We start from the raw sequence: 41,072 nt of genomic DNA on the forward strand, positions 1-41,072 counted from the left end.
GCTCCCGGAGCTGGAGTCGCCAAATTTTTCCTTTTATTGCCTAGAGAGAAATAGTTGTTTCATTTCCTGGAGCTCCCGGAGTTGCCGGATGAAAATTTTTCTTTCTATTACTATTGAACAAGAGTTGTTTCATTTCCTGAAGCTCCCGGAGCTGGAGTCGCCAAATTTTTCCTTTTATTGCCTAGAGAGAAATAGTCGTTTCATTTCCTGGAGCTCCCGGAGCTGGAGTCGCCAAATTTTCCTTCTATTACTATTGAACAATAGTCGTTTCATTTGCTCAAGCTCCCCGAGCTGGAGGATGAAAATTTTCCTTTTATTGCCTGGAGAGGAATAATCATTTCATTTTGTGAAGCTCCTAAAAAATCGCGCATCGAAGGATTTTCTCTTGCATCTTCACAACAATTGTGATATCGTAAAGTTAGCTGGAGTCGTTCGCCTATGCACATGATTTTTTATTCAACTAAAAAAACTTATCAGCGATCGCGAATATTAATGTCAAAGATAAATAGGTTCTATAAAGCAATAGTAGTTTCATTTGCTGAAGCTCTCGGAGCTGGATGATGAAAATTTTCTCAACTATCAACTCCCCTCACTCGCTCCCAAACCTTATCCAATAAATCTGAAGCATTCGCATCAAACCATTCAATTTCTCGATACGCACGAAACCAAGTCCGTTGTCGCTTCGCAAACTGACGAGTATGTAAAACTGTTGCCTCGATCGCTTCAGTCAAACTAATATCTCCTGCCAAATATTGTTTCATCTCTGCATAACCCAAAGTATCTAACAACGGCAACTCCGCACCATATTTTTCACACAAAAATTTTACTTCCTCCACTAACCCAACTTCCACCATTTTCTCAGTCCGATGACGAATACGATCGCCCAAAACCTCCACATCACAATCTAACCCTATTTGCAAAATTGGATAATCTGGAGGGTTTTCTCCCTGCTGTTGAGAAATGGGTTTCCCACTCACATAAAATACTTCCAATGCTCGTAAAGTTCGCACCACATCATTAGGGTGAATTTTCTCAGCAGCAACTCCATCAACCTGCTGCAACATTTTGTAACATTGATTTTGTCCTAAATCTGCTAGTTGCGATCGCAGCTTTTCATTAGGCCCAACTCTGGGAATCTTCAAACCCTTAACTATTGCCTTTATGTATAACCCCGTACCTCCCACTAATAAACTTGGTGGAGCAAAATCAGTTTGAGCAGTAGGAGAATTAACAATCAAACGTTGTGCCTGTTCCTGATATTCTGCTAGTGTCAGAGTTTCTGTGGGTTCACAAATATCTATTAAATAGTGAGGTACTAATTCTCGTTCTTTTCTAGTTGGTTTTGCGGTTCCAATGTTAAAATCTTTATAGACTTGACGGGAATCTGCACTGAGAATTACTGAACCTAATCTCTGGGCTAAATCTAAAGCTAATCCAGACTTACCCGTAGCTGTTGGCCCGCAAATAGTAATTAAATTCAAAATTCAAAATTCAAAATTCAAGGAAATTACTTAATTAAATTATTATATCAGTAATTACGCACCCAATAAAATTCAAAATTCAAAATTTAAAACTTGCAGAAATTCTGATACTTCTCAAATTCAGTCAGAGCAAGAACTTAACCCCTGACTCCTGACTCAGAAAAAGTCACAAAGTTAAAAGTTAAAATTAGCAGAAATTCTCATGCCTCTCAAATTTAGCTACAGCAAGAATTTAACTGACAATTCCGACTACTGACTACTGGCTACTGACTACTGACTACTGATTCATCTCTGCATCCCCTAAATAAATTTCTTCTCAAAATACTCTATAGTCGCTTTTAAGGCTTTTATGTTATAATTTAGGAGAAAAATTTCATTTATTGATGAAAGTTAGTATTACAGCCATTATAGGGAGAGATATTGCTATGGCCAGCAACAATTACGGCGCTGAACAAATACAAGTTCTGGAAGGTCTCGAAGCAGTGCGGAAGCGACCGGGAATGTACATCGGGACTACGGGGCCTCGTGGACTCCATCATCTAATCTATGAAGTGGTTGATAACTCAATCGATGAGGCGCTTGCTGGTTATTGCACCCACATCGAGGTTGACCTGAATGAAGATGGATCTGTCAAAGTCACAGACGATGGCCGGGGTATTCCGGTAGATACTCATTCTAAAACAGGTAAGTCTGCTTTGGAAACAGTTATGACTGTTCTCCACGCCGGAGGTAAATTTGGTGGAGGCGGATATAAAGTTTCTGGGGGATTACACGGTGTGGGGGTTTCCGTAGTCAATGCCTTGTCCGAGTGGGTAGAGGTAACAGTCTGGCGGGATAAAAAGATACATATCCAAGGTTACGAGCGTGGCAAACCTACTGGGGACTTAAAATCTAAAACTAATAAAGAAAAGCGCACAGGTACATCAGTACAGTTTCTGCCAGATGAGGAAATTTTTACTACAGGTATCGAATTTGACTACAATACCATAGTTGGTCGTCTGCGAGAGCTAGCATATTTGAATGCAGGTGTCAAGATTACAATCACAGATCGCCGCTTGGAGTTACTCAAAAGTGATGAACCGCGAGTAGACTCTTATTGTTATGAGGGTGGTATTAAGGAATATGTCACCTACATGAACCGGGAAAAACAGCCTTTGCATGAAGAGGTGATTTTTGTGCAGGGGGAAAAAAATGATGTGCAAGTGGAAGTAGCTTTGCAATGGTGTGTGGATGCTTTTAGTGATAATGTTCTCGGTTTTGCCAATAATATTCGGACTGTTGATGGCGGTACTCATTTGGAGGGGTTGAAAACTGTTTTAACCAGAACAATGAATGGTATTGCCCGGAAGCGCAATAAACTTAAAGAGAGTGAGGCAAATTTAGGTGGTGAAAATGTTCGGGAAGGTTTAACGGCAGTTATTTCTGTAAAGGTTCCAGAACCAGAATTTGAAGGTCAAACTAAAACTAAGTTAGGCAATACTGAAGTAAGGGGTATTGTTGATTCTTTAGTGGGAGAAGTTTTAACTGAATATTTAGATTTTAATCCTCAAATTGCTGATGCAGTTTTGGAGAAAGCTATTCAAGCATTTAAAGCAGCAGAAGCAGCTCGTAGAGCAAGGGATTTAGTGAGGAGAAAATCAGTTTTAGAATCTTCTCCATTACCAGGAAAACTAGCCGATTGCAGTACGAAAAACCCGGAAGAATCCGAGTTATACCTCGTCGAAGGGGACAGTGCTGGGGGCTGTAACGATGGCCATCAACAAGTTATTTTAGCTGATGGACGTAGACTTAGCTTTATAGAAATAGTAGCTGAACAAGCTGAGGGTAAAGAACATTTTTGTTACACAATTAATGAGAAGGGATATGTGGCAATTGAACGGATAATTAATGCAAGAATGACTAAGAAAAATGCCACAGTTATTAAGATAACTTTGGATAATGATGAGACTATAATTTGTACTCCAGATCATCCTTTTATGCTCAAAGATGGTAGTTATAAACCAGCAGCTTTATTAACACCAAATGATGCTTTGATGCCTCTGTATAGAAAGTTATCTCAAAAGACAAAAAGTGGCCAGGGATTAGATGGTTATGAAATGGTTTGGAATCCTCAAAAAGAGAATTGGATTTATACTCATTTGTTGGCGGATTTTTATAATTTGAACGCAGGGGTATATAATTCAGCAGATGGCAACCATCGTCATCATGTTGATTTTAATAAACTGAATAATAATCCTACTAATATTCAGCGACTTCCAGCAGAAGAACACTTGGCATTGCACAGGGCACATCTTGAATTCACTTTGCATCGTCCTGATGTTAAAGAAAAAAGTCGTCAAGCTCATACAACTGATGAATTTCGGGCAAAGATGAAGGAACGAATGCAGGAACCTGAGACGCAAAAGATTTTATCGGAACAAGCGAAAGCGCAGTGGGAGGTTGATGAGTATAAAGCTTTTATGACTCAGAAATGGCGCGAGTTTTATGATAGCAATGAAGAGTATCGCGAACAAAATCGCGAACAGTTAATGAAAGCACAGCAGGAATATTGGAGTAAAGCTGCTAACTGTCAAGCTCAAGCAGATCGAGTACGGGATTATTTTGCGAATAACCCAGAAGCACGGGAGGCAGCTTCTGAAGTAGCAAAAGAGCAATGGCAAGATGAAGAATTGTTGGAGTGGCGACGGCAAAAAACTAAGGAACAGTGGACTACTGAATTTCGTGCGAAGCGTCGGGAAGCACTGGATAAAACGTACTATCGCAAGACTCTTGAAGCTTTGCACAAGGTTTACCAAAGTTCTCGTTTCATAGATTTGGATTTGTATGATATTTATCGTCGTCGCGAGAAGGATAAGTCGATGTTGAAGTTTGAGACTTTCTGCGATCGCTATTTTGAAGGAGATGAATTTTTAGCACGGGATGCTATTCGTAACTATAATCATCGGATTGTTTCTATTGAACCGTTAGAAGAGCGGCGAGATGTTTATGATATCGAAGTTCCCAATACTCATAATTTCGCTTTAGCGAGTGGAGTTTTTGTTCATAATAGTGCTAAACAAGGTCGCGATCGCCGTTTCCAAGCTATATTGCCCTTGCGTGGTAAAATTATCAACATTGAGAAAACGGATGATGCCAAAATCTACAAAAATAATGAGATTCAATCAATGATTACGGCTTTGGGTTTGGGTATCAAAGGGGATGAGTTTGATGCTTCTCAACTGCGGTATCATAAGATAATTATTATGACTGACGCTGATGTTGATGGCGCTCATATTCGCACGTTATTGTTAACCTTTTTCTACCGATACCAGCGAGCGTTAGTAGACCAGGGTTATATCTATATTGCTTGCCCCCCATTGTATAAAGTCGAACGGGGTCGGAATCATTACTATTGTTATAGCGATCGCGAACTCAGTCAATTGATTCAAAATGAGTTTCCTGGTAATGCAAACTATACTATCCAACGGTTTAAGGGTTTGGGTGAAATGATGCCACAGCAGTTGTGGGATACAACGATGAACCCTGATACTCGGACATTGAAACGGGTAGAAATTGAAGATGCTGCGGAGGCGGATCGGATATTTACCGTGTTGATGGGCGATCGGGTGGCGCCGAGGCGTGAATTTATTGAGACTTACGGACCAAAATTGAAGATTACTGACTTGGATATTTAATGTGGTAGGGTGCGTTATGCTTGGCTTTTATTATTGCGGAGTACAACGCACCATTGATAAGGTAGTTTGTGACAACTCAACTAAAATTTCCCAAAACACAACTTATCTGATTTGGAAATTATCCTCTGTTATTGTAGGAGCACCTTCCAGGAGAGCAAACTGATTTATATTACCATTAGCGTTGTAAAATAGCTCTCCTGATGCTTGATTATATATGATGAAAGCATCAGAATTATTGACTGCATCATCGCTGTCAACTATTTCAAAGTCATTATCATCACTAAAACCTATTCCACTATCACTGTTAAGAGCAGCAAAAGTTGTCTTATCCAGTAATATTAGGTCTCCTTGGTTTCCATCTTCGTTTGGTCTCAAGTCTGACTGGAAGTCTGTAATATTATCCACACCAATATCGTCTGAGTTGAATGCCACATTAGTATTGAAGATAAAGCGGTCAATACTTGCACCACCTTCCAAAGTATCGTTGCCACGACCACCATTAAGGCGATCACGACCTTGACCTCCTCTGAGAATATCGTTACCATCCCCACCTAAAAGGATATCAAAACCAAGGCGACCTTCTAAAACATCATCACCATCTTTACCAAACAGCGTGTCATTACCCAAAACACCAATAATTTGGTCATTTTCATCTGTACCTACAAGGCGATCGTCGCCTCGAGTACCCATACTTGCCACACTCAAGCTTACAGAATCAAAAGTTACTGACCTACCTTCACTTTCGTTAAGATTTACAAAACGGATACCCAAATTTTCTCCCAAGGCAGCATCATTTACAGTAGACCGATAGGTAACAGTTGCAGTCTGAAACTCTCCTTCTGAAATAGATAGAGAGTTATCATCTACTGCCAAAACTTCATCTCCTGCCAAAAGTTGGACTTGATAACCCGGAAAACCAGCTAAATCAAACTCCGCTTGTAATGTTTGTAGAGTAAAGGCTTGAGGATTTCCTACTTCTACCTGCAAGGTGTATCTTTTACCACTTTCCAGCACTGTATTAAGAGGCTGAAATATTCCTACTCGACCTTCACCTGGTAGCAAACCACTGTCGGCAAACGCGATATTGTTTCCTTCTAGCACGCCAACATCAGGATGAGGTGTATTACCTGCTCCTGTTGCTGGATTAAACACACCCACAAGTGGAGCATCGAATGCTGGAAGTTCTGCGTCTGCAAAACTCTCAACTAGACCATCTGGATCGTATATTTGCCAATCGGGAATCGGTGGAGTAATATTTAAACCCAGCCTATTTAGTTGGTCGGTAAATTGATCGTCTTCAAGTTCTGGCGTTTCAAACCCTGGATTCAATAATTCTTCTTCCATAACTTTTCTTGTTTACTCTAAATTTTGGCTTTAAGCATTATACTTTAGTAAGTTAACTTAGAGTTAAAATATTTTTGGTATAAATAAATAGTATAAAAACATTATACCCAATCACTTATACTAGAAATAATTATTTATTCTAGGAAGTTGTAGCAAATCTTTGAGTGTGGGTTGTAGGGTGTGGAGTGTAGAGAAAAAATAGCCAATATATTACTCATATTACATGACTAAAACCAATAATTGATACTAATTACTTGGTATTGCTTAATATTTAATGAATCTGAGCCTCAGAAGCATTGCGCTCATCCTGCTATACCTGAAGTTCTTTATCTAGTATGGGATTTACTGATAGAACCCTACCGCGATCGCAAGGAATTCAGCGATCGAGACATTGTTGAGGCTTTTTACAATAGACATAGGCGTGAAAAAGATATGGACTTTTTGCACATAGTAGGCAACAGGGAAGAGATTTTTAGGAAAAAAGTACGAAAAATGATTTTGTGAGTTACTTTTACAACTCTAGCTTAGAGCGGTTTTCATTTTGGTAGACTACAGTAGGGGTGTTTCATGTTGCGCAGCAAAATGGCCATTTACCCCTACAGGCTTTTGGTTATGATGATGTTGTTCATCAATCTGAAAAGCGGTTAAATAAAGGGCAAGTTTATTTTCTGGAGATGTCTAATCCTATTCTTCTTCATCTTCAACTTTTATGGTGGAAAGCTCTGTGGGAGATGTGGCAACTATACGGAGATTTACATCAACTATTATTTGATTTTTATCAACCTTGAAATTAGCTTTCTTGATTAAAATTTTCGCTGACAAATAATCATCTGACTCTGGCTCTAGAGATGATTCGCTTTTATATCCAGAAGTTTCTAACCATTCACAAATATTTCTCCAATTATCAACTTTTCCATTATTTGGTTCCACAAGAATTTTCACATATCTGTAGAGAGTATTACAGAGATCTACACCCACACCTTTAGCACTTTTACCTAATATATCCGCAATTTCATCAGGACTATATTCACAAAGTAAACCTCGTAAATGTAACTTTTCCGTAGGTGTAAGATGTTTACCTTTAGCAGAAGCAAGGTCTTTGTAAAGGGTCTCTAAATCCCAATGTAAAGCTGCTTCCGAGAAGGTTTCTTTTTTAGCCATTAGTAGAGTGTCCTTATTTGAAAGCTTTGCTAGTAAAATTCTAGCATTATTACTAACTTTTATTAGTTTACAATCAAAAATATGTTGAGTTAGGATTGAAAAAGTTAGTTAGTAACAAAAAAATTAAGTTGCTTTCTGTCAAATAATTATTCTGAGATGACCATAAATATCCGAAAATTATTTACATATTTTAGGTGTAAAATCAGAGGATTTTTAGGATAGTGTCTGTGGTAAAAATAGCTCTATTAAAGCCTTGTTAAAAATGGATAAAATGAGTAGCTAAAATTTTAATTTTTAATGATTACTAACTTAAAAATTTATAGAGAATACAAGTATATTTAATTTCTTAAAAAGCGATCGCTTTTAATCTCCCTAGCAGTAGTAGACTGTTTCATCTTAAATGTTGCAATAGATGTAGGTTGGTTTGAGGGAGTGCGATTGGTTTGGCTTAACGAACTCCTATGTAAGTTAGGCCACTCCCAAAACTAGGGATAACTAAGCGTATCCATGCAGGTTGAATTCCTGCTGTGCGGGATGCGCAGTGACTTCCATTGCTCAGGTTTCCAAGGTAACAACTTGGTCTGGAGGTGCATGGGCTTAAAGCCTTCAATAATTAATAATTAATAATTAATAATTACCTCTTCTTAAAAACGGATAGGATTGGTTAAAAGGAATTTTTTGGTTTTTTTCTCCTTGCTCATGAGAGGCTTTAAACCTTAATTTTTCGGTAAAAATAGAAGGTTTTACCTGGTTATCTTAGGCCTTGGGAGTTGCATAAGGTTAACGCACAGTCAATAAGCGTATTACCGCTCGTCACCCAAAATTGGTGAAATTAAACCTGGTACACCAAACTCTCACCTAATCATTATCTGCGTGTTCAAATTCATAAACATAAAATAGTCTGCTCAACTGTTGCAATTTATATCCGCCGAAAGTAAATAAAGCTGCGCCCCCTAAAGCAAACCAAAATCCTAGTGGGGGAACTGCTAAACCTGAAACAGATGTTGCTGTTTGAGTTATTGCTGCTGTAGCTGCCTGAATAGCGATCGCCCGTGCATCAATAATTATCCCTAAACACAGACACAACCCTGCCACAACATAAGTCAAAATCTTTAAGCGATTAAGATTTTTCAGTGCATTCTGACAAACCAGACAATGTTTTGTGTGAGTCTCCCACACATCAAAAAGTTTACGTTTGTCATATTCTGCTGGTGGCATTTCAGGATTACATTCTTTCGCCCAAGGTATCCCACCTCCGGCATATTTCTCTAACCATTTGCGGAATGTAATCACCATTTTATCTTGAGGGTTAGGAGTGTAGACTGCATCTAAGTATTTTCCTTCCTGTCTATTTGCCAGAATTTTCTCTTGGTAATGGAGAAACACTAAGTCTTGATGTGCAAACCGATTTGATAGTATATGATTTAACCATTCAGGCATGGGAAAAGCTAAGAAACCTACACCTGGTGGTCGTTTCCCTCGTTCATCTTTTACTAACACCTGACATCCGATAAAACTAGACCAACCGGGGCGAGTAGGGACTGCATACAACACCAGAATCAATTTTCCGCCATTGTCAAATTCATAGATAACTCTACCATGACAGGCCGGTTGAAACTCAATGGTATGTTTGACTATGGTATGTTTGACTATGGGATAATTTGCTGGCGTGATTTCAAATGAGAAACCTTCTTGGGCCGAAATCTTTCTCAGTGGAATCATGTCGTGGTATTTGGCATCTATGTACCTGCTACCGATAATTCCGTGGTGGGAAACGGGAACATGAGCCGGATCTGACAAATTTTCCATTGAAAAATCCCAACCATAGGGATACTCACGCATATACCAACACAGTTTCACAACTCTGTCTGATGGGTTCTCTAATTCAGGAACAACCCTCGGTTCCCGTAACTGACTTTCTGCTTGAGCTTGTGAACCTGACTCTGGCCACACCCAAAGTAAACCTTGACGTTCCTGGGTGGGATACACAACTGCACAAGATTTACTGTCAGCACAATTTTTGGCTTCAGTTTCTTTATCTTTAGATTGAGGAATGCTGACACACTTTCCCTCAGAGTTAAAACGCCAAGCGTGGTATGGACACATTAGAGTGCCATCTGACTCTACCCTACCTTCGGAAAGAGGAACGAGTCGGTGGGGACAAACGTCTTCAAAACAACACCATTTTCCGTTACCATCCCGCCACATAACTAGATTTTTGCCTAGTAACTGGAATGAGTGGGGACGAGAGGGGTCAGTGTGGTCTATGACTGCCACTGGATACCATTGTTTTGTCCACTGGAATGTTTCTCTTTCTGTTGTTTCTTGGATGTCTTGTTTAAGAATTTTCTCTGTTACCACAGTTACCCCTTATTTAAGTCAAAATTCAAAAATCAAAAGTTAAAAGTAAGAAAATTCCATAAATTAATTTACTTGCTCTCAACTGTGTTGATTGGTCAGATAAATTTACATTTATTTAAGATAACCTAATTATCAAAAAAATTCAGCTAAGTAGTGCAGGAATCTTGACCACCAGTGGTTTGAGCATCCTCTCTGGTACACTTTATATAATAAAAGTTACTACTCAGTTATTAGTCATTAATTTTTAATACTATATTTATTACCAAAGTAATTATTATATATCTAGAAAAAACGGTTAACAGTTAGAGACTGTTTGTAAAATAAGTATTAAGAGAACATGCGAGTGACTAAAATCTAAAAGCGGTAATACTTCAAGAGATTGAAATTTGGTAGGTAGAGAAGTATTCAGTACATATATTCCTAGATTTTTAAGCGACAAATATTTGTCTTGATTTCTTCCTCCTTATTCCCTATTCCCTATTCCCTATTCCCTGTTCCCTGTTCCCTGTTCCCTGTTCCCTGTTCCCTATCTCCTTTTTATATTTCCTTTACAAACAATCTCTTAGAATTAAAATTAGAGCAAATTTTAAGGATAATTATTAAATACATATAAGGAGAAAAATTACAATATGGGAGGAAATAAATTTCGATTTAAACAGTTTACTATCCTGCAAGATAGATGTGCTATGAAAGTCGGTACTGATGGTACTTTATTAGGAGCATGGGTAGATGTTTCTGGAGCAGAAAAAATTTTAGATATTGGTACGGGTACTGGTTTAATTGCTTTAATGTTGGCACAGCGTTCCTGTCAGCCGTGTGGAACACTATCGCTTGCTAATATTGATGCTGTGGAAATTGACACAGACTCATCTATTCAAGCTAGGGAGAATGTGGAGCGATCACCTTGGTCAAACAGAGTTAAAATTGCCAACTATTCAATTCAAAAATATAAAGATATTTGCCAAAAACGTTATGATTTAATAGTATCAAATCCACCTTTCTTTGAAAATGCTTTAAAGGCTGCTAATCAGGCAAGAACAGTTGCTAGACATACGGACTTTCTTTCACAAGCTGATTTATTGCAGGCAGCAGTTAAACTTTTGTCTGAAACAGGTATATTGGCTGTAATTTATCCAGTAGAACAAGCTGAAAATTTTCAAGAAAAGGCTGAATATTTTGGATTATTTTGTCAGAGAAAATTGTATGTTAAACCTATGCCAGAAATTCCCACAAAACGAATTTTGATGGAACTAAGTAAAAACAAATTACCATTACAAGAAAATACTCTAACTATTGAAGCAAAACAATATATATACACACCAGAATTTATTACTTTAATCAAAGATTTTTACTTGAAATATTAACTTGATAAAATTCACCTGTTTCCTGATTTAAGATAAGTTGATTTTTAGAAAAACAACTATATTTATTTTTTATAGACTAAAAAATGAATATTAAAACTTCAATGTTAAAATTAATAATGCCAAACTTATTCATAAAATTGTGAGGTTGTGTAATGTTGACTCTTTATCACGCTCCTGTATCTCCTAACTCCCGTCGCGTCTGGGTGACACTATTAGAAAAAGGACTTGAGTTTGAACTGGTAGAAGTCAAACTCAGTGGTGAGCAATTTAAACCTGATTTTTTGGCAATTAACCCTTTTCACCACATTCCTGTTTTGGTAGATGATGGTTTTAATGTAGTCGAATCTTTGGCAATTCTTGACTATTTAGAAGCAAAATATCCTACTCCTACTATGTTGCCTAAAGAGGTAAAAGACCTAGCAATTGTGAGGATGGTACAAATGGTAAGTGTTAATGAATTTTTGCCCGCTATTAATCCACTGGTGCCACGAATTTTAGATTTACCTGGAGAAGACCCAGAAAAAGTTGAGAAAGCACAACAAAAAATTTCTACAGTGCTGAAGTTTTTTGAGAATTTATTGGAAGATCGGCCTTATTTTGGGAGTGATAATATCACTTTAGCTGATATTGTTTCTGGAACAATAATTCCCATATTTTTGAGAGGTGGTATTTCCATAGCTGAGTATCCTAAAATAAGTGCTTGGTATGAGCGTTTGATGGCACGTCCAGCATGGCAAGCCTCTGAGGCAACAGAGGCAACATTTGCCGAATTTAGGTCTAATATGTTAGCGCGAATGCAACAACAATAAAATTACTTTCCCCTCTTTCATTCCTACTAAGGAAGGGGGGAATAATGGTGTAAAGCGATCGCTTCTATGATTACCCACCCCCTCGCCATAACTCTACTCTATCCCCAGCGAGTGGAATGGAGTAAGTAAACCACCCTATATCCAAAAACACACCTTTATATCGGCATTGCTGAATTAAGGGATGAATATTAAGTGGGGGTGGGACAGGCATCCTGCCTGTTCCTGCCTGTCCGAAAATATCAGGAACGGGCAAGATGCCCATTCCACAAAACTATTAAAATCCCAAGCGCATTTATGCAACGCCCAAATCCGCTTAGTTCGCTATAAAAATTTTTCATCTTCACCCAAAGTGTCAATCTTTCTAAATTCTCTTTCCTCCTGACTCCTGACTCCTAGATTAACTATCTAATTATACTGATGCTACCAGATTTGATATTATTCATCCTAGAAATCAATTTGAAGCCGTCCTCCCAGAATAAAAGTATCATCCTTGGCACTGAGACCAGGATTGAAAATATATTGCGCATTGGTTGCCAATTGAATAGCTGGCGTGATGGCAAAATTATAGTAAAGTTCTAGCCCATTCTCTGATGCACCGTCTACAGCTACAGGCGAGGGGGTATTAGTTGAAAGTTGTGAGCCTCGGATAAAATCTTTTAATGCACCACTGACACCAACATAGTACCAACCAAAACCAAATTGATCGTAATTCGCACAAACAGCAGCAACAAGTTAAAAGAAAAGTCGAAGCTATGGAGCGATTTGTACTCATCAACGCTATTGCCCTAGCTGTTTTACAACTACTTAGTTTAGAAATGCCCATGACTATCTGGAAGGACTTCCCTCGTTGGTTTCGTACTCTACCTTCTAATGGTTATCTGAGTGAACAGATAGTTCTACTGACACTCTCCGAACAGAGGAAGCATTTTTTAGCAAAAACTAGGTCAGGTCTACTTTTGACAAAATTCTTAAGTATTCGATCACCATTCACGAGACGGTCGAATCTGGAGCACTTTGTCACATGAAACCAATTGTATTTTGAATCAAAAAACTTTTTACTGTCGAATTCTTTAGACATAATTGTTAATTTAATTCTTTACTAACTACTTCTTCTGCTAATCCAAAAGATAATGTCATTCCTGCTCCACTTAACGCATTAATGATAGTAACACCCGGTTTAAGATTAATCATTAATTCTGTTTTTTGGGGTAGTTTTGCATAAACACCATGCCAAGTTTCTGTAATGTTTAAAGCGGGAACTTGAGCAAAGGTTTGTAAGTAATCTAAGATATATTGATTGAGTTGATTTTTATCAAATGGATCGGGATTTAAACCATATTCATGGGAGTCACCAATAATTAATTCTCCCAACCCATTTTGAGATATCATAACATGAATTCCCCAGTCAGGAAAATAAGGAGTTTCTCTGTTAATTCTATCTTTTAAAGTAGGTAAAGAAGAACAGTGAGCAAAAGAATTATAATGGGTTAATGTTAAGCCTCCACATAAAGCTGCACCTAATTTCCATTGATTAGGTTGGGGGCAGCTTCGCATCATTTGTAATTTAACTTTAGTAATTTCTGTTTCGGCAAAAATTGCCGGATATAATGTTTCAAAATCTGCTCCACTACAAACTAAAATTTTATCGCCTTGCCAAACTTTTCCTCCCGCAACTAATTTTGGATAAGAAATCTCAGTAACGACTGTATTAAATTGAAAAGATACTTGATAGTATTCGGAGAGGAATTGAGGGAGTTTTCCTATTGCTTCTCTGGGATCGACAATAACTTCTGTTGCACTCCATAATGCTCCTAATAATCCATTTTCATTAACTCCGTTACTCTTCTCTTTGACTCGCTCTGCTGTCAATAATTCAATGTCATACTCACCATTCTTTCTTGTCGCAACAAATTCTTCGATCACAGCTAATTCATCTTGACGATAAGCCAAGTGTAATGAACCATCTTGAGAGGCATAAAAATTAGCTTTTTGAGAAACTTCTAACCAAATTTATCTAGATTTTAAGGCACGATTATATAAATTACCTTCTGGTTGACCAATAGGCCAAACCATACCAAAATTACGAATTGATGCTCCAACAGCTTGTAAGTTACGCTCAAAAACCACAACCTTTAGACCTCTTTTAGCATAAGCTAAAGCATGGGCTAATCCAACAATTCCTCCTCCAACGATTAAAACATCTGCTTGATTATCTTGTGTCATTTTTCTCCTAGTTAATTAATAATTTCGGTAGTAGTGATACTATTAAAAAAATTAAGTGGGCAAGCAAATACTATTCCTCTAAAACGATTGAATTAGATACATATATTTTCTGTTGCCTGTTGCCTGCCTCGACTAATAAATCATCTATTCTTGATTATAAAGCGTCATTTCAGTTATCAGTTAGTCTCCTATCGGAGGAACTGCGTCATAAGGGAGCATCAAGATGAAAACCAATCAATATTAAGGTCTACTGGGCTGCTACTTTTGACCAGTTTTGGGTTGCCATTTGTACGGGGTCCCAAGGGCTACTAAGAGGTGGAGTATAGCTCAAGTCAAAATCACTAAACTGTTCGACTGTCATCCCATGAAAAATTGCTGTAGCAAAAATATCAACTCGCTTGGCAACCTCTCCCTGATAATGACCAATAATCTGCGCTCCCAGAAGTTGTTTTGTCTTCACATCTCCTGTGACTCGAATTCGGATGGGATGCGCCCCAGGATAATAAACTTTATGATCCCAACCTTCAAACTCAACACTCAAGGGTTCATACCCCGCTTGCTTTGCTTCAGCCTCTCGTAGTCCAGTTCGAGAAATCGCCAAGTCAAACACTTTCACCACCTGAGTCCCTAAAGTCCCTTGAAATTCTCGATTACCACCGACGGCATTTTCTCCGGCAATCCGTCCCTGTTTGTGAGAGGTCGTTCCTAAAGGTAAATAGACTGGGGTTTGCAGTAGTTTATGCCAAGTTTCGACACAATCTCCTGCTGCGTAGATATTGGGTATGTTGGTTTCCATGCGGTTATTTACCTCAATAGCTCTAGATTTACCCAGTTTTACTCCTGCAGTCTGAGTCAATTCTGTAGAGGGAATCGCACCCGCAGCAACTAATACCAAATCTCCTTCGGTTGAAAAGTTGGGTGAACCCGTAATTTGCAGTTTGTCGCCGGATTGCTGAATTTTCTCAACAGTAATCCCAGTTTCAACCCGAATACCATGATTTTTGAGTTCATCAGCTACTCGTTCACCGAAACTGCTGTGAACTGTGTTCAAAACAGTGGGGAAATATTCAATTAGGGTGACTTGAAGTCCACGCAAACATAAAGCATCCGCCATTTCTAATCCAATGTAACCTCCACCGACAATGATGGCAGATTGAACATTGTGGTCGATGATATATTGATTGACCTTGAAGCTATCTCCCATCCATCGCAGACAAAAAACGCCTGGTGTATCCATTCCTTCTATGTGAGGACGGCGAGAAATTGCTCCGGTTCCGAGGATCAGTTTATCATAGGAAACAGTTACTTCTTGACCATCGGGAGCAATCGCTGTAACCACTTGTTGAGCAGGAGCAATCGTTTTTGCCCAATGACTGCTCATCAAATGAATACCTTCTCGTGTAATATCATCTTTGGTACGATGGGCAAGATTCTGCCATTCAGGAACTTCACCACTCAGATAGAAGGGCAATCCACAAATACTAAAGTTCGGAAATTCGTCTGCAAGCATAACGGTAATGTGAGTGTCGGGAGCAAGTTCTCGAATCCGTAAAGCTGCGCTAATCCCAGCATCACTACCGCCAATAATGAGAATATTAGACATTGGACTTACACCTTTATCTTAGTTGATTAATAATTTGTTTTAAGTTTAACAATGAATCCAATAAACCGTCATTTTCAAATTTTTCTAATTGTTCTCTAGTATGAGTTCCATTAGTGACGGCTAAAGAGAGTATACAATTAGCATTTTTACCAGAGGCTAAATCTGATGGTGTATCCCCAATACAGATAACCTTTTTTGCATCAAAAATCCCTAAACGATACATGGCTTTTTGAATCATAAAAGGCGCCGGACGACCTTCATTATTATAAATTTCCGAAGGAGTAATAGACGCTTGAATAATAGAATCATTGGAGCCAATATATTGCTCATTTAATCCTTTATCCCATCCTAAGCGATTCAGAATAATATTAGTTACTTCTCGATAAAATCCTGTATTTAAAGCAATTTTAATTTCCTGAGATTTTAGCCATGAAAATATTTCTAAACAACCATCAGTCGGAACAACTGGTTCAGTTCGATAGTAGTCTTCTAACACTGCTTTAAATTTAGTAAAACTGGTTTCAACTTTAATAGCATAATCGGGATGATTTTCACCAATTTGCTGCTGCCATAATGTCTCAAAAACTAATCTTTTTGACCATCCCATCATCGGATTACAAGTTTCTTTATTGGCATTTAATCCAGTTGCGTTTGCTGCTTCCAAAAAACAAGCTAAAACTTCATCATTATCTTTGACTGTTGTACCTGCAATATCAAAAATAACTAATTGTATTGTATCCATTGATAATTTCCTCCTTTCTTCTATAGCTCTGATTTCACTTGGGTTTGGAGACCAAACCCCTACAGTTTTTTTCACAAATCATTTCATATTGCTATATTACAGTTTACTCATCTAGATAGTTTTATTACTATAAAAAATAATTATAAAAAGTCTCTTAATAGTACTTCTAGAAGACAGCCAAATTCTCTGGGAAAATCAACAGAAACTCTTGCATGAACAGCTCCCTGTTTATCAAAAAATTGGTGTTGTCCTTCGAGCGCAAAAACTCCCTCATGCCAAATATTGGCGTGTATATATAATCCCTGGTTTCCACTAAACCAAAAGCAAACAAAATCATTAGGAGCGATCTCATCACCGGGCATGGCTAAAGGTACTAAAAAAGGTTTTTCTATTTTTGGAAAAAAGAGTTGCCCACCGTCAGGATGATAATTAGCGTGCCAAAGTAATAGTGTTTCAGGAACTTGTGAATGGTTTTCCTGAGCAAGAGAAGGTTCTGCTGCATATCCCAAAATATAGTGACCACCAACCGCAGCGTTTCTACCATAAAGAATGTCGCCTTTCCACTCACTAATGAAGATACCTTCTGTGGTTCCTCCTTCATTGCCACTGTCGATGTCAACGGGTCGTCTTCCTTGGGCTGGCCAATGAGTGATTTCGATTTCAACATCAGCAGGATCTCTAACAAGCATTCCGTAACCTTTTAAAGATTCAGGGGTCGCTTCTATAATGGGAATTATTATGCGTTTTAAATTAGGTGGAATGTTTGGATTTAAGTAATCTGGCGGGGCTTGCATAATAGATAAAATATTTGGGATGTTTGTTTTGTTTCTACAACTTTCTTCGATGCTAATATAACAATTATTAATTTTTTTGAGAGAGTTTATTTTTGAATTTTTAACAATTCTAAAGAAAATATTTATTTTAGATAAAACTATTTAATTTTAACCTTTTTTTAACCAAAACATAGAATATGTTTAACCTTGTTGCTTAATGATACTAAAATGGAATATTATAATCAGCGATAGAACTCTGTTCCACTACGCGATCAAAAACTTTCTCTGTTTTAGCCTTTTCTTACCTCCTGATTCCTGCCTCCTGATTCCTGCTTCCAAAGTGTAAGTATTCAACCGGACATGATATAATGCCTTCCTTTTTCTACTTTAATATTTCAAAAGCGATCGCCAAAAGTAAAATGAAAAGAAAAATTTATAAAAATTTAACAAGTATATTTTATGAAACCAATTCCTCTAATTCGTGCAACTCAATTAGAACCTTATCTAACTTTTCTTGGACAAATTGGAGCCAACAGTGAGAAATTTCTAGAACAATCTAAAATTAGGGTTGATATCTTAACTACTCCTGAGCAATTATTACCAGAATATCAAGTTTGGGATTTTATTGAGAGAGCAGGAAAAGCCAATGGTTCAGCTATTGAATTTGGTTTGCATACAGGATTACAGGGAAATTTTGATTTTATATTAGGGTTGATGTACCCTAGTTTGACAGCTTATGATGCTCTCAACCGTCTTTGTTTATTGACAAGATTACATAGTTCTCAAGCTAGTTTCTGGTTATCTCAAAAGGGTTCTGAAATCTGGTTTTGTCGTCAAGGGATTCCAGAAATTGCTATTGGACAACAGGCGGTAGAAGCTTATACTTTAATGTTAATGGTTAATTTAGTTCGCTACACAACAAGTTTAAAGCATTGGCAACCGTCAAAGATTTGTTTACAAATGAAACCAAATTCTACAATTGAACAATTTAAACCTTTGCAAAATACAAGAATTAAATATCAGGAACAATTTACAGCGATCGCCATTGATATCACTCTTTTAAGTCTGACTCAAGCACCAACTGATTCACCCTATCTTTTTTCCCTGATAAATATATCTACTCCAGCAACAGATTTTGTTGGTTCTCTCAGACAAGTTATTCAATCTTCATCAATAAAAAAGTACCCTACTCTTAGTGAAGTTGCTAAAATTACAGGAATTAGTTCTCGAACTTTACAAAGACGATTAAGAGAAGTAGGAGTGAGTTACAATGAAGTAATTAATCAAATACAGTTTGAACGAGCAAAAACTCTCCTTAAAGATTCCCATCTTAATCTTAGAGAAATTTCGGAACAATTAGGATATTCAACACAAGCGCATTTTAGCCGTGCATTTAAACGTTGGACAGGTATAACGCCTCAATCGTTTCGTCAGCTTTCTCCTGAAAAATAACTTGAGACTTGATAGTATTTTCGGTTTAATCGGACATAATATAACAATTTTAATAACTATGTTTAACAAAAATATTGACTATATTTCCCCAGATTATTTATATAAATACGACACCCCTATCAACCGGGAAGCAATATTAAAAACCCGTCAAGAAAGACAAACAAAATTATTTGAACCTTCTACTCAAAAATATTACGAAGCAGTACAAACAATAGCAGATATTCAAAGCGACTTTTTCGACTTTTCCAATGCAGTCATCAAAGTTGGTCATCCTGACGAACTCTCCTCAGAGCAACAACAAAGGTTTTACCACTCCTTGCAAACATTTTGCCCTTGGAAAAAAGGTCCTTTTGAACTATTCGGCGTAACTATCGACGCAGAATGGCGTTCCGACTGGAAATGGCAGCGAATTTTGCCACTTATGAGTTCTCTGAAAAATCGCAAAGTTGCTGACATTGGTTGCCATAACGGTTATTTTATGTTTCGCATGGCAGCTCAACAACCAGAATTAGTCATCGGTTTTGAACCCTACACCAAACATTTTTGGAATTTTCAACTTATCCAAAATATTGTCAAACAAAAAATGCTGGCATTTGAACTTTTAGGAGTCGAACACATTCACTACTACCCCCAATTTTTTGACACCATTTTTTGCCTAGGTATTCTCTATCATCATACTGATCCCATTGGTTTATTACGCAAAATGCGAGAAGCGTTAGCACCCAAAGGTGAAATTATTATTGACTGTCAAGGTATTCCTGGAGATTTACCAGTGGCACTCACTCCCCAAAAACGTTACGCTCAAGCGCGAGGTATTTGGTTTCTTCCTACCCAGTTTTGCTTGGAAAATTGGATAGGGAGAGCGGGGTTTAGCGATATCAATTGTTTTTTTGCCGAACCTTTATCTGTTCAAGAGCAACGACGCACTACTTGGGCAAATATTGATAGTTTATCAGAATTTCTTGATCCTGACGATCCGTCATTGACAGTTGAAGGTTATCCTGCTCCTTGGCGTTATTATGCGATCGCACGGAAGTAGTGGAGTGATGGGAGTGGGGGGAGTTTGGGAAGTTTGGGAAGATCGAATCTTGTCTGCTTATGCAAGTTGGTCTAAATTCTGAATTAGGTGTAGAAAGTAGTCAATTCTTCAATTTGATCGAGTGCGGGCATCTTGCCCGCGACTAATTTATCTGACTGAGATGAAATCCCCTAAGAATTTAAATTCTGACTTCTGAGTTTATACAGTTTGAGATGAAATTCCCTAGAAATTTAACTTCTGAATTCTAAATTCTGAATTCAACATTACTCTGGTAAAATCTCAGTAACAGTCTCGTAAAAATTAGTCTGTGGTGGTTTGGCAAATAAATGAGACATTTCTGCCAATGCTGCTTTATAAGCATCAGTTTGATTAGCATCCATATCTTCAACTCCTTCCCAAAAAATTACAGCAATACCTTTATCTGTTCCTGGCAATTGTAATAAATATGCCCCTTTAAAACCTTCATTATAAGTAGCAACTGCCTTTTCATAAAGTTCTTTTGCTTCTTGAAACTTTCCTGGTTTAAATTCTCCCAGGGCAACATAAGCATATTTATGCTTCAAAAAATCCATAAAATCTGACATTTTTTTCTCCTTTTCTACAAGTTTTAAATTGTTGGCTGTATTAGAACTTATATCATGTCCGGTTAAATATTTACCATGAGGAATAAATAAAATAAATAGAATAAATATCCAAAACATAAGAGATTGCTTTCCTTACGGAATCCTGAGCAAACTTTCTACTCCATTCCAGTCACAATAACTTTATAGTTAGTATTTATCTAGACATAATATTATCCAAATATAAAGTTAAAACTGTCAACTAAGAATTATCGTAGTTGACAATTTATTAGGGGTTTAGTCTCCAAACCCTTCTTAATACCTGAATACTAATTGTTATATTATCTCATATCTGCCATATCTAAACTTTGCGCTCTAAACTCTGATATATTATCAGATAAAGATTCCCAGAAAGGATTATTTTTTCCTAAACGAGTTGTATTAGTAGCATCATGGACACTTCCTCTCAATTCTTGATAATATTGATCGTCCATAAAATTAATATTTAAACTAGAATCAGCCATCAACCTACGGAATTTTTCCTGAGTATAATCTCTCCCATTAATTAATGCTCCTCCAGGATTAGAAACCAATAATTCCCCATTAATTACCACCGAATTAACCATATTCGGCCACCAAGAATAACCGCTATATCCAAACATAGCTGGCACTTGAATTATCTGGTCATCACTGAGATTAAATTCCTGTTTTAATTTCTCAATTAATGGATTTAATTTTTCCCTTTGTAAATAGAGATTATGCTGAATTAACTTAGGATTTTTCAAAGCTGCCCGCACTGTTGTTTGAGTGCTTAAACCACGATTTATCGCAGCTTGACCATAGCCTTGTTGATTTAATTCTTCTAATAATTTTACCCCCGCTTCTGGACTCACAATTAATATTAAAGGTTTGCCAAATTTACTAGGAATAAAACTTATAATTTCATCTACATGACGAATCATTAACCAAGAAGTATCAATATCCACTGGCGGACCCTGAATTTTTTGTGCTTTAATGAAATCAATAATATCAGGATTCATGCCTACTTCCCCTGCTTTACCATAATAAACTCTTCCCATAGGATATCCTGGCAAAGGTGGCGTCACTTCTAGATTTCCATAAGCATCTGCCCACCTATTTAGAGGGTCAAGTTGTCTGGGTTTACCGACTTCAAACCAGCCAAAATTCTCTTTGAGAAGACTGCGAGAATATTGGTCGTTTTCACCTGGGCGGTTAGCTTTGAGGGCAACATTCATGTTACGGGTTTTACCTTGACTGGGAAACTGCACATAACCTATTTCTTTAGTGTCTTGCATCCAGGTAGTGCCACCAGGATTAATTTTGGCTGTTGCACCTGTTTTTTCAATAATTTCTCTGATTTTATTAATAAACTCTTGATTAGCAAAACCTCGATCGCTAACGTGAAGTTCTTTGACTGGAGCAGTATTAGGAGACATTAACCAAGGAACTACACCTATTTGAATACTATCAGAAGCAATTTGTCTACCATTTTTTTCAGCGATCGCTTTCAAATTAACTACCCCTTTCCAGTTGCGATCGGCAAATTGTTTAGCTTCTACACCTAATACTATTTTTGCCTTGGGTATTAATGCTTCAGTACCAGAAATGTCTACTGGTTGCCATCCAGATTCTGTTTTTTGGAATACATTAATATAGTTAGTAACATCTGTGTCTGTAGAAATGTAGATTTGAGCATCCCTATAGTTTTCTGCCAATTGAATATTAACAATAGCTAAATCTGCTGTATCACTTTCACCATTAACATCCCGATCTCGCCAGTCTGGGATTAAATCGCCGTTATCATCATCATTATTAAATAACATCAACGCACCTTCTGATAAAGACCATTTTTCTCTACCTGACTTATCAGTTTCATCCACTTCCCCATCTCTGTTAGTATCACCATAAATTGTGAAACCAGGAGATAAACTATATGCAATGAGTGGATAATTTGTTGTTTGGGTATTTGTCTTGTTTTCTGTATTTTCTGTCCACGCTCTTGCTGCTATTACTTTTTCATAACAAGCAACTGCTAAATACCCCTGGTATTCTATCATTTTTTCGATCGCTCGATCTGTCATCAATGAATCTTGAGGTATTTGACGCAAACTCTCAATTGCATCTAACCAAAGATTTTCTGCTTCTTGCCAAGTTTGATAATTTGCCTGTGTTTTTTTTCCTTTTGCTACCGCATTAGTTGCTATGCTCAGTGCTTGCTTCCAACTTTGGGCAGCTTTTTCTTCTTTAATAATTTTTGCTTCTATACTGCGGAAGTTTTTCAGGTTTTTTTCATATTGTCGTACTTGGAATTGGTATTGCCAAGGTTCTCTTACTTCTTGGAGGTTTGGCATTTTAGAGACTTTATCCAGTTCTACTTTTAGTTGGTCTCTAATCTGGTAAAGTTCTGGTAGTGAACTTACTTTTTTGGGAATTTTTATATTGTTGTTTATCGATTTGATAGTTTCTAGCACAGAAAATTCTGAGTTTGCTTGCTCAGGAAGTGAAGGTTGTGCTACTGCTTGAGGCACAATAGGTATCCAAATAATTCCTACTAATGCCCCAACAGTATTGACTAGACCTATTTTAACGTATCGCATCCAACCCATAGTATACATCCTCGATATATACTTTGAATTTTACCTGATTTCTGCCAACTCATGCCATTTCACGGAAGTCAAAAGTCAAAAGTCAAAAGTCAGATAATCTTATACTAAATCTCAGAACTAATTCATAAATTAAATATTAAAAGAGCTGGTCTGCTATCTACATAATCTCATTAGACATCTGGTGATAATTAAAAATCAAATCAATCCCATACGCAAAAATCATTAATTCTTTCCTCCTACTCCCGTACGGGCGATTCGCCAATCGCCCCTACTCCCTACTCCCTCTTTTCCGGAGAGGTATATTGCTAGGGTGGGTGAGAAAGAATTATATTGGTTTCCCCAGTTATTACCGCGGAGATTGCGTCGGCTAAAAATATACTTTTCCCAGGAGGTTAACTTGTTCAATTGCGAGGCGGCAATTGACTTGACCGCTTCTTTAAATATCATCTTTAATAAATTAATTCTCAGGCATTTTTGCTATATATCCTTAGATGGATAAATAGTGAAGATGGGATGAATACTATATTTAGTTTTCATCTTTAAGAAATGGTATTAGCTGCAGAATTTAATACGACTTTAAACTTTAATTATAAATTATTTAGTAATTGCTTTATATTTCCGGTTGAGCAATCGTAATTAGAAGTTTTGTAGGATATTTAAAAAAATATCTTTAGCTCAGTTTGATCTACCTAATTAGAATTTTTCAACCGGAAATTATTTTAAGGCTCTCTAACCCAATCCTGATTTGGTTTCGCCCAATTAGCTGTTTCCACATTATTAGCACTGGACCCATTACTAGGTAACTCTAAGCAATAACCAGCACCATATACAGTTTTAATATACCGAGGATGACGAGGATCTGGTTCCATCTTCGTTCTCAGATGTCTAATATGGACTCGGATTGTCTCAATATCATCGTCTGGATCGTAACCCCAGACTTCCTTAAGAATTTCACTAGGAGATACTGTCTGGCCATGGCGTTGTAACAAACAATGGAGTAACTCAAATTCTAAATGAGTTAGTTTCACTGTTTGCTCGAACCAAATAGCCTCAAATCTTTCGGGAACCAGGGTCAGAGGGCCATAGCTGAGTATTTCACTATGTTTAGCTGCTTGTGGAATTCTATCTGTGCGTCGCAGTAAAGCACGCACTCGTGCCAGCAGTTCTTCAACCTCAAAGGGCTTTGTTAGATAATCATCTGCACCAGCATTGAAGCCTTCTACTTTATTTTGGGTTTGACCTAAAGCAGTTAACATCAGTACAGGAATATCCGCTGTTCGTTCATCACGACGCAGACGTTGACATACTGTAAACCCATCTACCTTTGGTAGCATTAAATCTAACACTATCAGGTCTGGTAATAGTTGCAAAGCTAGGGCTTGCCCTTTTATACCATCTTCTGCTTGACTAACTTCATAGCCAGCCATTTCTAAGTTTACGGCAACGAGTTCTGCGATCGCAGGATCATCATCAATGACGAGTATTCGGGGCATCATTTGCTACACTTAACCTACGATTTTTTTCTTATTGTAATGTTTAATTAAGATTTTTAAGTTTTTTCCCATCTTTTTTCGTTAAATGTTACAATCTTTTTTCAAAACATTACTCTTATTTGCTTTTAATTGTGCTACTTCTCTCTAACACGAATTTATTTTATTGTCAAGCCATTAAATGATAACGACGAATATCTGTTGGGACTGTCACTAAGTTCTTCAGTTCTAATGATGCTGCTTCAATATGACTTGAGGCCAAATGTTTTTGTAATAGACTTTCACTCTCCCATTCCTCAACAAAAGTAAAATCCCTGGGATCGGCATTATTTTGTAATAATTCGTATTTAATACAACCTTTTTCTTGACGAGTAGGTAATACTATGCTAGTTAAAATTGACTTAACTGCTTCTACTTTATCCGGTAAGGCGACCACACGAGCTACTACTCTAATAGTATCTAAGGACATAATTGATTGGATTCTAGAATCAACAACTAAATAATTTAGAGGATATTTTATGATTTTGAGGCTATAGGTAAAAATCGTCCCTGCTCTTTTAAGTATTTCCATGGAATTGATTCTGGATCTTTTTGACTACTCCACTGACTAAAATCAGGTTTTGTTTTCCGTTTACTAATAGTGCTGGCATGAACATTTAGTCTAGTTGCTAATTCTTTCTGAGTCAGAAACAGAGAAACTGCTTTATTTGCAGCCTCAAACTGATTATTTTCAGGCTCAAATTTGAGACTACAATTTACCTGGGAATGCTGTGGTGGAGTCCAAGGACTTGAAACTTTCTCAATAATTTCTTCTGAGAATAACTGACTATTATACCCTAAAATTTTATCCGTAGCTACTTCAACTTCCTGATTTGTTTGACCAGCAACTAGAGACACAGCAGTCGGAAAATAGTATAATAAACCACCTTGCTCTGTAATTTCTAACTCGGCACCAAATTCTTTGGCTCTTTCATCAAGAAACTTTTGGACAACTTTTCCTGATAGTTGAGAGTTCATGGCCAAGTCTAAAGCTGTAATATGTCCCTGATTGTCCTGAATTAACTTATAGAATAGAGCATTCAAGCAATCTTGTTGGTGTTTCCGTTGTTCCTGATAACGCCTCAAGGTCCAGGTTAGTCCCGAACCAATAACGATAATTGGGAATAAGCGCCAGGATAAACTTAGCATTAGCAATCCCAATCCAAGAGAAATTACAATGGGAAAATTATTTGTAGAGTTGGTATCAAGGTTTTTGGGTATTTTGGACATATTTACTGTTCTTGAGCCAGATTTTTTTGCTTGTTAGGTTCACCTCCTAAATCTATTTTGCACGATTATAAAGTACCCAACAGCAAACGCTGTTTGCAGTGGGCTTCATGTCTCTAACTTATTGCCTCTATTAGAAAGCAAATATTGGCCTTACACACCATTTCTAGTTGCTAGCAACCTTTATCTGGTCCAAGGCGGAACCCATAAAGTCAGCCACCTGACCCAGGATAAAAATATCTTGATTGTAGTGTTTTCCGATTTTATTGGCAGATTGACTTTAACTTACTGATTCAGCAATAATCTTTTTGATTCTTTGGCTCCCTAGTTTCTGTGCCGAGCAGTTCCCTGCTACTTCCTTGTTAGGCTGTCTGGTATCTGTTCTTAGAAACCTACAATAATCTGTAGAAATCTACAATTATCTGTTCTATTCCCTATTCCACTGGCAACTTCGGCGTTATCCAGTCCACAGGCACACGCGAACTAACTACCCGCCATAGCTAGATTTAAGCTAGCATTCAAGTCTCACAAACAACTAAAACTCTATAGTCTAGGTGGGGTTTTTAAGCATTTGTATCATAGCACATTCATTATTGATAATTCATCCCAGCGCCTACTACCTTAGATGCGTAGGACTTCTCGCAATGTTTAGTTAAAATTATGTTTCGTAAATTAAAAATTATTGGTGGCACTATTTTAGTTTGTTTATCGATCGCTGGTTGTGGCCCTAGCAAAATTGTCCAGTGTAATCAATTGATTGCTACTATTAACAAGGGTAATAGTCTTGTTAATGCTCAGACTTCTTATGATGCTACAACAACTAATAAACTTGGAGAAGAGTTAGAAAAAATTTCTCAGGAGTTAGAAGCTCTAGAATTTAAGGATGAAAATCTGCAGCAATTTCAGCAGGACTTCTCTCAAACCTTTAAAGAACTTTCTCAAGCTTTCATTAATATGAGTCTAGGTCTGAAAACTAGCAGACAAGTAGAAGCTTCATTGGAAGGTAGAAAAAAATTCAATGAGGCCAAAACTCAAGTTACCCAAGCTGGCCAACAGGCAAATAAAGTTGCGGTCAATCAAGATATCTCGCTAGAAAAGCTTATTAGTTACTGCCAAGATAATTGATTACTGAAAATTTGGGTCTAAAGCTTTCCTCTTCTAGGGGGACTTTAATTTGATAACTAAGTTAAGAAGGCGCAAAAAAACTTCAGTATTAACGAAAAGTAAAGTCGCTCTAAAATCTCTTCCCTTCTGGCTCCTGCCTTTTCATCAAGAGAATTTTGAACGCCGACCTACTTACTCTAGAATTCAAACTCTTCCTGATTCTGGATAAGTTTTAGAGTTTCAAAGATAACTAATATCATGTTCGGATAAGCAGGTTACCGAATAATTAAGGTAAAAAGCTTCTCCTTTCAAGGAGAAACAAGCGGTCGGAAAGCGGAGCATGACCTTAGGATGGGATGGCGTTTCGGCTGTCGCCGACTTGAATTGCGGAGCGGCTCTGCACTCTTCGGGTCTCCTCGCTGTCCTCCAATCTCCCCTTGAGAAGAAAAAATTTTCACGCTCCGCGTCAATCCAATCCGTTTTAGGGAGAGGTAATTATCAATTATTCATTATCAATTATCAATTATTGAACACCCTCTAGGTGGGCAAGTGAGACGCAACCCAACAATAATGTTGGGTAACCTTGAATGTTGGGTAATGTTCAGTTTCGTTCCGATACAGTCGATGGGGATATCGCTATCCCTCACCTCTGCTTCACGCGCCGTGCATGAGAGTTTCGCTCCTCACACGGCTCCTGATAGCTAAGGTTACTTCGAGGTTAGCTTCACATACTTCCTTTTATCGCCTATATATAGTCGGGTCAGGCCACGCTAATATTATTACCTTTGGCGCTTTGCCGGGAGGTTTGTTTTGGCACTTAGAGTCTCCTACTCTTGAAGTAGATCTAATATCGCGTTTTCGGCTATGTTAGTTTCTGGTTTTACCGACTACCTTAACTACCTCCCCAGGTCTGCATATCCTAGAAATTACTCCAGGGTTGCTTCTTAGGGAATCCTTATCCCTATAAGACATTGGTTAAACTTTCCCTACTCATCGGTCGATTAATGAGAGTCCAATAGGGGTTACTTCGTTCCCATAACCCATTTCACGGATTTCTTTAGGTGTCCTGAGTCGTCCGAGACTTGCTCCTCTTGTCCTTTAGGCGGTTGAAGACCTAGAGGGGCATCATCTGTACCATTTTGCTCACAGGGGATACAAGGACAATTACCCTGATTTAGGTTGACGTTTGCGCAGCATTCCGCAGGAAACGTTTGACAGGATTCATGTTCAACGCCCTTAACTAACTTCTCTGGCAGCATCGTCCTTAGTCCTTAAGGCTTATCCGCTTTTAGCCCATGCACGCTCGAGTAATGGTTGTTAGTCCATTAAACCTGAGCTATGAAGTCACTCCGAGCGCTGAGAGGGAAGGAATTTAACCTCCATAGGCTATGAGTTTTTAACCTTTTGGTTAAAGGGTCATGTTGCAGTCTTGGCTTCTTTGACCCAACGAGTCGCACTCAACCTAACCTACATTAACTACATTAACCAATTTTTTAAAGCCTGCCCGATCGGGTGAGGTTTTAAACATTAAACCGAACATGATATAAGTCCTAACTATAATGACCACTTCAAAAAACATTTAATCATGGCGGAAGTTGAAGGGTTTAGAACGAGCGATCGCCTATTCATGCAACAAAACCCTAGCTAATTATCAATTTGAGAATTCCAAAATTGATTGCTGACCCATAATCCCAAAGCAACTATCACGAGAAAAAAACCTATCACCTGAAATGTAATTGAGTATTGCCACCAATTAATCAGCACCCCAGCAATAATAGGACCAGCAACTTTACCAGCATTAGTTAGAGTACCAACTAAGCCAAGGGTTGCTCCTACACTTTTCTTGTCCGTCCATTTGATTACCAATGCCGTCATTGAGGGGACAATTAGTGCCTGTGCCAACCCCATCACGACAAAAGCAGCTAGGAGATAAACATAGTTTTGGGCAGAGGCGACCAGAGGAAGCGCTAACCCCAAAAGTGCTAGCCCAAAAGAGACAGGGAAAACATACCCTTTCCGATCCCCTATCTTTCCCCCCCAGGGTTTGAGCAGTAGATGGGTTATTTCTTGAATAGCGAAAAGACCACCAACAACAGCTATATTGACCTGCTGAGACACAGCATAAATAGGCATAAATGTTTTAACAGCGTAAAGTGCCACATACAATATAGATTGCAAGCTACCAGCTAGCCAAGCAGATGGAGTTCGTCCACCAATATATATGGTTTCAAAAACTTGTCGTGCTAGGGAACAACTAGGTTTAATCTTTGCTGGAGCAGTTTCTGTTAAACCAATAATGGGGAAAAAGGCAAGGATACTGAAAAAACCTGTAACAGTATAGACAGTCGCTGGAGATAATGTCAGTAACAACCAACTAGCCACCAAGGGACCAACAATGTATCCTCCACTTCGGGCAATACTGAACCAACCTATGCGTTCAGCCAGATATTTTGGCGATTGCTGGGAAATATAAGCTAAAGTCACAGGCCCATAAATAGTTGTGGCGAGACCGTGGACTATGCGTACAACAGCTAGTTGAATTGGCGTATGAACAAATTGATAAACAAACGGCATCACCACAAAAAAAGTGGTACCTACTAATAACCAAAGCCTTTGTCCAAAAAGGTCAGAAAAAGCTCCAATCAGAGGCTTAAGTATCATCCCAGTACAGGTTGAGACAGAGACAATGAATCCAAGAGAAACATCACTCGCTCCTAAGGATGCAGCAAAAATGGGCAGCAGGGGACTTTTACCCATTTGGTAAGCAGAGCGAACAACAAAATCAGCAAAAGTAATAGGAAGAACTGCCCTCAATTGGCGCATATGATTAATTGAGTTTGTCTGGTTGACGTTCTCCCCGACCTAAAGGAAGGGGAATTCTTAAGAATCACTTACCGAAAAATTGGGTTTAAAGCCTCCCCCTTTTAGCTATGCATGATAAACATCTTTCTTAACATAAAACGTAGACATTAAATAGAATTTATGTATAAGTCTTTTGAAAGGCTTTTTTCTTAGATTTGTGTATTGAATTAGACATAAAGAAGTGAGAAATGCACCCCAAGATTCTTACTCCCCCCTCTTCCCCCTCTTCCCCCTCTCCCCACCCTCCCACAAGGTTTTCAGGAGTTCCTTATCAGGGATAGCCCTTTTAGGGAGACTTCGTGCTATGCTTAAAAAAGCGGAAAGGTATTCAAGCGCTCTAAAAACCTATAGTTACTTAATTGTAGCGTTGGCACCTTGAAAACTAGAGTTATGGGGTGCGTGTACAGTAATGCTGGTACTTAGGAATTGCTCTAAGCAACAATTACCAGAGAACCAAAGTTTTTTTAAGGTTTGAACTGTACCGTAGGACATACGGGAACAGGCTCTTGTTAGCGCAGCTCCTCTGTTAGCGCAGCTCCTCCGCAGGAGGCAAGAGGCAATAGAGCGAACGCTTGGTCCGAGAACCATCTCTGGACTAGGTATCGCAAGGTAATTAGTTTAAGTGGACTCGGTGAACCAAGAATCCTGGTTTCAGGAGAATCTCCGCGCCTTTAGGCCGGAGAGTATGTCAAACCGTTTCACCGTTCAATAGAGCATAAGAACAAGTTTAATTTAGTTAATCCCAGAGGGCTTGATGCGTCCTGAAGTTTGGGAATCCCGCGGCTGGCTCAAGCGCAACGTGGGGAGGATGTCAATTTCTATTCTGGTAATGGAGGAGGAGTTACGGAGCGGATACCCGTGTCGTACTCAATCTTGATTGGAGTGATTGACATCTCCTCAACAACGATTTCAATCTCGCCAGGAGTCCCCAGTAATCCTGGAACTGGCATAGGCTCCAAATAGTAACGCCCAGGCTGAAGTTTAACGGAGAACTGACCATTTGCATCAGAGGTGACTCGAGTCACCTCTTCGCCTTCAGAGTCACGAACGATCAATATAGCTGATTCCACTGGTTGTTCTTCGCACCCAGATGAGTCTATCCGATTGGGACAAGCAGGACCTGCAATGACCTGTCCACTGAGGGTTGCCTGCTCACCGTCATAAACGCTCATAGCATTGCAGCATCCAATAAACACTACAGCAACAAATATCAAACACAACCTTACCAGAAGCATGATACTCAGTTATTTTAAATAGTAGATAAGCGATTGACAGTAGGTTGGTCACGGCTGCGTCCAAAATGTACGTACTGAGGATCGACGTTACTTGCCGCTGTTCCCCCTTGAAGGGTAAAACCGGAGGCTATCCAAGTCAGTCCGTCAGGGAAGTGACGCCGACAATTAATATAGTCACCCCAACGTCCGTTGTTGGGTCCATTGGTGCTCTTACGAGTGAATAGTGACTGCCAACCATTGGAGTAGTCATCCCAAAGCGATACCACATGACTTGGATAATATTGGCTCCCACCACCGTAAAACATCGTCGCACCAACGTGACCGCGATCATTTGGGCAAGCTGCCGGATAAGCCCATGCAGCACTTCCACTCCAAAGATCGGGTTGGTCAATCACCGCTTTACTGATTTCATTAATCCGAACAACTCGAATGTGAGGAAAGGGACGACTACCACGACTATTTGCCGTCCACATAGCTCCGATAACATTGTTTGCTACCCATGCACCAGTAATCCGCGCATCAGCTCGACCGAGCCAATTCCTGCCGTCAGGACCTGGAGCAGAATAACTGCCACCACTCCAGGTATTGACGTTGATATTCCAAAAAGTAATATTGTTGGAATTCTCTGGCCAGCTAAATAAACGAACTTGGGAAGCATTGTTGTGGCTGACCCAGTACATTGTGTTGCCAGCCCCCTGAGTGAGACGCAGGGAGCCATTATTGGTGGTTGACCAGTAGCTATAATTTAGAGACCCCCCAGTAGCCAATGTATCCAGAGGAAACTTGAATACTACGGCGCGTTGCCATAGATTACTACTGTTAAATACGTTAAACGTTACCCACAGGTAATTATTACTTAGCGCCATATCGGGGTAGTCAAACCACAAACCAGCCCAACTGCTAGTTACCCCACTTGGAGAAAAGTTGTACCAATACCAAGAATTGTTTTGAAGCGTCGGCCCACTCTTGATGGCAATTCGGAATATGTTTTCGTTGTTGCTGCCTCGGATATACTGCAACAACCAAAAAAGCAAGTCACGGCTGCGATCGTAGTGAGTTAGTTGATCGCAACAAAAGCCTCCTGCAGCACTTGGTAGAGTTGTAAACGGGGAGACGTACTGCCAACTGCTGCCGTTATCTAGTGACTTAGTCGCATACCAGTTTCCCGTCATATAAATCTGACGACCGTTGTTGGCAAGACTAGGCTCCCCTACCTGTGAAGTTTGTAGACTAGTAGCTCGATCGTTGAGCCCTATGTTTCGAAAAAATACAAAATCTCCTGGTGGCATTTTTTATTACCTCCGATTAGAACAATTGGAATAGAAGTTTTTGCTAATCCTACAGAAGTAGTAGTCTAAGCATGAAAGGTTAATAATCCTCAAGTGGCAGTCGTATTTAAGATACAAAAACTTACCCACTGGGAATACACCTAAAATATTGCTCTGAAAAATCACACAACTCACTTAGCTCGAGGTTTTTCATCAAAAATCAATCGAACCATTTTACCTAAGTCTTTCCACCAACAATTCTTTTAGGGGTTGGGGACGCCACTTGGGTACCAAATACCCAGATTTTTAAATTTCAGTGTTAGGATCGGGCAAGATTACTCTCCCCCTTCAACTTCCATCGGATCCATAGCCTCAACATCTTCAGTCTCCGCTGCTCCTCTAGCCAGCATTTCTTCTCCAGCCCCCTCTGGCTCATCAATTAAGGGCGGTCCCATGGGTTTCCGTGTTCCATACCGAGCTTCTCTCGCTTCAAGCTGCTCCAAACTCAACCGCTCGGCTTCCACAGCACTTAATGCACGCATCGTCATATCTGTAGTTGGCTGTTCTGCTTGGCCAGCAGACCCAGTGCTTGCACTTTCAGTACCATCCGGATCCATTATTTGAATTTCTTCTGGCATTTTTTCACCTCAATCTTAATCTAGGCATTATATTATTTACGGGGTAATGTCTTTAGTTTTTCGCCATTTGACGTTATCCCACGGTTAACCGCTAGGGGTATAATACCATTTCTCAAAAAGAATGCTATACCCGATCGGGTGGGGAAGTATGGGAAGTGTGGGAAGTGTGGGAAGAGGTTAAAAGTATGATAAATCTATACTAACCTACTAATAATTGTCAAAAACAGACTTTGAATCTGGGTAATTATTTGACTGTTGAAGTATAGCTGAAGTATAGCATTACTTTTAGTAATTGGTATAACGGGGGTTTCTCAACCTCTTGAATAGAGTTTTACCTTTTCACGGGTTTAAATAGGAGTTCTGAATCGAACCCCATACTCTACTCTATGTTGTTGTCAATGTACACACAGGTCGAATTACCACTACTGCTTCATAAAACCGATATAAAACGTCACATAGCGTGATATTTTACTGTTTACTTCCTGCTTCAACTGAGACCGTCGGCGGTTACTCATCCACAGGCATCCACGGTCAAGCCGACCCCATCTCTTGAGTGTGTCTTAGATTCTGAGGAAACCTCAGAATTACACACTCGCTTTTTTAAATTAATACTTGCATTCAAGTCGCGATCTATAGATATGCCACACTCAGGACAATCATAAGTTCTAAGGTTTAAGGGCATATCTTGGAGGTCACCACACCTACTGCAAGTCTTTGATGATGGAAAAAATCTGTCTACTACTAACTCCGCTCCGTACCACTGAGTTTTATATTCAAGCTGTGCTTCATAAAACCGATATAAAACATCACATAGCGTGATATTTTACTGTTTACTTCCTGCTTCAACTGAGACCGTCGGCGGTTACTCATCCACAGGCATCCACGGTCAAGCCGACCCCATCTCTTGAGTGTGTCTTAGATTCTGAGGTTTCCTCAGAATTACACACTCGCTTTTTTAAATTAATACTGGCATTCAGATCGCGATCTATAGATAAACCACATTCAGAGCAATCATAAGTTCTAAGGTTTAAGGGCATATCTTGAACATGACCGCACCGGCTCCCCCTACCCCTAGTAACTGCACAACTCGATCGACTGTGTTCATATTAGCAAATTGCTGATTGATTGGCATTAATCTTTACTTTTTTTTACATACTGAGGTTTTTTTGCGCCTTCTTAATTAGTGATGAATTTCTAGCTCTAGTACATAATGTCCCATGCGTAACTGTTGGGACCATAGTTCATATTCTAGGCGCAAATAATCTGGAATTGGTCTTCCCTGAACCAATAAGTTACGGGTAAAATTACGCAGTCGCAACTGATAATGTAAATTTAATGAATCGTCTTGAAGCCAATAACGACAGATGCCATAAACTCCTCTTTCCCAGACATGGCGGTAACAATATTTGCCATTTCCTTGCATTGTCATAATGACTCGAGACGGAGAAACTTCTAGCCACAAAAGTCTTGGTTTGGGAACATTTGGCAATATGGGTAATTCCTCTATAGATGATACTTCTGTGTCCCTAATGGTAGGTTCATGCAATAATATATGGAATTGGTCTCGGTCTTTGTGATAAAGAGTGGCTGCAGTTTCAACCATAGACCAAATTGGTAAGTCTGTTGATATTAATGATAGACTTACAGGTTTGCGTTGATAAGTTAGCATATATATTCTCTGGTTGTGATTGTTGATTGAATAGTTATTATTTTCTTGAGCAAGAAATAAGGTCTTAAGCCTCCCTTTTTAAGGGGATAAAAAAGGAAATTTTGGATTTTCTTGCCTCTGGTTTCAGCAGTCGGTACTGTTAACGCAGTACCTCAGTTAGGAAGCTAACTGAAATGATACTGGTGGCTTAAATCAAAAACTTATTGACACGAACGAAGTAATTTAACAGGAGATTCTTCTTTTATTCTTAAATAGGTCAAACAAACCCTCTTTGTCTAACCCTCTATACACAATTTACCAAAGCTGTTTCTTCAAAGGCATCTCCTACTGCGATTAATCTTCTATTTTTTATTACTTTTGTGACTGCCACATCTCTTGCAGTCTCATCATCAAAGTTTCTACATTGATGTTTTTATTCATCAGTTTTTCTTGCCTGTAATACTGTTATAGTTAGGATATTTTTGAGATGTATAATTATTGTAAAATTTTGCATAATATTTATCTCGTTTATAACTGTTAATATTAGCGTTAGCGCAGCTCCTCCGGAGGAGGCAAGAGGATAACTGAAATGACAAAATAAGGTGTAAAAAAGGCCAGATACCATTCATTATCAATTGTCAAAGAAGACATTAAAGTTCTCGTAAGCATTTAGCTATTAGCGGTCATTTCTGGTGCTTTTTCTACGAATTTTATGCGAGGTTGCATATAATTATGAAATTCATTAATTTATCCGTCTTTAATATACGGTAATTATTATGTCAATCTAATTCACCTGCAGCTTCATTTCAATTTGGTATTAAGGAGAAGCAATGCTTATGCTATTAAATTTTATTGATACTTTTAATTATTGCTCAATCTCTCAATACTAATTTCTCTGATCGAGACAGTGATTTAATAACTAACGGCTGATAAAGTATTTCCTCTGTAAGAGACTACCTGACGGTTGAATGCTTATAAGTTATCAACATAGTAGTTACAGAAAAAAGACTATAGACAATAGACAATTATTTTATTCTGAACTTCTGACTCCTTAATTTTATCAAGATATTGACTCTTGCCATAAATCCTGAATTTTTATATATTTTTATCGTACCACATATATAGATACTTAGGCACAATAGATAGTTATTTACAAAACATGAGTAAATGTATTGAGTTTAGTTGCATTTTTTTTTGCTTTTGTTTCAATTTTTTAACTAAATAGAGCTTGGAATCAAGTCTTATACTACTAAATCTGGTTTATAGGGTATCTTTTTATCCAGATGAAGAAATAGGGTGTAAGATGCCTAGGGAGAGAACTTCACCTTAAATTATAGTATCAAATATCTTGAGAAACCGGATTTGGTATCAACTGTTGCCTCTTACCTATCCTCACCACGAAACTTTTTAGGGTTCGCTAAAAAGTTTTGCTGAAAGCAGAAAAAATAGACTGATTTAGTGTATAATATCTTCTAATTTCATTATGGTTCTTTTCTTACTCGACATGAATGGGCAGCTTTGCTTTAGTCTTCTTTTCCAAAGCAAAGCTGCAATAGATAAAGATATTTTTTAGGATTTAATTCCCTGCTGCGGTTATGGAATAGATGACTGTAAGAAATAAGTATTTTAAGTCCTTTCTCAAAAGTTACCAGTTGGAGAAAAATATTCACTACCTTTCTCGCAAATTAGTATTATTTAGTGGATTAGTTAACTTTAAATTGCCTACTGTACTAACTCACCACAATCTATATAATATTATCGCTGTGCAAAGTTATAGTTGATTTTATGGTAGCTGCTGTTGTTAGTACAAAAATTACAAATAGTCAGGAAACTTTAATAATTCAAAGACCAAAATCAGGTCTATGTCTCAAAGGTAATATTTCAATTCCTGGAGATAAATCAATTTCTCATCGCGCTCTGATGCTAGGAGCGATCGCTCAAGGCCAAACTAATATTCAAGGTTTACTCCTAGGAGAAGATCCTCGCAGCACTGCTAGATGTTTTTCACTTCTTGGGGCAAATATTTCCCAGCTCAATGCAGAGTTAGTAGAAGTTTATGGTGTGGGGGTAGGTAATCTCACAGAAGCATCTCGTGTTTTGGACTGTGGTAATTCTGGCACTACAATGCGACTAATGTTAGGTATTTTGGCATCTCATCCTGAACATTTCTTTACTGTTACAGGGGATAGCTCCTTAGTGCAACGTCCAATGTCCCGTGTTATTCAGCCACTCACACAAATGGGGGGTCAAATTTGGGGTAGAAAAGGGAACAGCTTGGCACCTCTAGCAATTCAGGGACAAAAGTTACGACCAATACATTATCACTCTCCCATTGCTTCAGCCCAGGTAAAATCTTGTATTTTGTTTGCTGGTTTAATGACGGAGGGGAAAACTACAGTAACTGAACCTGCTCTGTCACGAGACCATAGTGAAAGAATGTTAAAAGCTTTTGGAGCAGAAATTCAAGTTGACCCAGAAACAAATAGTGTAACGGTGACAGGTCCAGCTAAACTTAAAAGCCAAGATGTGGTTGTGCCTGGTGATATTAGCTCCGCAGCTTTTTGGTTAGTCGCAGCAGCTATTGTACCTGGGTCAGAATTAGTAATTGAAAATGTTGGTGTTAATCCTACCCGTACAGGTATCTTGGAAGTTATGGAAATGATGGAGGCTGATATTATACAGGAAAATCAGCGAATTGTTGCAGGAGAACCTGTAGCAGATTTACGGGTACGTTACAGTCCATTGAAACCTTGCGAAATTTCTGGTTCTATTATTCCCAGATTAATTGATGAAATTCCGATTTTGGCCGTAGCTGCTATGTTTGCTGAAGGGACGACTGTGATTAGGGATGCTGCTGAGTTGCGGGTCAAAGAAAGCGATCGCCTGGCAGTTATGGCCACCCAGCTCCAAAAACTGGGGGCCAAAGTTACTGAGCTACCTGATGGTTTGGAAATTACTGGTGGTGTTTCTATAACTGGTACAGATGTTGAAAGTGATGGGGATCATCGAATAGCTATGAGTTTGGCGATCGCTGCATTGAATGCTACTGGCATTACTAACATTCATCAGGCTGAAGCTGCCAGTATTTCTTACCCAAACTTTGCCAAGACTCTACAACAAATCTGTACTTAATTGACATCCTCCCGACGTTGCGCTTGTGCGACAATGTGAAATTCCGAAACCTCACCATAGCGCAGTTTCTCCTCAGGAGGCTTTGGGTTTCTGTTGCCTCTTGCAGAAGAGCTGCACTTTTCATGTTGCACAGCGAAACATAGTACCTACCGTTGAAGGCCAAACCTCTTTTCGGTCTTAAGGTTGCTCCACAGTACGTTGCTAATCCCAAGGATCCCCTAGAAACTGCTAGTCGAGTAGCCTGATTGTATGTATAATAGCGCAAAACTCGTAAAAACCGATTGGGTTGATTAGTTTTCCTATGGGACGCTCCCTTGCAGGAGAGCGCGGGTCTTCAACCAAGGTTGAGATAATACCACTGCAATATTGCCCAAATTTAGGTGGAAAAGGGATTTATGGAGAAAAGTTTGTGCATGATCGGCCAATAATCAGGGTCAGAAACCCGGTTTCTTGCTTGAGGTGTGTAAGTCCCAACCACTTTAATATTACCCAAATTTTAGGCATTGGTTAATTTCTGATAATTAACCAATGCCTATGTGTTGAACCCCGCTCAACTGTGCCTAACTATCAGATGGCTTATCACCTAGTAGTTGATCTTTCCAAGCTTGAATTTCTGCTGATAACTCCTGGCGATTAGAGGCACGAAGAAGATAGCGATATACAAACCAGCCTGAATAAATAATACCAATTAACTCAAAAGTTGGAGCTAGTAATGGAATATCATTTAATGATTCGACTACTGCCAACATTACCTTCAGGGTAATAATGACTGCCAAAATTAGACCCAGAGTAACGATTGGCTTTTGATATTGTCCAAAAAAGCCAGTAATAATTGCTGGTAGTTCTGATAATATTTCCAAGACTTGGTTCTTAATATCTTGAAACTGATCGGATGTTTCTTCTGAATTTGGCACTTTAGCTAAAGAACCAGCTTCTGTAGGGTTTACTCCTACTTGCTGTTTAGTATCTTGCTTCTCTTCCATGATAATGCTCCTTTACTTAACTTAATAAATTAGTTATGACAAAGATTGAAGTTGTCTAGGTCAATAGTCCAGAATTTTACAGGACATACCCACTTTACTACTCAAGTTATCTTCAAACATAAGCCTAAGCCAGGGAAACCTGACATTGCAAGAATGATGATAATATATAGATTTGGCATATATAGTTCTTAATAACTAATTTCCACAAATCTTAAATAATCGCTTCAACTTGAATACTTACAATTTAGTTAAATAAAAAATAATTATCAATATTTTCTTGAATCTTTGTGGTAGGATATAATACCTATTTTGAGGGCACGATCTGAAGTAATACTGATTTGATAAATGTTTGCTACAAATAGCTAAGGGATTTTTATAGTCAAAGGGACATCTCCTGTAAAGTCTTTTTATCCCCCTTATTATTCGTAACATTCTTTTTTCATGCTTGATATAACTACTAAAAAAAGCAGATGAATGTAACAGTTAGATGCACCTAGATTCACCAGCTATCAAGTCGAGGAGTTGAAATTAAAAAATGTTGAATTAACTAACTTTCTATAACTAATCTAAGGTTTGATTTAGAACAGAGAAACATGACTCTCAACACTAAAGCCAGATTGATTCTCCAGAATGGCGATCACAGAGTTATTAACCAACAATTCATTAGTTGAGTTATCAAAACTGACTGCACCGAGACCGCTAATACCATAATGACTTTTATCGATCCGAATCAAATCCCCTTCAGAATCACTAAAGTCGAGAATTGTGTCAATTCCAGAAGTGCGTGCAGCGTGACGGAAAATAAACTTATCACTACCAGCACCACCAATCAAGGTGTCATTGTCTTTATAGCCTTGGAGATCATCGTTACCGTCTCCTCCTATCAGGACGTCCTGACCTTTCTTACCGTGGAGCGTATCATTGCCTCCACCGCCATAGACATAATCATTACCATGACCAGCATCAATATCGTTATTGCAATCATTTCCGATGAGAATATCTTTAGATCCTGTACCCTGAAGTTCTTCTGTTCCAATAAACTCAATCTTTTTTAAGACATCTCCAACTTCAGAACTAGCAATATGCTCCAGGATAATGTCCTGATCGGATGCGGATACAGAAATAGTCAGAGTATCATTAGAGTGACTAACATCAAAACGTACCTGATTATTAGAGGCATCATAATAGTCTTGAATATCAATCTGAATCTTATCTTCAGCAGGATTGAAATCTGTGATTGTATTGTCTCCACTAGAGAGGATAAAAGTATCATCACCACTATTGCCAGTCAGAATATCGTTCCCTTGTGCAGAAGCTAAAACGTTATCGTTATCGTCTCCTGTGATAGTATCATTATGCTTACTACCGAAAATATTCTCAATGCTGTTTAACGTGTCTTTTGTACCAAAGCCATCATCATTGTTCTCCCCATTCTCTAAGTTAATATTGATACCTGATGTAGAGTCCGTATAGTTCGCTGTATCAGAACCATCACCACCATAAATACGGTCGTTACCTTGTCCCCCCAAAAACTGATCGTCGCCCTCAAATCCATACATCACATCATTACCAGCTGTATTTGCTAATGCTGACTCTTCATAGCCATAGAGAACATCACCAAATTGGGTTCCATAGGAATAGTCAGCATTATTGCTACCCTTGATATCAAGTCCGGAATAGGCTCCCAGAACTAGAAATTTGTTTGTTCCTAGGTTTTCGATATCTGATTGTTCAATATCCAGTAGTGTATTACTTTTGTAATCTTTGGCATCACTAGAATCAAGAATTAATGCGTTGCGTTCAAGAATATCAAACCAGCTTGACTGAAGTTTGCCGTTTGAGTAACCTTCAAGATTATTAAAGTCATTAGATAGTTGAACAGTTGCAATCACATCAGTTTTGTCTGTATCCTGAAAAACCTTGAATAGATTTGTACCACTGCTATTTTCATCAATGTAGATATCACCATCCGATGGTAGAGGAATAAATATGACATCCTCGTTAGGGTTGAAGTCTGTAATAGTGGCAGAACCAGTTTCAGGAGCATTTGCGCCTTTTTCAACTGCGGCTGTAACGTTATTTGAGGTGGTTTTGGCTACATCAAACAGCATTGGTACGATTTCTTTTGTCTTTTTCAGAGGCGTCAAGAATGGAATAGCTGTGAATAAGAAGTCACTAATAGAGTTGTTGGGAAATAACTTAGGTTAGAAAAAAACTCAAACGAAAACTTGAT

The 41,072-nt window shown here is 38.5% G+C and carries 28 protein-coding genes and 3 pseudogenes; 8 read left to right on the forward strand and 23 right to left on the reverse strand.

Annotated elements, in window-relative coordinates:
* Positions 1–572 precede the first annotated feature (572 nt).
* A complete protein-coding gene (gene miaA, locus ACP6PM_RS11250) occupies positions 573–1,481 on the reverse strand; it encodes a tRNA (adenosine(37)-N6)-dimethylallyltransferase MiaA (protein WP_426584620.1) in 909 nt (302 codons plus the stop codon).
* 425 nt (positions 1,482–1,906) lie between these two features.
* Here miaA and gyrB point away from each other — a divergent pair, with 425 nt between their 5' ends.
* Complete coding sequence (gyrB, locus tag ACP6PM_RS11255; RefSeq protein WP_426584622.1) at positions 1,907–5,155, forward strand: DNA topoisomerase (ATP-hydrolyzing) subunit B; 3,249 nt, start codon at positions 1,907–1,909, stop codon at positions 5,153–5,155.
* Positions 5,156–5,257: 102 nt separating this feature from the next.
* Here gyrB and ACP6PM_RS11260 read toward each other — a convergent pair whose 3' ends face one another.
* Complete coding sequence (locus tag ACP6PM_RS11260) at positions 5,258–6,499, reverse strand: calcium-binding protein (RefSeq protein ID WP_426584624.1); 1,242 nt, start codon at positions 6,497–6,499, stop codon at positions 5,258–5,260.
* Positions 6,500–6,739: 240 nt separating this feature from the next.
* Between ACP6PM_RS11260 and ACP6PM_RS11265 the strand changes: the two genes are divergently transcribed.
* Positions 6,740–7,003 carry a hypothetical protein gene (locus tag ACP6PM_RS11265; RefSeq protein WP_426584626.1) on the forward strand — a complete coding sequence of 88 codons (264 nt, stop codon included), beginning with the start codon at positions 6,740–6,742 and terminating at the stop codon, positions 7,001–7,003.
* A 180-nt stretch (positions 7,004–7,183) separates the two neighbouring features.
* Here ACP6PM_RS11265 and ACP6PM_RS11270 read toward each other — a convergent pair whose 3' ends face one another.
* Both ACP6PM_RS11270 and ACP6PM_RS11275 read right to left on the reverse strand, forming a co-directional pair.
* Positions 7,184–7,660: a helix-turn-helix domain-containing protein gene (locus ACP6PM_RS11270; protein ID WP_426584628.1), complete on the reverse strand. Its 477-nt coding sequence runs from the start codon at positions 7,658–7,660 to the stop codon at positions 7,184–7,186.
* 858 nt (positions 7,661–8,518) lie between these two features.
* On the reverse strand, positions 8,519–10,021 hold the full coding sequence (locus tag ACP6PM_RS11275) for an aromatic ring-hydroxylating dioxygenase subunit alpha (protein ID WP_426584630.1): 1,503 nt from the start codon (positions 10,019–10,021) through the stop codon (positions 8,519–8,521).
* A 629-nt stretch (positions 10,022–10,650) separates the two neighbouring features.
* On the opposite strand from ACP6PM_RS11275, the gene ACP6PM_RS11280 reads away from it, so the two are divergent.
* Complete coding sequence (locus tag ACP6PM_RS11280) at positions 10,651–11,385, forward strand: tRNA1(Val) (adenine(37)-N6)-methyltransferase (RefSeq protein WP_426584632.1); 735 nt, start codon at positions 10,651–10,653, stop codon at positions 11,383–11,385.
* Between the two features lie 152 nt (positions 11,386–11,537).
* Entirely contained in the window at positions 11,538–12,194 is a 657-nt protein-coding gene (locus ACP6PM_RS11285; RefSeq protein ID WP_426584633.1) for a glutathione S-transferase family protein, read from the forward strand.
* Between the two features lie 444 nt (positions 12,195–12,638).
* Here ACP6PM_RS11285 and ACP6PM_RS11290 read toward each other — a convergent pair.
* The 5 genes and pseudogenes from ACP6PM_RS11290 to ACP6PM_RS11310 form a co-directional block, all read right to left on the reverse strand.
* A pseudogene (locus tag ACP6PM_RS11290) lies at positions 12,639–12,887 on the reverse strand (carbohydrate porin); the annotation flags it as partial.
* Positions 12,888–13,277: 390 nt separating this feature from the next.
* Positions 13,278–14,417, reverse strand: a pseudogene (locus ACP6PM_RS11295) (TIGR03364 family FAD-dependent oxidoreductase).
* Positions 14,418–14,664: 247 nt separating this feature from the next.
* Positions 14,665–16,020, reverse strand: coding sequence for an FAD-dependent oxidoreductase (locus ACP6PM_RS11300; protein ID WP_426584635.1), 1,356 nt, complete (start codon positions 16,018–16,020; stop codon positions 14,665–14,667).
* A gap of 13 nt (positions 16,021–16,033) precedes the next feature.
* A complete protein-coding gene (locus tag ACP6PM_RS11305; RefSeq protein ID WP_426584637.1) occupies positions 16,034–16,762 on the reverse strand; it encodes an HAD hydrolase-like protein in 729 nt (242 codons plus the stop codon).
* Between the two features lie 140 nt (positions 16,763–16,902).
* Complete coding sequence (locus ACP6PM_RS11310; protein WP_426584639.1) at positions 16,903–17,451, reverse strand: ureidoglycolate lyase; 549 nt, start codon at positions 17,449–17,451, stop codon at positions 16,903–16,905.
* 543 nt (positions 17,452–17,994) lie between these two features.
* On the opposite strand from ACP6PM_RS11310, the gene ACP6PM_RS11315 reads away from it, so the two are divergent.
* Positions 17,995–18,987 carry a helix-turn-helix domain-containing protein gene (locus tag ACP6PM_RS11315; RefSeq protein WP_426584641.1) on the forward strand — a complete coding sequence of 331 codons (993 nt, stop codon included), beginning with the start codon at positions 17,995–17,997 and terminating at the stop codon, positions 18,985–18,987.
* A gap of 58 nt (positions 18,988–19,045) precedes the next feature.
* Positions 19,046–20,026, forward strand: coding sequence for a tRNA 5-methoxyuridine(34)/uridine 5-oxyacetic acid(34) synthase CmoB (cmoB, locus tag ACP6PM_RS11320; protein ID WP_426584643.1), 981 nt, complete (start codon positions 19,046–19,048; stop codon positions 20,024–20,026).
* A 263-nt stretch (positions 20,027–20,289) separates the two neighbouring features.
* Here cmoB and ACP6PM_RS11325 read toward each other — a convergent pair whose 3' ends face one another.
* The 5 genes from ACP6PM_RS11325 to ACP6PM_RS11345 form a co-directional block, all read right to left on the reverse strand.
* The gene (locus tag ACP6PM_RS11325) at positions 20,290–20,610 is read right to left on the reverse strand and encodes an antibiotic biosynthesis monooxygenase (RefSeq protein ID WP_426584670.1); all 321 of its coding nucleotides are present in this window, start codon (positions 20,608–20,610) and stop codon (positions 20,290–20,292) included.
* Between the two features lie 317 nt (positions 20,611–20,927).
* Positions 20,928–23,204: a protein-arginine deiminase domain-containing protein gene (locus ACP6PM_RS11330; protein WP_426584645.1), complete on the reverse strand. Its 2,277-nt coding sequence runs from the start codon at positions 23,202–23,204 to the stop codon at positions 20,928–20,930.
* A 728-nt stretch (positions 23,205–23,932) separates the two neighbouring features.
* Positions 23,933–24,706: a response regulator transcription factor gene (locus ACP6PM_RS11335; RefSeq protein ID WP_426584672.1), complete on the reverse strand. Its 774-nt coding sequence runs from the start codon at positions 24,704–24,706 to the stop codon at positions 23,933–23,935.
* Between the two features lie 166 nt (positions 24,707–24,872).
* Positions 24,873–25,172: a putative quinol monooxygenase gene (locus tag ACP6PM_RS11340; protein ID WP_426584647.1), complete on the reverse strand. Its 300-nt coding sequence runs from the start codon at positions 25,170–25,172 to the stop codon at positions 24,873–24,875.
* Positions 25,173–25,219: 47 nt separating this feature from the next.
* Positions 25,220–25,972 (reverse strand): hypothetical protein, encoded by a 753-nt coding sequence (locus ACP6PM_RS11345; RefSeq protein ID WP_426584649.1) that lies wholly within the window; start codon positions 25,970–25,972, stop codon positions 25,220–25,222.
* A 657-nt stretch (positions 25,973–26,629) separates the two neighbouring features.
* On the opposite strand from ACP6PM_RS11345, the gene ACP6PM_RS11350 reads away from it, so the two are divergent.
* Positions 26,630–27,094 (forward strand): hypothetical protein, encoded by a 465-nt coding sequence (locus tag ACP6PM_RS11350; RefSeq protein WP_426584651.1) that lies wholly within the window; start codon positions 26,630–26,632, stop codon positions 27,092–27,094.
* A gap of 1,623 nt (positions 27,095–28,717) precedes the next feature.
* Here the strand turns inward: ACP6PM_RS11350 and ACP6PM_RS11355 are convergent.
* The 7 genes and pseudogenes from ACP6PM_RS11355 to ACP6PM_RS11385 form a co-directional block, all read right to left on the reverse strand.
* Entirely contained in the window at positions 28,718–29,887 is a 1,170-nt protein-coding gene (locus ACP6PM_RS11355; protein ID WP_426584653.1) for an MFS transporter, read from the reverse strand.
* Between the two features lie 866 nt (positions 29,888–30,753).
* A complete protein-coding gene (locus ACP6PM_RS11360) occupies positions 30,754–30,960 on the reverse strand; it encodes a hypothetical protein (RefSeq protein WP_426584655.1) in 207 nt (68 codons plus the stop codon).
* Positions 30,961–31,184: 224 nt separating this feature from the next.
* A complete protein-coding gene (locus ACP6PM_RS11365; protein ID WP_426584656.1) occupies positions 31,185–32,459 on the reverse strand; it encodes a hypothetical protein in 1,275 nt (424 codons plus the stop codon).
* Positions 32,460–32,773: 314 nt separating this feature from the next.
* Positions 32,774–33,076 (reverse strand): hypothetical protein, encoded by a 303-nt coding sequence (locus ACP6PM_RS11370; protein ID WP_426584658.1) that lies wholly within the window; start codon positions 33,074–33,076, stop codon positions 32,774–32,776.
* Positions 33,077–33,587: 511 nt separating this feature from the next.
* Positions 33,588–33,896 carry a zinc ribbon domain-containing protein gene (locus ACP6PM_RS11375; protein ID WP_426584674.1) on the reverse strand — a complete coding sequence of 103 codons (309 nt, stop codon included), beginning with the start codon at positions 33,894–33,896 and terminating at the stop codon, positions 33,588–33,590.
* Between the two features lie 46 nt (positions 33,897–33,942).
* A pseudogene (locus ACP6PM_RS11380) lies at positions 33,943–34,125 on the reverse strand (zinc ribbon domain-containing protein); the annotation flags it as partial.
* Positions 34,126–34,256: 131 nt separating this feature from the next.
* The gene (locus tag ACP6PM_RS11385; protein WP_426584660.1) at positions 34,257–34,745 is read right to left on the reverse strand and encodes a hypothetical protein; all 489 of its coding nucleotides are present in this window, start codon (positions 34,743–34,745) and stop codon (positions 34,257–34,259) included.
* A 1,764-nt stretch (positions 34,746–36,509) separates the two neighbouring features.
* Between ACP6PM_RS11385 and aroA the strand changes: the two genes are divergently transcribed.
* Positions 36,510–37,856, forward strand: a complete 1,347-nt coding sequence (gene aroA, locus ACP6PM_RS11390; RefSeq protein WP_426584662.1) for a 3-phosphoshikimate 1-carboxyvinyltransferase — start codon at positions 36,510–36,512, stop codon at positions 37,854–37,856.
* Positions 37,857–38,416: 560 nt separating this feature from the next.
* Here the strand turns inward: aroA and ACP6PM_RS11395 are convergent.
* Together ACP6PM_RS11395 and ACP6PM_RS11400 are read right to left on the reverse strand one after the other, a co-directional pair.
* Positions 38,417–38,839 (reverse strand): CAAD domain-containing protein, encoded by a 423-nt coding sequence (locus ACP6PM_RS11395; protein ID WP_426584664.1) that lies wholly within the window; start codon positions 38,837–38,839, stop codon positions 38,417–38,419.
* 578 nt (positions 38,840–39,417) lie between these two features.
* Positions 39,418–40,950, reverse strand: coding sequence for a calcium-binding protein (locus tag ACP6PM_RS11400; protein WP_426584666.1), 1,533 nt, complete (start codon positions 40,948–40,950; stop codon positions 39,418–39,420).
* Between the last annotated feature and the right edge of the window lie 122 nt (positions 40,951–41,072).

Origin of the sequence: Dapis brunnea BLCC-M229 (assembly GCF_050015995.1) — a bacterium.
Lineage (GTDB): Bacteria > Cyanobacteriota > Cyanobacteriia > Cyanobacteriales > Microcoleaceae > Trichodesmium.

Bases quoted from the DNA above. Each gene is read 5' to 3' on its own strand.
- ACP6PM_RS11370 (WP_426584658.1), bottom strand. From the start codon at position 33,076: ATGCCAGAAGAAATTCAAATAATGGATCCGGATGGTACTGAAAGTGCA.
- ACP6PM_RS11305 (WP_426584637.1), bottom strand. From the start codon at position 16,762: ATGGATACAATACAATTAGTTATTTTTGATATTGCAGGTACAACAGTC.
- ACP6PM_RS11335 (WP_426584672.1), bottom strand. From the start codon at position 24,706: ATGCCCCGAATACTCGTCATTGATGATGATCCTGCGATCGCAGAACTC.
- aroA (WP_426584662.1), top strand. From the start codon at position 36,510: ATGGTAGCTGCTGTTGTTAGTACAAAAATTACAAATAGTCAGGAAACT.
- ACP6PM_RS11280 (WP_426584632.1), top strand. From the start codon at position 10,651: ATGGGAGGAAATAAATTTCGATTTAAACAGTTTACTATCCTGCAAGAT.
- ACP6PM_RS11365 (WP_426584656.1), bottom strand. From the start codon at position 32,459: ATGCCACCAGGAGATTTTGTATTTTTTCGAAACATAGGGCTCAACGAT.
- ACP6PM_RS11400 (WP_426584666.1), bottom strand. From the start codon at position 40,950: ATGCTGTTTGATGTAGCCAAAACCACCTCAAATAACGTTACAGCCGCA.
- ACP6PM_RS11285 (WP_426584633.1), top strand. From the start codon at position 11,538: ATGTTGACTCTTTATCACGCTCCTGTATCTCCTAACTCCCGTCGCGTC.
- ACP6PM_RS11300 (WP_426584635.1), bottom strand. From the start codon at position 16,020: ATGTCTAATATTCTCATTATTGGCGGTAGTGATGCTGGGATTAGCGCA.
- ACP6PM_RS11330 (WP_426584645.1), bottom strand. From the start codon at position 23,204: ATGCGATACGTTAAAATAGGTCTAGTCAATACTGTTGGGGCATTAGTA.
- ACP6PM_RS11260 (WP_426584624.1), bottom strand. From the start codon at position 6,499: ATGGAAGAAGAATTATTGAATCCAGGGTTTGAAACGCCAGAACTTGAA.
- ACP6PM_RS11395 (WP_426584664.1), bottom strand. From the start codon at position 38,839: ATGGAAGAGAAGCAAGATACTAAACAGCAAGTAGGAGTAAACCCTACA.
- ACP6PM_RS11310 (WP_426584639.1), bottom strand. From the start codon at position 17,451: ATGCTTGTTAGAGATCCTGCTGATGTTGAAATCGAAATCACTCATTGG.
- ACP6PM_RS11345 (WP_426584649.1), bottom strand. From the start codon at position 25,972: ATGTCCAAAATACCCAAAAACCTTGATACCAACTCTACAAATAATTTT.
- ACP6PM_RS11385 (WP_426584660.1), bottom strand. From the start codon at position 34,745: ATGCTAACTTATCAACGCAAACCTGTAAGTCTATCATTAATATCAACA.
- ACP6PM_RS11340 (WP_426584647.1), bottom strand. From the start codon at position 25,172: ATGTCCTTAGATACTATTAGAGTAGTAGCTCGTGTGGTCGCCTTACCG.
- cmoB (WP_426584643.1), top strand. From the start codon at position 19,046: ATGTTTAACAAAAATATTGACTATATTTCCCCAGATTATTTATATAAA.
- ACP6PM_RS11350 (WP_426584651.1), top strand. From the start codon at position 26,630: ATGTTTCGTAAATTAAAAATTATTGGTGGCACTATTTTAGTTTGTTTA.
- gyrB (WP_426584622.1), top strand. From the start codon at position 1,907: ATGGCCAGCAACAATTACGGCGCTGAACAAATACAAGTTCTGGAAGGT.
- ACP6PM_RS11270 (WP_426584628.1), bottom strand. From the start codon at position 7,660: ATGGCTAAAAAAGAAACCTTCTCGGAAGCAGCTTTACATTGGGATTTA.
- ACP6PM_RS11315 (WP_426584641.1), top strand. From the start codon at position 17,995: ATGAAACCAATTCCTCTAATTCGTGCAACTCAATTAGAACCTTATCTA.
- ACP6PM_RS11325 (WP_426584670.1), bottom strand. From the start codon at position 20,610: ATGTCAGATTTTATGGATTTTTTGAAGCATAAATATGCTTATGTTGCC.